We start from the raw sequence: 57,671 nt of genomic DNA, 5'->3' as shown, positions 1-57,671 counted from the left end.
ATCTGAACTAGTCGGAAGACAAGTGCAAAACTTAGAAAAACAACTTGAATTAGCCAAGAAAGAATATGGCGAGAACTCACGCGAAGTCATGCAATTGGAAACGGCATTGAATGAATCTAAGACAGCATTCAACCAAGTTGAGAACGAGATGCGCGATTTAAAAAATGCATCTGGTGATGCCCAAGACGGAATGGATAAGTTAAATAATACCATGAAAGCCGATTTACTCATGGAGTTTGGCGATCGTTTACAAAATGTTAGTGATAAACTTATCGAGCTCGGCAGGTCAGCTATAGAAGCGTTTAGAGAAGTAGATGCTGGTATGGATATCATCACTACTAAAACAGGCGCAACTGGCAAACCTTTAGAGGAAATGAAGCAACAAGCTAAAGAAATTGCTACTGAAATACCCGCTGACTTTGAGACGATTGGTAATGCAGTTGGAGAAGTAAACACGCAATTTGGTTTAACTGGCGATGCCTTGAAGGAAACTTCTAAAGATATTATTCGCTATTCAGAAATAAATGGGGCAGATGTTACTGATACGTCCATTATGGCCAAACAAGCGCTAGAAGCTTACGGGTTATCTGCCGATTGGTTAGGCGACGTATTAGATTCAACCACAATGGTGGCACAAGGAACTGGCCAATCAGTAGACGATTTAATGCAAAAGACGATTGAAGGTGCGCCACAAATTAAAGCTCTAGGACTTGAATTTGGCGAAGGTGTGGCTCTGATGGGGCAATTCGAACAAGCAGGGGTAGACTCCAGTCAAGCATTAAGTAGTTTGAGTAAAGCCGCTGTCGTTTATGCGAAAGATGGGAAATCATTACAAGAAGGCCTTGAAGGTACAATAGATGCAATTATGAACGCTAAAGATGAAACAGAAGCGTTGAACATTGCTCAAGAAGTATTCGGCACTAAAGGCGCTGTGCGTATGGTTGACGCGATAAAACGTGGGACATTTAGCATGGAAGAATTATCCAAAGCGTCGGAAGAAGCAGCAGGTAAGGTTAAATCTACTTATGAAGATACTCTTGATCCTATAAAGGAATTTGAGAAGACACAGAATGCATTAAAATTAGTGATGAGTGATATTGGAGAAGAAATCTCAAAAGTTTTGGCTCCAATATTAAAAACATTAGTAAATTTGTTAAAAAAAGTATTTGAATGGTTTTCTAATCTGCCAAATCCGATAAAAGAATTTATAGTTGTAATGGGAATAATAGTAACGGCATTAGGTATATTGGCTCCAATTATAGCTGGAATCATAGCTGCATTTACATTTTTGGGGACAACGATTACAACTGTTATCGCTCCAATTGCATTAGTGGTAGCTGCAATAGTAGGCTTAGGTTTAGCAATAAAACACTTATGGGAAACCAATGACCAATTCAGAGAAGCTGTTATAAACACTTGGAATGCTATAAAAGAGTTCTTACAACCCATCATTCAATCGATTAGCGATTTTATAATGGAGATTTGGGGAACATTGGTCGCATGGTGGAATGAAAACAACGAATTAATCAAACAGACAATTAATACTGTTTGGGGTTGGATTCAATCTTTCATAGTAATCATATTAGAACAAGTACTCGCTAAAGTAACATTAGTTTGGGGCTTGATTCAAGGGGTCACTCAAACGGTATGGCCTATCATTCAAGAAACAATCAGAATAGCAATGGACTTTATATTAGGAATCATCAAAGCTATTATGCAAGCTATCAATGGTGATTGGTCTGGCTTTTGGGAAACAATGAAACAAACAGTTTTTAATACGTTTAGCAGAATCATATCCAATACCAAACAATCTGTCGATTCTGTAAAAAACTTTATGATAAACGGATTTAATAGCGCAAAGAATAAAACTGTGGAAATATTTAACAATATCAAACAAGCAATAACAGATAAAATCAATGGAGCAAGAGATGCAGTTAGAAATGGTATTGATCGCATCAAGAGTTTCTTTAATTTCAGTTGGTCCTTACCTCAATTGAAATTGCCGCACTTTACAATTAATGGTAGATTCAGTTTAAATCCGCCAAGCGTTCCATCGTTTGGCATTAGCTGGTATAAAGATGGTGGTTTAATGACCGGTGCATTCCCGTTCGGATTTGATGGGAAGAATTTTCATGTTGGTGGAGAAGCAGGGCCAGAAGCTATCCTTCCTTTGACTTCTAAAGTTTTAGGTGAAATTGGTGCAGGTATTGTAAAAGCGACTAATATTACTAATCAAGAATACGGTGGAAACACTATTAATGTATATGCAGATATTGCTAGTGATTATGATGTGTATAACATGATAGAAATTCTTGATAAGGAATTGGGAGAAAAAGAAACAAGAATAAATAGAGGATTGGGGTTGGTCTAAAATGTTAGATGTGTTTTTTGATGAAATAGTTTTAAGCCACCATAATCTTTGTCTTGTTGAAAGACCGTTTATCCCAACCACCGAAAGAGAAGTTGTCCACCATGATAACGTTGACTTGTTGGATGGTGGATTAACTGAATTTGGAGCTTTGAAAAACAGGCAACTTACTTTAAATGTGAACATTCTTGAGGAAAATCTAAAGCCTAAATTAAGAGAATTCAAAGGGGCGTTTTTAAATAAACGCTCTTTTAATATGATCTTTGGTGATGATCCGGAATTTTATCACCGTGTTAAGTCCGCAAAAATAGGTGATATTGAGAACGAGTTTTATCAAAAGGGTGCTTTTAATATCGATATGGTTTTAGACCCTTTTGAATACTATAAGTATCTTAATATAACTAAAGGTATTAATTTGGTAGAGGTTAATAATAGAGGAACATATCACGCTTTGCCTATTATAAAAATAAAGGGCATAGGTGATGTGGTTTTGAAAGTGAATGACCTATCAATGACAATTGAAGGAATGTTAGATGAAATGGTTATCGATTGCGAAAAGTTAGACTACTACAATCCTTTAACGCCCAATTCGTCAGCTGAAAAAATACACACAAAATCCTTCCCGGTATTGCCGATTGGCAAAAATATAATCACTACTCAAGGCAATGTTACATCGATTGAAGTCGAGTTTAAGGAGCGCTTCTTATGATTTCTGTATTTAATAAATCCGCCATCACTAATAAAGAATTGGCAGGAGTGGGACGACCAATATTAGATAATTGGGCGAAAGAAGCTACATATCACTCCACATTAAATGGAGAACAATTTATAAAAATATTGATTCCTCATCGTTCAAAAAAAGTAGATAAGAGTAAGTTGCCTAATGAGCTAGATATTTTAAAAATCACCGATATGAATGATGAAGAAGATTATTTCCGCATTCGCAAAATCAAAGTCACTTTAAGAAACTATGAAATTTATGCAGAACACATTACATACGATCTAATTGATAACTTCATTGAAGATATTAATATCGTTGGCTTGACAGGTCAAACGGCTATGGATCATATATCAATGAACACTCAATACCCACATCGTTTTAAATTATTTAGCGATATTAATAAGCAGGCAAATATACGTATCGTTAGGAAGAATCCGATGCAAGCCATTATAGGAAACGATGACAATACGTTCATCAATCGGTTTGGTGGAGAATTAAAACGATTGCGTTTTACGTTATCGATGAACAAACGAATTGGCAAGAATTTAAAAGATTCTATACGTTCACGAAAAAATCTTACTGGTTTTGAAAGAGAAATCGATATTGACAACGTGGCCACTAGGATTTTACCAAAAGGCCCTAACGGAATTTCATTACCTGAAAAATACGTAGATAGTCCTTTAATTAGTAACTATCCACATCCAATGATTAAAGAGATTGAAGTTAAAAGCGAATTTGAAGGAGATTTCGAAAAGCTTTCTGATCAAGAAAAGCAAAGAATCTATTCAGAAATGCGTCAAGCTTGTCATAAAGCTTTTGAGAGTGGTATAGACAAACCTAAAGCGACTTACAAGGTGAATTTCGTCACTTTAAATATGACGGAAGAATATAAAGATTATCGATCTTTAGAATCTGTGAATTTAGGTGACACCATAGAAGTTTATGAAGAAGAATTTGATTTGTTTGTAAAAGCAAGAGTGGTTTCAATTGAATACGATTTATTAAACTGTCGTTACAAAGAAATTACTCTAGGCGTTTACCAAGGAAGTTTGGTTAGAAATCAAATCAACACGGCTAACAACTTAGCCTTTAAATTTGATGAAGTTAACAAGACAGCAGTTACCGCCCTCAAGTCTGCAAATGGCAAAAACACTAACTACTATTCAGATGATGAACCACAAAATCCTGATGAGGGTGATCTATGGTTTAAATCGAATGGATCTGTTTGGCAGTATGAAATGGTTGATGGGAAATTAGATTGGGTAGAGAAAACAATCAATAAAGAAAAATTTGAATCCCAATTTAAACTGATAGAATCGAAAACAAAAGAACTACTACAAGATATACGAAACGCCGAAAAACGAGCTAACCAAGCGATCGCAGATGCTGGTCTCGAAACGCTTGGAAAAGCTAATAAAAAGGCACAAGAGATAGCTTTACAAAAATATCAAGAAGCTGTAAACGAAGCGAAAAGATTGGACTTAATAGTAAGCGCTGATGTTGAACAGAAAAAGGCAGAAGCGATAGCTAGAGCACAAGAGTTAGATGGGTTGATGGAAAAAGCTTTGAAAAGTTATTCTGACAAAACAATAACTGAAACAATAGATTCTTTAAAGGTTGATTACATTGATGTGACTCTTGATGAATATGTTAAACAATCTACTTATGAAACAGGAATTGATGGTATCCAAGCAAGCATTTCTGAAATAAAAACAGACCCACTAAATAATATAAAGGGGTGGGACGACTTAGCGAGCAAATCTTTTGTTTCAACTCAAATTGATGTAGGAAGCAAAGGAATTAAAGCAGATATTCAAGAGATTAAGGGTGATAAATATAAGCAAGCATTAATAGAAGCGTCTGCATCTTACACTAAAAGTCAGTATATTGACACAATGTTGAAAGGGTATGTCAAAGCGGCGACTTACGAAAAGGGTATTAATGGAATAAACACTAATATTTCATCAATAAAAACAAACCCGTCTAAAAATATAAATGGGTGGGATGATCTAGCTAACAAATCATTTGTATCTACTACATTCAATGCAGAAGCAGGAAAGGTTAAAGCTGAACTCAAAAATTACGTAGATGGTTCAACTTATAAAAATACTGTCATAAAAGCAACTGTTGATTCGATAAATCAAACAATTTCTCAAGTTAGTGAAGGAAAAGTTGCTGGGATAAACCAACTAACTAACACTGTTAAAAGTATGGAACAAATCATTTCAACGCCGGACAGTACCGCAAGGTATTTGATGACAAGTAATATTTTTCAACATGAAATTTCTAATCCTAAATTAGAGATACATAAAAACATTGCCCATGAGAATATTATGGAAGGTTGGGGGTTTAAGTTTAGACCAGATGGCGACGGAAAAGCTTATTTTATAAGCAAGAACAATAACCATTACACAATCGCAATAGAGGTTGAGAGCGAGAAACCATATTCAATCTCTTTTGACAATAAACATTACTTAAACAACCATTTAATGTATTGTTTTACTTCGAGTGGTTTGAATGAATACCTTCCTTTAAATTTGATTGCTAGTCACACCAGCCCGTCGAAAATTGAAAACATCATTATTCCTCAATTCCAAAAATATTTATACATAGTATTTCTTAGTACTGTACCTAAAAATTTTGTGAAGATGGCAAAAATGCAGATTGAACAAAATTCCACAGCAACCGATTATTTCCCTCCGTTATCAGAAAACACTGCTTTTAAATCAGCTTTCACTCAACAGCAAGATAGTATTGATTTCGCGCTTTTTGGTCAAGCAGGAGCTATTTCTCGCATCAACTTAGGAGAAAAAGGCTTGTACTTTAAAGGTGATCAAATCAGATTAGACGGCACAACAGTAATGGACGATGCCTTTGCTAACAATATTTTCACTAAAAATTTAACTACAGATAGTTTGAAAGCCAATAAAGCAGTAATAGCTGAAGCAATTGTTGATAGTTTAAATGTAAATAGGATGACTGGTTACTCCGCAACATGGGTTCAAAATGTATTTGACGGCATTAAATCCAAACTAAAAATAACTGGTGATGGGGTATCGGTAGTTGATAATTTGGGAAGATCATCAACTTATTTTGACGACGACGGAATCGACTTCTTCGAAAAAGGAATAAAATTAGGAAGTCTAGAGTATGTAACGAACGTATCAGATGGAGGTGCTTTATACGGAAAAAACGGTATTTCTTTCCGTCCAGAGAAAAACAGTTATTTTGGGATAAGTTATTTTCCTAGAAATTCCAGAAGTTCAATTCGTGCGCTTGCTGTAGATGGGACTAACGGGAACACGTATTTAGTTAACACTATTTTCGGGGACGAAAGAGCAACTCATGGATTCGAAATTGGCGAAGGTTCGGTAAGTGGTATAAAAGGTGTAACAATACTAAATCCAAACGGTTATGCTGGGCTTTTAATTACTGGAAGTGGTGTCTATGTAACTGATGGCAGAAGCTCGCCATGGAGAAAATTATAAGGAGGATTTCTATGAATACAGTCGAAGAAATGGCATATATTTTAGCAAAAACGATCGAATCAAAGAATGATATTATCAATCAACTATCGAATCAAATACAAGCTAAAGATGACGAAATAGAAGAATTAAAGAAACAGTTAGAAGAAACGGAGGGGTAATATGCAAGGACACGGAATACTATCCGTCCAAGACCTCAATACAGGAACTGTTATTAAACAGGGAGATAAAACTACACTGAAGTTTAAATTGGTCGATTATGACCGAGATGATTTAAAACTGAGTGGTAAACCAGTAGAAATCGTTTTACTGACAACTAACTTTAAAGAGAAATTGACAATTGCAAATACCACGGTCGGGACAGACGGGGTGGTAAGTTTTGTTATCAATGGGGATCTTCCAGCAAACCAATATTACATGGAATTTGTTGTTGATAATAAGTACATTTTCCCATCTGAGCACAGATATTTTTGGAGAATTACACCGTCGTCTAAAGCAAGTGATTTAAACCTTATTCAGATGGTTGGCGTCGAAGAATTAATTAATCGAATTGTCCCCAAAGTAGAAAAAGCATCGGCTGATGAAGTAGTAAACTTAGTTACTCCAAGAGTGACACCTAAAATTGATTCAGATGGCACATGGATTATCGACGGGAAAGATACAAAGAAGCCATCGAGAGGTCCAGCTGGACCGAAAGGAGACAAAGGGAATATTGGACCTAAAGGCGATAAGGGGGATAGAGGTCCGCAAGGTGCTACTGGACCGAGGGGAAGCACTGGTCCACAAGGCCCACAAGGTCCGGTTTACAACGACACCCAATTAAAACAAGATATTCAAAGAGACTACCTAACAAAACAACAAGCCCAATTTGGTTATCAACCGAAAGGAGAATATCTAACAAAGTCAGAGAGTGACAGTCGGTATCAACCGTTGGGGAAGTATTTAACGACCAACAGCGACCTTGGTATTGCAAATCTATTATCAAACAATCCGATTAATTGGCAAATAGGGTCTGTAAATGGAAATCCTAAAAGTGGTGTTGACTATCCATCTAACACAACCTATAGAAGCGATTATATAAAGGTATCAACCGGGGAATATAAATTGCAATTGTTTAATAATTCTGAATATTCAGAATTAAAGACTTTTATACATATTTACAATATAAATAAAAATGGAGTTAGAACCTACAAATGGAGTTATGATAACCCCAAAACCATTAGAATAAATGAGAATGAAGAATTTATTCGGGTTTTGGTGAAACCTGAAGGCGTAAATGTACCAGAAAAAGTTGATGTTTTCTATATAGGAGAAAAAATAAAAATTAAACTTTCAAAAGGCTCAATCGCTACAGACTGGACACCGGCTCCTGAAGATCTAGTTAACAAAGTTGAAGCGGGTCCTTTTCAAAGTGAGAATTTATATAGCAGAAACCAAGAAAATAAATCCACTTTTTTTAGAGATCCAAGAAATGGAATTACAACCGGAACTTATGGACCACATTCGCTGGGACCGAAAAATAAAATCTTGTCTAACAAAGTTATCACTTTAAGCAAAAACTTAAGTCCGTCCGCGCCGGGTGATGGAGCTGATTGTTTAAGATTTGTTTTTTATGATGGTAGAGGAGAATTTATCTCTGGAGATTATTTTGGTGGCCCATCTGCACTAGAAAAAACCGTTACTACTCCATCAAATGCCGATACCATTCAATTATCATATCCTGACGATTGCGATATTAAAGTGGAATATGGCGATAAGGCTACACCGTACATACCGCACGTTAAAGATATTATAACAGTTGGTGAATTAGAAAAGTTAAAACAGGCAATTCGTGATTTAGGCGGAACAATTTAATTTAGGAGGAAATAAATTATGTACAAATTAAAAGAGTCATTATTAATGCCAAACGGCAACACAATCGTTCACTTGGAATATTCAGAGGGGCGCAATTCGTCATTTGACACAATCGAACTAATCGGCGACCAGACTAACAAGTCAGACAAAGAAGTCATTGAATTATGCAAACAAGTTATTCGTGACCGATTAAACCCCGAGAATGCCATTAAGAGGCTTCAAGAAGAATTAATCGAAGCGAAACATCAAATTGAAGAAGAAACTCAAAAGGCAAAGGATGAAATGACCAAACAGGTTGAAGGCGCAAAACTTGAAATGCAGATGATTATTGGAGAATTAACTGAAAGTCTAATGGGAGGTATGCAGTAATGGTCAATATGTTCGTGAATTTAATAAGACATAGCGATAGAACAGGTTGGACTATCGAAAGAGTGCCAGGACTATGGAGAGAGCCCGTCCGTCAGAGATGTATCGAGTTAGGAATAATTGAAGCAGACGAGGAGTCAGAACCGATTTCTGATGAAGGAGGAGAGGACAATGCGGAAGATCAAGCGGCCGAACAAATAGGATAGAACAAAAGAAATATTGATCGATAAAAGAGCTAGTTTTTTGATAACTGGCTCTTTTTGCATAGTAAAAATAATCAGAAAGAAGGAGTAAGATGGAATTACAATTCGAATTAGAGAAATTAATTGAACAGTATCAAGCAATTAGTCACAATGTTTATATTATTATTTTTGCTTGGTTTGTAGTGGCAGATTTTGTAACGGGATATGCAAAAAGTTTTTTAGGTGAAGTGGCTAATTCTACAAAAGGGCTACAAGGGTTGATTAAACACTTGCTAGTGGTGTCGCTAGTTTTATCAGTCTATCCAGTTTTATCTGTTCTTGGTTTTAAATCAATTGCCACTAGTTTTGTCGTCTTTTATATAGCGACTTATGGCATTTCTGTTATCGAAAACTTAGGACAAGCAGGAGTCCCTTTGCCTAATTTTGTTTCACAATATTTTGACAAGTTAAATCGTGAAAACACAGAGATTGATATGAGCAAGGTAACTATGACACTTGATGATGCTTATCGGAATCCGAAAGTAAAAGGTAAAAATGATGAATAGAGAACAATTTATAGAAATGGTTGCAGGACTGGTTGAAAAATATTCCAGTCCTATTTTTAATTCCGTTAGAATTGCGCAAGCGTGTTTAGAGTCTAATTACGGTCAATCTGACTTAGCTAAAAATGGCAAAAATTTATTTGGAATTAAGGCAAGTTATCCTTGGGCAGGAGAATTATACACAAAGATTACCAAAGAAGAAGTTACTGGAAAACTAATTAAAGTTCCGGGGGATTTTAGGAAGTATGCTTCTTGGGAGTTGTCAGTAAAGGATCATGCAAGTTTCTTTACATCTACAGACTATCGCAAAAACGTCGCATACAAAGATGTTTTAAGTGCCAAGACACCCGAACAGCAGGCAAGAGCTTTAGCGGGTACGTATGCGACAGATTCAACTTATGGAGTAAAACTAATTAATTTAATCAATGAATATGATTTGAAACAATATGATAAGGAGAAAATGCCTATGACAGTAAAATATCCTAAACCAAGAATAATCGACCGTACGAAACAAGCGTTGGGTTATCCGGGACACGGTGTTTATCCGAAACGCTCGCTACACAAAATTAAATATATTATTAGACATTACACAGCAACAAAAAACGAGGGATATGGTGCCGAGGTCATCAGAAACCATGAGAATTATTGGCGAAATCATCACGGTTGGAATTTGGGCGGCTATCATTATTTTATAGATAGAGCAGGAAATATTTTTCAAAACTATGATTTGAGTATTGTCAGCTATGGCGCAGGCGCTGTCAACCCTGAATCAGTGCATATTTCAAGGGAAGCAAGTTCAAAATATAACTATACAAAAGCACAGGATCAAGCTGAGCAAGATTTGATTTTATGGTTATTAACTAATCCGCTGAAACACTTGTCAGGAAACTCAATCAAAGGTCACAAAGAATTTATGCAAACATCATGTCCGGGATATTCGATCAGTGAACTTGCTCAATATCGCAAATTTATTGCCGAGAAATTAGACAGCAATTGGGGAGATTTTACAAATCAAAATGTCACAGCATCAAAAAGTGGTGTTTATGTCGTCAAACACGGAGACACCCTTTGGGCAATTGCGAAAGCTCATGGTAAAACTGTCGACCAATTAAGAGAGTGGAATGGCATTCAAAAAGGCGAATGGTTAAAAACTGGCCAAGAATTAAAAGTAACCGACGAGAATGTAGAATATTATACTGTCAAAAAAGGAGATACTTTGTGGCAGATAGCTAATGATTTCAATCTTACCGTAAAACAACTTATTGATTGGAATAATTTAAAATCCAACTTAATCATAGTAGGTCAAAACTTGTTGATTAAAGAACCAGAACACAAAGATGTTCCTCTAGCTCCAACTGAAGATACGAAACCGACAGAAGAAAAGCCGGTCGATAAAGTAGACGATCCAAAAGAAGAAGCGATCGAATTGGAAGCGGACGAGGAGTTGAGAGTGACTAAAGATGGAAAAATCAGAATTGTTAAGATTGGTTAAAGGTTTGATTGGGTTTATATTAACGGTGATTGGTCTATATGTCGCTTTTAAGACTCTTATAAATTAAATTCAAAAGATAATCAAAAGAAAAACTCCCCACTTCCTAATTGGAGGTGGGGTTCTTTTTTGTCTTGTCAATTATTGGCTTAAAATATTTATCCTCTAAAGCCTTACGCGCCTTAATCGCTTCTTGAAGGTCATCATATTCACCGCCTGAATATTGTTTCTTCTGAAACTGCAAAGTCACACGGTATTTTTTATATTGACCTTTCGAAATACCTTTATAACCAGTCGTATTTGTAATAGGTACTTTAGAATTAATATTATAAATTGATGTCCCATCAATTCGTGCTTCTTGTAGTTTCTTAGTGCCGAGAGGTCGTATCTTATCAAAATGTTTATACCCTTCATCATGGTAGCAGCCGCAGGAAACAACTTTCCCATTATTTAAATTGCACGTCTTTACAAGACATGTATTTCCGCACTCACACTCGCACTCCCATAAAAAATTTCCTTTTATTTTTTTGTCCGTTTTTCTTAAAACGGTTAGGCGACCAAAACGATCGCCCGCCTTAATTTTACTTGTTCGTGCCATTTTTAAAGATATAAAACCATGCCGTCTACATTGTTATAGACAATTTCATAATCTTTTGAAGTTGCTACTTTTAATTCTTCTTCGTTTTCTGATTCTTCTAACCAGTCAATCCAATCTTCTTTACTATACAAGAAACCTTCACCCGAATTGTATTCTTTAGACATTGTATAAACGTCTGACTTAAATAATTTAAAAATAGGGTCCATTTCATTTGAACTAGTTTTCTTATAATTTTCTAAATACTCTACGATTTCATTAAATTTGTTTTCCATTTCTAATTCCTCCTGATATTTTGTTAGTTTTAAAGCACTTTCGAATCTCATGTTTTCCAGTTTAGATTGACCTTTTCTATACTTGTTTATTGCTTGCTGACTCATGCCGGCGATGTTTGCTAATTCAGAATCTGTCATATCAGAGTTCATAATCTTTCTTAACTTGTCGATCTCGTTCATTTTAATCTTCCTTTCCTTAACTTCTGACTTTATTATACAACTAAAGTTGTTAGAAGTCAACACTTTTTACAATAAAAGTTTTAATTATTTTAAAAAAATTATGAGATAAAAAGGGGCAAAAAAGGGGCAAAAGGGGCATGATATTTTGAAATGCAATGAATACCTATGAATTACAAATGCCTATTTATAGGCGTTTTGAAACGTAGTGAAATGTAATGAACAATAAAATAAATATCCGTTCATTGTCTGGAAAAGCAGCACGTATCAGAGAACGCGGACGTTAGAAAAGACTCAGAAAGCCTATTCTGTAGGCTTTCTTTTTTTGTTAGGAAATTTTTTTCATTTAAAATAAACATGAGGAGACTCCCAAAAGTTAGCGTTTAAAACGTTCTTTTGAGGGTCTCCTCTCTACATTTAAATGAGAAACTATTTTATTGTTCAAAGATATCCGAGCGATATGTAGGTAAGTTCTTCTTTAATTCATTAGCTTGCCGAGTCAAGCTTAATCCAATATCAGTATCGGCAACATAATAACGTTTTGGTTTTTCAGTCACTACATATTTCTTTGGTAGGATATCAAAGCGTGAGGCAATAGCATCTTCTCTGCTTGTAAATGGCTGGTGAGCACAGATATAAATTTCAAATGAATTATCTACTAAGGTATAGCCGGCAATGCCGGTTACTTTTTGATAAGGTTTTGCCAAGCCACCATCGATGACTAACATTTTTCCATTGGCTTTAACCGGTTTTTCACCTGCGACGGCTTTAACAGGTGTGTGTCCGTTAATAATATAGCCGGTCGGTTCTAAATCAAACTCTGCCAGCATTTTTAGGCAAAAATCTTCATCATTCCTTAACTCATAATATGGATTTTGAATTTCTTTATGGGTTGTTTTATCTTCAAGGAAGTAACGTTCAAATGTTTTCATGGCATGTTTACCAAAGAGTGTAGAAACAGGACCACACCATAAATACCATACTAAATCGGTATCAAAATCATCCATAGAGTTCTTATCTAGAAAAGTTCGTGTAATCGATTCGCCAAACTTTTCCATCAAACTGCGTCCACTATATTCTTTACCATCTAGGGTGACTTTCATAAATTCCCCGTCTTGATGAGTGGGGATACAGCCGTGGAAAAGTAAGTTGCCATTGTAGCACTTATACATGGTTCCCTTTGAGACTAAAAAGTTAATATGACGTTGTAACTTTTCAGAATTTTGGAATTGATGCAATAAGTCTAAGAGTACTAATTCCTCGCCTAAAGTCAGTTCAAAGGGTTCTGCAGAATCGACCCTTTGGAAGCAACCGTTCTTAATTGGGTATTCAACGCCCTCAACCACGACACTTTGCCGGTCAGCGGATAATTTATCCAGTAAGAGTCTTTCTTCCATATTGAATTCAGGACGCCGTTGGATAATTTGACTTTCCACTTTGAATTGCATAATCGAAATAGCTTGATGCATGAGTGTGATTTCATCAATTTCCTCTTGGCTTAATTCGGAATTATCTCCGCGAGGGTGAAAGGCTGGATTGTCTTGGTAATAGCGATGGCCATATTTGGCTAAGCGACTTAAGTCAATTCCATAATCTTTCAAGAGTTGACTATGACCATAGCGCAGCTGGATACGGATAACATTGGTCAAACAAGCTAATGATCCTGAATAGGCACCAATCCAGATAATATCATGGTTACCTAATTGAATATCAAGCGAGGGAATTTCCATTAGGCGGTCTACGATTTTATCCGGATTTGGTCCTCGATCGTAGATGTCTCCTAATACATGGAGGTGGTCAACCACAAAACGTTGAATTAACTGAGCTAAAGCCATGGCAAAGTGGTCAGCAAGATTGAGGTCAATAACGGTGTTAAAAATAGTGTGGTAGTAGCGTGACTTATTATCTTTTTCGTCATATTGATAAATAAGTTCTTCTAGAATATAGGCATAGGATTTTGGTAGAGCTTTTCTTACCTTGGAACGGGTATACTTACTAGAAACATGGCGCGTAATTTGAACTAATTGATCTAGGAGTGTCATCCATTCATCTTTTGTTTTTTTGGCATTTAATATCAAGTCTTCTGGGTAATAAATATTGAAACACAATTCTAACCTTTCATCTTTAGTTAGAGTATCATGAAAAAGGTCATCGACCTTAATTGAAATAACACCTGAGCAGTTCCGTAGCAAATGATCAAAGGCTTCGAATTCACCATGTAAATCGGAAATAAAATGTTCGGTTGCTTTAGGTAACTGCTTAATAGCCTCAAGATTTATAATTTCGATTAAATCTTCAACAGTTTGAGCTTTTTCTAATCTATCCATTTCCTACCTCTTTTCAAATAATATAAATTTTTTATGATTCTATCTATAAGCTATGCAATTTAATTGTGAAAGTCAATCCTTTGTTTCAAAGTCAAACTTTGATATACTTAAATTCGATTACACTTATTGTGAGGAAAGAGGGAAATTAATGTCAGAATTTAAAGAAAGATTTGATGCTTTACTAAAAGAAAAGAAATTACCTGCTAATTACCAAGAAATTCAAGACGGAAACCACCTATATCGTTTTCAATTTAAGGTGAGTAAAGAGCGTAGACTTGTTGTAGAAGTGATTATTCAAAATGCTAAAGGCGCTCATTTAGATGCTCAGATTATTTACCGTCATGTTCATTTATTAAAAGATTATAATCAGCGCCCTGAAGCATTAGAAGCGATCAATGAATTAAACGAAGCTAAAACAGGTTATTATAACCTTTATTTGGCAGGAGATGGTGAAATTTACCTGCGTAACCTACTAAGAGCCACTCAAGACCCTACTTTAATTTATGAAGTATTGGTAATGGGTTCTAGTATTGCGCGCGCATTACTTGTTGAATTGGAAAAGAAATTAGGCGAATCTGCTAATCCAATGATTTAATGGAGGAAAAATAAATTGATCATTGAATATATACAACAAAGACCTTGGCTAAACTTTTTATTTGAACTGACGGTGGCCTTAACAGCTGCCTTATGTATAGGTATTGGCTTAAAGCTCTTTTTAATGCCTGGAAATATTTTCTCATCAGGTACTTCTGGTTTAGCACAAATTTTAAACTACTTTGCAGTGAATATCCCAGTTATAGGTCCTTATATGACAGTAGGGAATATCTATTTTCTATTTAATATTCCGATTATTATTCTTTCATGGGTGAAATTAGGAAAGCAGTTTACTATTTGGACCTTAATTGTTGTTTTTGTATCTTCCTTAGCAACTAATATGATTCCTTTAACAGTCATTTCTTCTAATCCGTTGCTTAATGCGATTATAGGTGGAGTGATTTGTGGCATTGGTTCTGGGATAACTATTAAATATGGTATGTCATGTGGTGGTTTAGATATTATTACTTTGGTAATTTCTCGTGCTACTGATATGAATGTGGCATTCATTGGTTTTGCCATCAACTCATTAATTATTTTAGCTTCTGGCTTATTATATGATTGGGAATTTGCCCTTTATACCTTGATCTCCATTTATGCCTTAGCTAAAACAATTGATGCCATTCATACCAATGAGCAACGCCTTACAGCTTTAGTAGTGACTAATAATACGGATGAAGTAGTCAACGCTATTTATAAGTCAATTGTTCGAGGAGTAACTATTCTTGAAGGACAAGGTGGCTACTCGCGTGATAAACGAGATGTCTTAATGGTTGTTTTAAACCGCTATGAAATGTTCCCCTTAGAGCAAGCCATTCGACAAACAGACCCTAAAGCTTTTATTAACTTTATTCGTTCGAATAAAGTGGTAGGTCATTTCTTTAGTAGAGACCAACAAAAGGCTATGAGGAAACAAGTTCAAGTCGACAGACCATTAGAAGAGGAATCTGAAGACTTTAGCTTTTTCAACCTGCCGATGGAATTTGATCAATTATATGATGGAATCGAGCATGAGGATGACGATTTCTAAACAAAGTAAAAGAGCAAGGGATATAGTGACCCCAAGAAGTTGGACCATGAAATCCAACTTTAGGGAGTCAGTACATTCTTCCATTGCTCTTTTTTAGTTTCTGATTACTTTTGCTAAAAGGATGGTTTACTTTATTCCTATTAACGCCTAGGAGCGAGATACGTGCAATTTAAGCATTTGGATCACCTTAACCTTTCTTTTTAGTTTGAGTTAATGACAATCCCAACACTCCTTTCACAAATTAGTCTCTGCACTTACTTGACATAAAATAAAATACCCCCACCAAAAATTGGTTAGGGGATATGTGAGTTGATTATTTTAATTGAGAAGTTACCTCCAAGAAATGCAGGCTGAGTGGAAGAGTTTCTATTCAGAAAGAGTGATTGAATGCAGCTTCTGAATTTTTTCAAACTGAAAAGTTGCTTCAACATCATAACGCCTCCTTCAATAAGCAAGATTAGAATATTCTCTTCAAATAAATTATATCAAAGTGAAGTCAGAAATAAAGTAATAACTTATTATTAATTAAAAGAAAGATTAAAATAATCGATAAGATAATGAGCCAGACCATCTTGATCATTGGAATGCTCAGTAATATCGTTAGCAATATCTTTGAGGGGTTGGATGGCATTACTCATTGCCACGCCATGACCTGCAAATTCAATCATCTCCAAGTCGTTATCTTCATCACCGAAGGCTAGAATATTTTGACGAGGAATATGATAGAAGTCAGCAATGGTTTTAACACCCACTGCCTTGTGTAAATTTTTACTAACCACTTCTAAAACGGGTATTTCACCCCCCCAAGTTCGCACAGAAACTTGATTTGGATAGCTAGCCATGATTTTCTTTTGAATAGGTATTTGGTCTGCTTCCGAAGTGAAAAGGGTTACAGCAATCGGATTATGAATGAGAGTTTGTCGAGAAAGTTTTTGATAGCTTGCGTCTTCGGCTGGATAATAGGGTGACTCAGGAAGATTCATTGAGGAAGTATAAAGACGTTCCTTACCTTCGGCACAAACTAGCTGAATGCCTAATTCATCTTGCCGGTTAAATAAATCAAAGACTATTTCACGATCTAACTCATGGTAGTAACTTGCTAGCCACTCAGGTCGGTCAGGGAAGTGACAATAGGCACCGTTAAAATTAACCATAGGTGTAACGAGGTTTAAGACTTGATAAATTTCTTTACTAGTCCGATAAGGTCTTCCAGTAACGATACAAACTAAATGACCCATGTGATCTAATTTTTGCAATGTTTGAATCGTTAAAGGAGTAAGTTTGGATTGATTGTTTAGAGTAGTGCCATCTAAATCAATGGCAATCATATGTTGGCTCATTAATTCGCCTCCTTTAGAGATTGCTTCGATTATAGCAAATATGAAAGCTTAAGGGCAACTATTCATGATTATTGGCTAAAAGCTTGAATTGATGTAGAATGAAAACAAAGAAAGTGAGGCGTTTGAATGGATTTAGAAAAAATGCGCGACACAAAAAGTTTAAATGATGAAGAACGTATGATTGTGGATCGTTTATCGAATGTGATTGACCCTGAATTAGGGGTCGATTTAATTAATTTAGGTTTGATTTATCGAGCCGATTTAACTGAAGAGGGGATTTTAAAGATTTTATTAACTCTAACTACTCCAATGTGCCCAATGGCAGATGTTATTGTGGATGAATTAAATGGAACTTTCGAAGATGTTCCTCAAGTTAATAATGTTGAAGTTACTATTACTTTTGATCCACCCTGGTCTTTAGATAAATTATCACGCTATGCCAAGATAGCTTTAGGAGTGATGTAATGGATGTCATGGTTTCTGATTTTGTGATTGAAGATGGGCCATTTGGCCCTCTTCCAGGACGGACTCTATCTCCTAGTGAGCAAGTGAATCAGCCCTTACCACTTGTTTTTTTCTATCATGGATGGACCAACTCAGCTGGTGAACATTTACATTTTGGTATGGAAATTGCCCGACAAGGCTTTCGAGTAGTCATGCCAGATGCCTATTTACATGGGAAAAGAGGGGATAGAAAGTCGCTAGAATTGCAAGGTTTTTTAATGGCTCTTCGAGCTAATATAGAAGAATTTCCATTATTATTCGACCATTTTAAATCGACGACTAAGGATAATTTTGTGGCAGTTTCGGGAATGTCAATGGGAGCAATGACCACTTTACTTTTACTCAGTAGACACCCATTTCTTTCAGCAGCCGTTTCCTTAATGGGGAGTGCGCACATTTCTAAGTTGATTGATCAAAATATTATTAATAACCAGTCATCATCTAATCAAAGTCTAACGAATAATCAACTTTTAAAAGAAACACATAAAGAATTTGCCATTATTTATCAGTCAGATTTAAGTAAGCAAGCCGAAAAGATAGCCAATCGCCCTTTATATATTTGGCATGGCGAAAATGATCCGCTTGTTCCTTATCAAGATACGGTAGAATTTGTGGAATCCATCATCGATCAACCCTATAGTCAAAATACATACTTCAACCACGAACCTGCTTATCATCGGGTTCCATTTAAAGAAATTGTTAAGATGGCCAGCTTTTTAAAGGCAGCTTCTCTTAAAGAAACCGATCAGATATGGGAGTACGTAGAAAAGCTATCTTTAGAAAGAAAAGATTTTTTTGAATAATAAGAAAGGTGATTGCTTGCAAAAAACTAAACAATGGTTAGACCATCGGGTGGATTTAAGTTCTTATATTGAAAAAGTTAGCCAAGACCAAATCAATCAATTGGTTTTCAAACTGATTCTTCTTTTACCCTCCTCAATGATCGCCACAGATATTCGTAGTGGCTTTCCGCTCTTAATCAGTATCGAAAGGAATCGAATTAAGGATATAGTCTTACAACGAATCTCTCTATTAATTGAAGAATATGCACTTGACCTCTCAGACTGGCATCAATTAAATTTTATAATTGATCAGAGTCAAAAGACTATTAAGAAATATTATCAGGATCATTCATTGATTGATTTAGATTCTATACAAGTGGAAATTAATTACTTTTTAAAATAATTTAAGTAATTTAGTAGAAGTTTATTTTTTCCTAAAAATTTTGCCCCAACCTATTGACCATTCCTGACCAATAGGTTATACTCAATTTAAGCTCTTTGAGAGAGCTTTTAATATAGATTAAATAATTTGACCAATTCTGACCTTAAGGAGTGAGAATATGATAGAAAAAATGACAACCACTTTGCAAAGCGCCATAGCTGAAGCGCAACAAATTGCTATTAGAAGACAGCATCAAGAGATTGATATCCCGCATTTATGGCGTATATTTATTCAAGCAGACCATTATGCTGCAAAATTATATGAAGATATAGGTGTTGATCGGTCGGCTTTTCAAGCAGTGATTGAAGGAGAAATTGATCAATTACCTCAAGTTGCCGGTCAAAATATTCAATATGGCCAACACTTTAGTCAAAGATTTACTCAGTTATTGAATGACGCCAGTCAAATAGCAAAGAAATATAAGGATGAATACTTAGCCACTGAAGTGATTCTACTAGCTTTATATAAGCAAAAAAATAATCCTTTGACCAAATGGTTAAACCAAAAGGCTATTAATGAGTCCCTACTAAGAGAAAGAATTGAGAAATTAAGAGGGGGAGATCGTGTGACATCACAAAACCAAGAAGAGACTTATGAGTCTCTAGATAAATATGCAACGAATCTTAATGATGCGGTTAAAAATAATAAGCTGGATCCAGTAATCGGTCGTGATGAAGAAATTCGTGATGTTATCAGAATTTTATCTAGAAAAACCAAGAACAATCCGATTCTAATTGGTGAGCCAGGTGTAGGTAAAACAGCCATTATCGAAGGATTGGCCCATCGAATTGTTCGCAAAGATGTTCCCGAAAACTTAAAAGATAAGGAACTTTATTCCTTAGATATGGGCTCCTTAATAGCAGGAGCAAAATATCGTGGAGAATTTGAGGAACGTTTAAAAGCCGTTCTTAAAGAGGTAAAAGAATCCGAAGGGAGAATTTTACTCTTCATTGATGAGATTCATACCATTGTTGGTGCAGGTAAGACAGAAGGATCGATGGACGCTGGTAATTTGTTAAAACCGATGCTAGCAAGGGGAGAATTGCACTGTATTGGTGCGACAACCTTAGACGAGTATCGTGAAAACATTGAAAAAGATAAGGCCTTAGAACGTCGATTCCAGCGCGTTTTAGTCCAAGAACCAACAGTTGAAGATACTATTTCTATCCTAAGAGGTCTAAAGGAACGTTACGAGATTCACCATGGGGTCAATATCCATGATAATGCCTTAGTGGCCGCTGCAACCTTATCACATCGATATATTACCGATCGTTTCTTACCAGATAAGGCAATTGACTTAGTTGACGAGGCATCTGCTACTATTCGCGTAGAAATGAATTCTATGCCAACTGAAATGGATGCTGTCAACCGACGGTTAATGCAATTAGAAATTGAAGAGGCTGCCTTGAAAAAAGAATCTGATGAGGCTTCTAAGAAACGTTTAGAAAATCTTCAAGAAGAATTGGCTGATTTAAGAGAAGAAGCCAATCAACTGAAAATGCGTTGGGAAGTAGAAAAAGAAGCTTCTAACGCTTTAAGAGATAAGCGAGAAGCCTTAGATAATGCGCGTAGACAGTTAGAAGAAGCTCAGAGTAATTATGATCTTGAAGCAGCGGCTCGCTTACAGCATGGCGAAATTCCGCATTTAGAGCAAGAATTAAAAGAGTTAGAGGCTAAAGCAGAAGAAACTTTACAGTCTGATACTGAACGGTTAACTCAAGAACGTGTGACTGATGTTGAAATAGCCAAAGTAGTTGAAAGATTAACTGGTATTCCAGTCAGTCGCTTAGTTGAAGGAGAAAGAACCAAGTTAATGCACTTGGATCAAACGCTTCATCAAAGAGTGATGGGGCAAGATGAAGCGGTAGAAAAAGTAACACAAGCCATCCTAAGATCAAGAGCTGGTTTGCAAGATCCACGTAAACCAATTGGTTCCTTCCTCTTCCTAGGTCCAACCGGTGTTGGTAAAACAGAATTAGCCAAGTCCTTGGCCGAAGTCTTATTCGATGATGAAAACCACATGGTTCGAATCGATATGTCTGAGTACATGGAGAAGCATTCCGTTTCTCGTTTAGTCGGGGCCCCTCCAGGTTATATTGGTTATGAAGAAGGTGGCCAATTAACAGAAGCTGTAAGACGTAGTCCATATTCCATTGTCTTATTAGACGAGATTGAAAAAGCTCACCCAGATGTTTTTAATATTCTCTTACAAGTTTTAGATGATGGCCGTCTGACTGATTCTAAAGGTCGTGTTGTAGATTTCAAAAACACTGTTTTAATCATGACTTCTAATATTGCTTCTCATTTATTATTAGAAGGAGTGAGTGATAAGGGAGAAATTCTAGCTGAAGTAGAAACACAAGTAAATCAAGCCTTAAGCAACCACTTTAAACCTGAATTTCTCAACCGAATTGATGATGTCGTTCTCTTTAAACCTTTAACTCGAGCAGATTTACAAGGTGTAGTAGAGAAATTCTTAAAAGATTTACGTCATCGTTTGGCTTATCAAGAAATTGAACTCCAATTAACCTCAGAAGCCATCAATTGGCTAGCGGATAAAGGTTATGATCCGATTTATGGAGCCCGTCCTTTATTACGTTTTATTACTAAAGAATTGGAAAATCCATTAGCTAAAGCGATTATAGCGGGTGATATTCTGCCAAACTCACTTGTAAAAGTGGATTTAGCTAATGATCATTTGCAATTTGAAGGGTTAGCATCCGGTAATTAATTGCCAAATCTTCTAATTAAATCTTTTACTATAAGTTAAGGTCCTGATTGATTATCAGGGCCTTTTTTACAATTAAACTAGTGAAAACATACCTTCTAAATGGTGTAAAAAGGACTAAAAGATGCTAGAATAGAATGCATGAGAAAGGGGAATGCTTTTGAAACAAATTGATAGATTAGATAAAATTGTTGTTCGCTACATCTTTTTAATTGCTGGTTTAGTCTTAGCAATCTTTAATTATGATGTGATTTTTTCATGGATTAATCGTTTAGGCCAAGTTTTTTTACCGATTCTTTCGGGCCTCGCGATTGCTTATGTTTTAAATATTTTAATGGTGCGTTATGAAGACTTGCTAAAGAAAGTCTCAGATAAAAGTTGGATTAAACCCTACCGACGCCCGATCGCCATTCTTTTGTCTCTTATAACAATTATTTTAGTATTGTTATTTGTCTTAGGCTTGGTCTTACCACAAGTTTACAATGTAATTACAGAGTTTATTACAGCTGTTCCCTTTCAAATTACACGCATAGAAGAAGCACTTACCAATCTTGAGAAAATGTTACCAGCAGAATCGATGGAATTCTTAGACCGTTTTGAAATAAATTGGGCTGATATTCTTAAAAGTATTCAAGATATGGGAAATCGATTTATCACTGGAGTAGTAAATACCACCCTCTCTACGGTCGGTTCTTTAACTTCTATTATTATTAATGGAGTATTGGCCTTCATTTTCTCTATCTATTTACTGTTATCGAAAGAAAAACTAATGGACCAATTTTTAAGAATCGTTACCACTTATACTAGTAAGCCGGTATCACGCAGAATATTTTATGTGTTAACGACATTGAATGACTCTTTTAAACATTTCTTTACAGGATCTGTGATTGAAGCAATCATATTAGGTTTTTTAGTTACCGTAGGTATGTGGATCTTTAGATTTCCTTATGCTGGAATGATTGGATCTCTAACTGGTTTCTTTGCTTTGGTTCCTATGCTAGGCGCTTATATTTCAGGAGCTATTGGTGCCTTATTAATTTCAGTGCAATCGGTTCCCCAGGCATTATGGTTTATTATCTTTATCATTCTCATCCAGCAATTCGAAGGAAATGTCATTTATCCACGAGTTGTGGGAGGATCGATAGGATTGCCAGGTATGTGGGTTTTATTCGCTGTAACCATTGGCGGGGGACTATACGGAGTAGCTGGTATGTTGCTAGGAGTTCCGATAGCTTCCGCTATCTACAAAATAATTAAGCGCGATGTCCTAGAGCGTGAGACTTATTCTTACGAAGAAAGACAAAAGTTATTACATATTGCTAAATACGACTCTTTTAAGCAAGTAGCTGATGATAATCAAGAGTCAAATCAAGATTTTAATTAATTTTATTAAACTCCCTCCCTGATTTAGGCACTGCCCCCAAATAGTGAGGCAAACATAAAAACACCTCCGTTGAATTCGTGTGAAATGAATTTAATGGAGGTGTTTGATTAGGGTTAATCACCTAGCTTACTCTGCAGAAACAAAATCGAAATGTATTGAAATGAAAAATGAAGGCCGGACTAATAATCAAATAATAGATGAATGAAACATTAAGAACACGTCTCAAGTAAAAATTTGCTGGCCTTGGGATCGTTAAAGTCAAACCTAGCGCTTCAATCAAGCCGGCGGTAAACAATAGACTTATGGCAAAGGATTCGAAGAACTTAGCGAGATAAATCCACTCAAAATCGAATTAAAACGCCAACAAGCAGCCTAACAAAGGTGTTTTTATTCTGTCCTATTTATGGGGTGCAGTGCCTACCCTTAATTAGGAGTTTTTATTTAAATATGAAATTATAAGACTTTAGTTCGCATGATTTTGCTACTAATGAAAGCAATTTCATGATATAATTTAACTAAAGGAGGTGGTTTCATGCTTATAAGTTTTTTTCTAGCAATTAGTGCTTTAGTAGTATCATTATATACGCGCTGGACTTGGTTATTATGGTCCATTGCAGCTGTTCTTTTTGCCATGTTTTTTGGGATAGAAGGCCAAGCAATATTGCACTATTTAATCTTTATGATTGGTGTCATATTGCTGATTCTTGAGGTGTATATACCAGATTTAGGTTTAACAGGATCAGTTGGTTTAATCGCTTTTATTTTAGGTATATGGTTAAAGTTTCAAGATTTATCGACTGTTACTCTAATTGTATTAGCTAGCTTAGCGATTGTTCTCATTTTATTCTTGATTTTTAATAAGATGGGTTACAATTTGCAGTTTAGTCCCGATTTTATCTTGGATAAAGCAATTAACAAAGATGCAAATTCCAATTCAGAGACTAAGGATCATACTTATCTTGCAAGCTTAGTTGGTAAAGAAGGAATAACGGTAGGAGGCTTGAGGCCGGTTGGTAAAATAAAAGTCGATGATCATTATTTTGAAGCATACAGTCTAGAAGAGATGATAGCTGCTAACCAACCGATTAAAATTGTCAAAGTTGTTGACAAAAAAATTTATGTAAGGAGCGAAATGAATGGATAATTTTTATCTGGATGAAGGGTCACCCATAGTGATGACTGTAGTTATTATTTTATTACTGATTTTCTTGATTTCAGTGTTCTTAAGATTTGTTCCAATTGGCTTATGGGTAACTGCTTATTTTTCCGGCGCTAAAGTTTCAATAGGTGATTTAATAGGGATGCGCTTAAGAAGAGTTAAGCCTGCTTATATTGTTAATCCCTTAATTAAAGCCACCAAAGCCGGTGTACCGATTACAACTGATCAATTAGAAGCTCATTTTTTAGCAGGTGGAGACGTTAACCAAGTGGTTGATGCCTTGATAGCTGCCCAGCGTGCTAATATTGATTTAGAGTTCGAACAAGCTGCCGCTATTGATTTAGCAGGGCGAAATGTTTTTGAAGCCGTTCAAGTTTCAGTTAACCCGAAGGTTATTGAAACACCGGTTATTGCAGGTGTAGCTATGGATGGTATTGAAGTTAAAGCCAAAGCTAAAGTTACTGTACGTGCTAATATTGAACGATTAGTAGGTGGTGCGGGTGAAGAAACAATCATTGCCCGTGTAGGGGAAGGTATTGTAACGACTGTAGGTTCAGCTTCGACCCACTCCATTGTATTGGAAAATCCCGATTCCATTTCGCAAACAATCCTTAGAAAAGGTTTAGACTCAGGAACTGCTTTTGAAATACTTTCGATTGATATTGCTGACGTTGACGTCGGACGTAATATTGGAGCTAAATTACAAACCGATCAAGCGGAAGCAGATAAGAAGATTGCTCAAGCTAAGGCTGAAGAGCGTCGTGCAGTAGCCGTTGCTCAAGAGCAAGAAAATATTGCCGAAGTTCAGAAAATGCGTGCCAAGGTGGTTGAAGCGGAATCTCAAGTTCCTCTAGCTGTTGCTGAAGCCTTCCGTAATGGGCGTATCGGTATTAAGGATTATTATGATTTAGAAAATATTCAATCAGATACACAAATGCGTGAATCGATTGCAAAAAGTGGTACGCCACATAATAATGAAAATGAGTGATTATAATGGGATTTTTTGAAATAATAATTCTGGGATTTATTATCAACTATTTCGGTTCAAAAATAAAAAAAATGAATCGTCAGAATGGTTCTTTTGATTCCATTAAGGATAAAATGTTTCAAAGTTTAGATCAATTAGAAACAACTACTTATCATGAAAAGTATCCCAATCTCGATAATTTCTTTGAGACCGATGAAGAATCAGAGAAAAAATTTGAATCAGAAGTTAATAAAATTCAAGAAGGAAAGATTGATGTAGATTCTCAAACAATCGATCGTTTAAAAAGAAAATATCGAAAGGATATTCAATCTTTTTCTAACGATTTAAAAAAACAAGTAAATCAATTGATTGAGCAAGGTCCTCAAGCAGTTAAAGATAAAGCTATTCAATTGTCGGCATATCACCCTAACCGTGAAAAATTATTAGAAATTGCTAAATACTACGAGGATTTTGTGAATGAATTTCAAGAGCATCCTAGCAAAGGAGATTTAATCGCTAAATCTTCAACGGTTACCCAAGATTTTAATGATTTTTCTGATATGGACTATGAAATGGAACAATTCATTATTGAAGGGGAAGAGTTAGCTGAGTTTAGTCAACCAATGCAGGTTCAACGATTAAGCTCTCGAGAGGATTCTACCAACCATTCCAATCAGTTAAAAGAAGCCATTATATGGTCAGAAATTCTAGGACCGCCTAGGTCTAGAAAATAAAAAAATCCTATTCTGTTATTTATCAGAATAGGATTTTTTTTTATCGCTGCCAAAGGCATTATAAAATACTTTTACCATTTGTTTAAAGTTCTTTCGCGCTTCGATAATCGATTGATTGAGATTTATTAAATGATATTGTCTTAAATAATTTCTAAAAAATTGAATATACTGTTTAGCAAAATCACGCAAATCCTTTTGCAAGGATGGGTCAAATTGTCTAAAACGGTAATGAACTTTGTTAAGATAATAGGTTGGCTGATTAATGAGTTGGTTAATCGATTGCGCTTCACAGGCATCAATTAAGTCAATTAGAGCAGAGATAATACGTTTTCGTCTAGCGGGAGAGTTTCGCAAGATCCAGTTTTTATTGATTTGATTGATACTTTGGCTGGTGATTGTTAATTGTTTCGCTCGTTGAAATTGTTTCCCTTCAATTTTCCAATTTGCTAGATTATGTTGCATCAGTCCACGCTTTTTACTTTTAATTATAATGGCTTTTTGATCATGGAAAAGCAAGTTACCAATAATACTATCTTCAGGAATAATACGGATATGCTTTTGGTTCACACGTTTCATCTTATTTTGACGCAAGTTAACGGTATGAAAGCCAGGTGAATCCAAAGTGTAAATTATTTTAATCTGACTAATAGTTTCAAGAGACATTTGGCTAGCTGCATAGAGAGCTAAGTGGCCTCCTTTAGAATGTCCTCCTAATATTAAATGACTGGTCGGATGAGCTTGAATGACTTTTTCAAGGTATTGGCTCGCAATAATTTGTGCCGGAATGGATGATTGGTAGGTGAGGATGATATCCTCCTTCCAACCTACTATCATGTCATCGGTGCCACGAAAAGAAACGAAAAGAAAGTTGTTTCCTAAATCTACTAATAGAAAGGCTGACTGAGTTTCTAATTTAAAGTCTATTGAGTTTAAAAAACCACTAATTCTTAAATTTTTAAACCGACGATAGTCTGCGATTTGTTTAATCAGTTGACTCCTAAAAGGATTGGCCATTGTTTGATCGGTTTCTTGAAAATATTGGTTAAAGGGTTGGTATAGTCTAGCTAGATGCTTAAAAGTTAAACCATCTTTAAAATCCATTGAATCGGTAAAAAACCGATCGATAGGGAGGTAGGTTAGTTCTAAGATAATCGCAGCATCTAGTTCATTAAAGGGTTCCTCTTGAAAGCTTAATTGACCATATTGCTCTAAATAAGTATATAATGATGACATGCTGACACCTCCTAGCTCTTAGTTTAGCCGAATGGAGCGTTATAAAGCAAATGTATGAGTGAAAAAAGTAAAGTTGAATTAAAACAGTTTAAAAGCAAAAATTCATTTGCATTTTTTGATCGAATAGCTTATATTTATAAGAGTGCTTAGGCACAATTCACACGTTAGTGGATAGTTACTAGGGTGCTCTCATGAGTCTAATAGCTAAATGAAACTAGCGGAGGAAAATACAAAACCAAAAGGAGTTTATAATATGGCAGTTATTTCAATGAAACAATTGTTAGAAGCTGGTGTGCACTTTGGACACCAAACACGTCGCTGGAATCCTAAAATGAAACGTTACATCTTTACAGAACGTAACGGTATTTACATCATCGACTTGCAAAAAACGGTTAAGTTGGTAGATGAAGCATATAATTTCATGCGAGATGCAGTTGCTGATGGTGGCGTTGCTTTGTTCGTAGGAACTAAGAAGCAAGCTCAGCAAGCAATTGAAGAACAAGCTGAAAGAGCAGGTCAGTACTACATTAACCACCGTTGGTTAGGTGGCTTATTAACAAACTGGGATACCATCCAAGGACGTATTCGTCGTCTAAAAGCTTTAGAGCAAATGGAAGTAGATGGAACTTTCGATGTGCTTCCTAAAAAAGAGGTCGGTGAATTACGTAAAGAGTGGGATCGATTAGAAAAATTCTTAGGTGGTATCAAAGATATGCCAAGAATACCTGACGTGATCTTTATCGTAGACCCACGCAAAGAGCGTATCGCGGTTCAAGAGGCTCGTAAATTAAATATTCCAATTGTTGCGATGGTGGACACTAACTGTGACCCTGATGAGATTGACTATGTTATTCCAGCAAACGATGATGCCATTCGTGCCATTAAATTAATTACAAGCTCTATGGCAGAAGCAACAATTGAAGCAAATCAAGGTCAAATTGACGTGGACCCTGATGAGCAAGGGAATAGCCAATTCTTTGATAACTTATTTGACAACAAGGAAGAAAATACAGAATCAGAAGAAGCTGAAAGCTCTCCAGCGACTGAAGCTGAATAAATAAATTAAGAAAAGCTGTCAAAAGTTGCCAAGCATCTTTAGACAGCTTTTTTATGAAAATACATACATTAGGCTTTAGCAAGCTGAATAATTTTGATATAATAATTAAGGTAGCACATTATTGAATGATATTTCCAAGGAGGATTTTATAGATGGCAAAAGTAACTGCAAAACAAGTAAAAGAATTACGTGATATGACTGGTGTTGGAATGATGGATGCTAAGAAAGCCTTAGTTGAAGTTGATGGAGATATGGACAAAGCAGTCGACTTATTACGTGAAAAAGGACTTGCAAAGGCTGCTAAGAAAGCAGACCGTATCGCTGCAGAAGGTTTAACTGCAAGCTATATTGATGGAAATACTGCTGCATTAGTTGAAGTAAACTCTGAAACAGACTTTGTTTCAAAAAATGACAAGTTCATTACATTAGTTAATGATATTGTAAAAGCTGTTGCTGAAGGTAAACCAGCTGATATGGAAGCAGCCAATGCCTTGGAAGTTAATGGACAAACAATCGCAGAATTAATTACAGAATCAACTATTGTAATTGGTGAAAAACTTTCTTTCCGTCGCTTTGCCCTTTTAAATAAAGGGGATAATGATGTCTTCGGTGAATATTCTCACCAAGGAGGACGGATTGGTGTTTTAACTGTCGTTGCAGATTCTAAAGATGAAGATGTAGCTAAAGACGTTGCGATGCATGTTGCTGCAATCAACCCTAAATACCTAAATCGTGAAGATGTAGATGCTGAAGTAATTGAACGCGAAAAAACTGTTCAACGCGAGCTAACATTAAACGAAGGCAAGCCTGAAAAGATTGTCGACAAGATTGTTGAAGGTCGTATGAATAAGTTCTACGGCGAAATCGTATTGAACGAGCAAGCTTTCGTTAAAGATGGCGATCAAAAAGTTGCAGATTATGTTGGTGCTAAAGGGGGTAAAGTTACTGAGTATGTACGTTTTGAAGTTGGAGAAGGAATTGAAAAACGTAAAGATAACTTTGCTGAAGAAGTAGCCGCTCAAATGGGCAAGTAATTTACAACATTTAATAGAGACCCCAGTTTTTGCTGGGGTCTTTTTAAAGGAAAAGAAGGGTGAGAATAATGGTTAAAACAAAATATCAAAGAGCAATTCTAAAACTGAGTGGAGAGGCTTTAGCAGGTGAAAATGGATTTGGCATTGACCCTGCGACAGTCCGTTCAATTACCCAACAACTTAAAGAAGTTTATCAATTAGGCATTGAAATAGCTATTGTTGTAGGGGGCGGAAATATTTGGCGTGGATCGATTGGTGCTGAAATGGGAATGGACCGGGCACAAGCAGATTATATGGGTATGTTAGCAACTGTAATGAATGCTTTATCCTTGCAAGATGCATTAGAAAATCTGGATGTCCCCTCAAGAGTTCAAACATCTATTGAAATGCGTGCTGTAGCTGAGCCTTATATTCGCAGACGTGCGATTCGTCATCTTCAAAAGGGTCGAGTAGTTATTTTCGCTGGTGGTACAGGTAACCCTTATTTCACAACAGATACCACTGCTGCTTTGAGAGCGGCTGAAATTGAAGCAGACGTTATTCTGATGGCTAAAAACAATGTGGATGGTGTTTACAGTGCAGATCCAAAGACGGATGAAACAGCTACTAAATATGAAAATTTAACCCACTTGGATGTTATCTCTAAAGGCTTAAAAGTAATGGATTCTACGGCTTCTTCCTTGTCTATGGATAACAACATTCCATTAGTTGTCTTTAACTTAAACGAACCTGGGAATATTAAACGTGTCATTCTTGGTGAAAATATTGGAACAACTGTTGGAAATAATCATGATTAGTTCTAACTTTTCTTACAATGCTTAAATATGGTATAATAAAATAACTATGGATCATATAGGAGGAAGAAAATGGCTGCTGATAATATATTAAAAAATACTGAAAGCCGAATGCAAAAATCAATTGAAGCTTTTCAACGTGAATTAGGAACTATTCGCGCTGGAGTTGCTAATGCTAGTATTTTAGACCGTGTCATGGTTGAATACTATGGAACACCTACGGCATTAAACCAGTTAGCTTCAATTAATACACCTGAAGCAAGAATGTTAGTAATTTCACCTTATGATAAGAGTTCGCTTCAAGATATTGAGCGTGCAATCATGATGAGTGATGTGGGAATTACACCTACAAATGACGGTGAAGTTATTCGTCTTGTGATACCTGCATTGACTAAAGAAAGACGAGAAGAATTAGTTAAAGTAATCGGTAAAGAACAAGAAAATGCAAAAGTTTCAGTAAGAAATATTCGTCGAGATGCAATGGATGAAGCTAAGCGACTTGAAAAAGATAGTGAAATTACTGAAGATGAATTAAAACGTTATGAAAAGGATATTCAGCAAATAACTGATAATGCGACTAAGGAAATTGATCGCCTAACTTCAGTTAAAGAAGATGAAATCAGAAATAACTAAAAACTGACCAAAAATCAAGTCAAGAAGTCTTGACTTGATTTTTTATTATGAATGACTAGAATTTTATGATTAAACAACTTCTTCTAGTTTTCTTTTAATATACAATTTCTTTCTGCTATAATTAAAAGGTATTTATGCTACTGAAAGGAAACAACCATGAATTTAGATAATATGAAGATCCCTAACCATGTTGCAATTATTATGGATGGTAACGGTCGCTGGGCTAAAAAGCGTTTTTTACCTCGAGTAATGGGGCATAAAAAGGGAGTCGAGACCATCAAAAAAATTACTATTCGTGCACATCAACTTAAAATCAAGGTATTAACGGTTTATGCTTTTTCTACAGAGAATTGGGCGCGTCCCAAGGATGAAGTGGATTACTTAATGTCTTTGCCAAAAGACTTTTTTGAATCCTTCATGCCTCAATTAATGGAAAATAATGTTAAAGTTACCTATATTGGTAATGCTAATCGTTTACCTGAAGAAACTAAGAAAATCTTAGATCGAGCAGTAGAAAAAACGCAGGATAATAGTGGATTGATTTTAAACATTGCTTTAAATTATGGTGGACGTCAAGAGATAGTCCAAGCCATTCAAAGTATTAGTCAGGCAGTTTTAAAAAATGAAATAAAGCCAGAAGAAATTACCGAAGAATTAGTTGATCAGTCTCTAATGACTCAAGATCTTGCTTCATACTCAAATCCAGACTTGATGATTCGAACTTCTGGTGAATTAAGACTCAGCAATTTCTTATTATGGCAATTAGCCTATAGTGAATTCTATTTTACAAAGGTCTTATGGCCTGATTTTTCAACTGAAGACTTTGATCAAGCGATTGCAGCTTATAGTGAAAGACAGAGAAGATTCGGTAAAATCTCTTAAATGTTAGAAAGGAGTAGGGATCAAAATGAAACAAAGAATCATTACAGCAATTATTGGGATCTCTATTTATCTACCATTTGTCATCTTGGGTGGGAAATGGTTTAGCTATTGTATAATGTTGTTGGGTGCAATAGCCTTGTACGAAATGGCTGAGATGAAAAAAATCGATTATTTAAATGAAATAGGCTTAATATCAACTTTAGCCTTAGCCTCGGTCCTCTTACCAGAGAAATATTTTGGTCCTATTTTTTCTGAAGCAGACCCCTTGATGATTTTTTATTTAGCAGGAATGTTATTGTTGATTTTGACGGTTTATAATTATCAACGTTTTAATTTTGTAGATGCATCCACTTTAATTTTTGCTTCGCTTTATATAGGTTTTGGCTTTCGTTATTTAATAATGATTAGAGACCTTGGTTTAACGACTATTCTATATGTTCTTTTGGTGATTTGGTCAACGGATACTGGAGCTTATTTAATAGGTAGAAAGTATGGGAAGAATAAGCTGGCTCCCAGAATAAGTCCTAACAAAACAGTAGAAGGAGCTTTGGGTGGCGTAGCAACCGCTTTTGTAGTCGCTAGTATTTACAGTCTCTTTTTTACGGTTGAAATAAAAAACCCACAATATCTTGGCTTTTTAACCATTCTTATCTCTATAGCTGGTCAGTTCGGTGATTTAGTAGAATCCGCCTATAAGAGAGACTTTGGTGTGAAAGATTCGGGCAAATTACTTCCAGGACATGGGGGAGTATTGGATCGTTTTGATTCAACAATATTTGCCAGCATCATGTTTGTTGTATGGAATAACTTTTTAGGTGTTTAATTAGAAATGGAGTAAGCGATGTTAAAAACAGTTTTAGTTTTCTTAATTATCTTTTCGATTATTGTGATTATTCATGAGTTTGGGCACTTATATTGGGCTAAAAAAGCAGGCATCTTAGTGAGAGAATTTTCACTAGGGATGGGACCTAAAATCTTTTCAAAACAAGCCGAAGATGGGACAACCTACACTATTCGTGCTTTACCAATGGGAGGTTATGTTCGTTTAGCTGGTTTAAATGAAGAAGCTGAAGTTCAACCGGGACAATCTTTAGGTTTAACTTTCAATGAACAAAATAAGGTTATTAAAATTAACCTTAGTGAGACTAGTGATATCAATGAACTACCTGTTCGATTAGATAAGGCCGATTTGGTAAATGAGATGACTCTTGAAGTTTATGAACAAGGGGAAGATTATCTTAAAACTTATCATGTCCATCCTCAAGCAGAAATCATTGAAAAAGATGGAACCATTATTCGTGTAGCCCCCTTAGCAACGCGTTATGAATCAGTTCCAGTTTGGCATAAGATTCTCACTAATTTTGGTGGGCCTCTTAATAACTTTATCTTATCGATTGTTGCTTTTGCGATAGTCGGTTTAATGCTTCCAGGAATTCCTACCACTACCAATCAAATAGGTCAAGTGGTTGAGGGCAGTCCTGCTGCAGGAGCTGGTTTGCAAGCTGGGGATCGAATCACTAAAGTTAATGAAGAAGAGACCAAAGATTGGCAAGGCTTAGTGGATTTAATTGCCCAATACCCTAAAGAGACAGTACGATTAGAAATTCAAAGACAAGACCAAGTCATTAAAAAAGAACTCCAATTGGAGGAGAATGAATTGGGGTATGGTTCGTTAGGAATTACCGTCAGTCAATCGACATCGCTTAAAGATCGTTTGTTTTTTGGTTTTACAGCTACCTATCGAACTTTCATCATGGTCCTTTCGGCCTTAGCCACATTATTTTCACGTGGTTTTGATTTAAATATGTTAGGAGGACCTGTGGCAATGGCTCAGGCAACTAGCACGGTTGCTAATGAAGGCTTGATCGATATGGTTGCTTTTCTTGCCTCCTTATCCACCAATCTAGGAATTGTTAATTTATTACCGATACCGGCATTAGATGGAGGAAAAATTGTCCTGAACTTAATTGAATTAGTTAGAGGTAAAGCTCTCAGCCAAGAAAAAGAAGGTTTAGTTACCATGGTAGGGGTTGTTTTAGTATTGATTTTGATGATTGCAGTTACTTGGAATGACATTATGCGAGCATTTTTCTAGGAACAAAATCCCTGTCTTTTACGGGTTTTTTTAAGTGATGCATTGTAAAATTAAATGCGACACAAGTAAAAAGAAAGGATTCATATGAGCAAAGAAAAAACTTTATTCGATGTTTTATTGGAGCAACTAAACATTACTGATCCAGACATTCTAAGTGCATTAGCAGGAGGTCAAATTGAGCAAGTGGAGGTTTTAGCAGACAGCCAACGCTGGATTTTTCATTTGAGATTCCCACAGCGGATTCACCCAGACCTCTATTACTTATTACTAACTACTATGCGACAGGCTTTTGCTCAAATAGTAGAAACCGAAATATGGTGGCACTTTGATAAGGCAGAAACTGATAATAGTCAGTTAATTGAGGATTATTGGGAAAAAATAAAAACTGTTATTATGAATGAGACACCTTTTTTAAGAGTTTGTTTACAAGATGCCTCCATTTCTTATGATGCAAGTACAAAACTATTTGAAATAGGTTTAGCGAGTCAGAGTCAAGTAGATACATTTGATAATAAATACGATCACATAATTAAAAGACACTTTGATCAAGTAGGCTTTAAAGGAATAAAAATCATTTACTATGTTGATCAATCCTTAAGCGATGCCACTCATTTAACAACTAAACAGCGTTTAGAAGAATTGGATCATCAAAACCTACTAGAAGCGATTGAAAATGAAGAGAAAAAACAAGAAAAGCAGAAACAATCAGTCAATATTAGTGAAATTAAGCCAGTAGGAAAAGACATCCCTAATATCACAGCTACTCCTATTATTGATTTGCCAGAAAATCAATACAAACAAGTAATCGAAGGTTATGTCTTCGCCAATGATATCCGTGATTTACGATCGGGAGAAATTTTATCCATCATGAAAGTGACGGATTATACTTCCTCTGTGGCTGTCAAATTAATTTCTGGACGACGCTTAACTAAGGAGCAAATTCATCAGTTTCAAGTAGGAGACTGGCTGAGAATGGAAGGGGATATGGTCCCAGATAATTATTCTGGTGAGCTAGATTTTAGGCCTCGTTCGATTCGTAAGTTAAATCCTAAAAAACGTCAAGATAGCTTTGAAGGTCAAAAAAGAGTAGAGCTCCATTTACATTCTAATATGTCTCAAATGGATGCGACCAATAGTGTTTCAGATTATATTAAAACAGCGGCTCGATGGGGACATTCAGCTATAGCTATTACCGACCACGCTGGTGCTCAAGCTTTCCCAGAAGCTTATTATGCGGGTAAAGAAAACGATATTAAAGTGATTTACGGTATTGAAGCTAATATTGTTAATGATGGTGAAGCTATTGCTTATAATGAAAGTGATCATGATCTTTCAGAAGCTAATTATGTTGTTTTTGACGTGGAAACGACCGGATTATCCTCTGTCTATGATCGTATGATTGAATTAGCTGCTGTTAAGATGCACAAGGGGAATGTAATTGATACTTTCGAGGCCTTTATTAATCCTGGTCATCCACTTTCATCCTTTACAACAGAACTGACAGGCATTACCGATGCAATGCTAGAAGATGCACCAAGTGAAAAAGAAGTAATAGACAAATTTTTAGCATTTACACAAGACACCATTTTGGTGGCACATAATGCTTCCTTTGATATGGGCTTTATTAATCAAGCCTATGTGCGTCATGGCATAGCTATGAATAATTTACCAGTGATTGATACACTTGCCCTATCAAGGTTGGTAAACCCTAATATAAAAGGACACCGATTGAACAATCTTGCCAAGCGTTACGGTGTAACTTTAGAACAACACCACCGAGCTATTTATGACTCGGAAACAACGGGTCATATCTTGTTTAAGTTACTAGAACAAGCCAATGAGCAATATCAAATGACCCACCATAATCTGTTGAATAAAGAGATGGGTAAAGGTGATGCATATAAACAGATAAGACCTTTTCATGCTACTTTAATTGCTAAAAATCAAGCAGGTCTCAAAGATCTCTTTAAATTGATTTCTATTTCCAATGTGGAGTATTTTTATCGCGAACCCAGAATACCACGGTCTGTCTTAAATCAGTATCGAGAAAATTTACTTGTCGGTTCCGCTTGCTCCAATGGAGAAGTTTTTACAACCTTGATGCAGAAAGGTTATCAAGAAGCTAGTGAATTAGTAGGATATTATGATTATTTAGAAATTCAACCCCCTTCTGTCTATGACACCCTGATTGAAGAAACATTGATTAGATCTCGTGAAGATTTATTTAAGATCATGCAAGGAATGGTTAAGCTAGCCAATGAACATAACAAGTTACTAGTGGCTACTGGAGATGTTCACTACCTAGAAGAACGGGATTCGATTTACCGTGAAATATTACTCAAGTCTTTAAAACGCAATGCTAATCGCGACCTCCATTTCCCACCACTCCATTTTAGAACGACTAATGAGATGCTAGAAGAGTTTTCTTTCTTAGGAGAAGATTTGGCTTATGAATTAGTGGTAACTAATTCGAATAAAATAGCCGATTGGGTCGAAGACGACATTGAAGTGATCCACTCAAAACTATTCACACCAAATATTGAAGGCTCTGATCAAAAAATTCGTGATTTGGCCTATGGCAAGGCCTACGAAATGTATGGAAATCCTTTACCAGAATTAATTGAAAAAAGATTGGAAAAAGAATTACATTCGATTATCTCTAATGGATTTGCTGTTATTTATTTAATTTCGCAAAAGCTGGTTCTAAAATCCAACCAAGACGGCTATCTAGTTGGGTCAAGGGGATCCGTAGGTTCTAGTTTTGTAGCGACAATGACTGGAATAACCGAAGTTAATCCTTTAGTGCCACATTATTACTGTCCGGATTGTCATTACAACGAGTTTTTTAAGGATGGCTCAGTTGGATCAGGTTTTGATCTACCGCCTAAAGCCTGTCCATCATGTGGCAAAGATTTAAAGCGAGACGGACAGGATATACCGTTTGAGACATTCTTAGGTTTTAAAGGGAATAAGGTACCCGATATTGATCTTAACTTTTCTGGGGAATATCAACCGCAAGCTCATGCTTATACTAAAGTTTTATTTGGAGAAGACCATGTCTTTCGTGCGGGGACTATCTCCACCGTTGCACAAAAGACGGCCTTTGGTTATGTGAAGGGTTATCTTGAAAATACCATGACCCAAGTGCCTCAAGCTGAAAAAGAGCGCTTGGCTAAAGGAATTGAAGGGGTGAAACGAACAACCGGCCAACACCCAGGTGGGATTATCGTTATTCCTGAGTATATGGATGTTTATGACTTTACGCCTATACAATTTCCAGCCGAAGATATTCATTCAGAATGGCGCACGACTCACTTTGACTTCCATTCTATTCATGATAATGTGCTGAAATTAGATATATTAGGACACGATGATCCGACCATGATACGTTTCTTACAGGATATTTCAGGTATTGATCCTCAAGATATTCCATTCTCTGATCCTGATGTGATGTCTTTGTTCTCAGGTCCTGAAGCCTTAGGTGTCACAAAAGAGCAAATTTTTTCTGATACAGGTACTTTAGGGGTACCAGAATTTGGGACCAGTTTTGTCAGAGGGATGCTGACTCAGACCAAGCCGTCAACTTTTGCGGAGTTGTTACAAATTTCTGGTTTATCGCATGGTACGGATGTCTGGTTGGGCAATGCTGAGGAGTTGATTCAAAAGAATATTGTACCCTTAGCTAAGGTAATTGGTTGTCGTGACGATATCATGGTGACGCTGATGCAATATGGATTAGAAGATTCCTTAGCCTTTAAAATAATGGAACATGTTCGTAAAGGAAGAGGGATTCCTGATGACTGGCAAGCTGAAATGCGAGCGAATAATGTTCCAGAATGGTATATCGACTCTTGTCTGAAGATTAAGTATATGTTCCCTAAGGCTCACGCGGCTGCATACATCATGATGGCACTGAGGGTGGCATACTTCAAAGTTCACTATCCTAAATTCTATTATGCGGCTTACTTTTCGGTAAGGGCATCAGACTTTGATATCATTGCCATGCATCAAGGCAAGGAAATGGTTAAACATCGCTTAAGAGAAATTATGGCCAAGGGAATGGATGCTTCAGTAAAAGAAAATAGCTTGCGAACTGTTTTAGAACTAGCGAATGAAATGCTAGAAAGAGGGATAACTTTCCAAATGATTAATTTGGAAAAATCAGACGCCACTAAATTTATTATCGATGGCGAGAGTTTGATCCCTCCTTTTAGAACAATTCCTGGTTTGGGAATAGGGGCCGCTAAATCGATTGTAGAAGCTAGAGAGCAAGCAGCCTTTATTTCTAAAGAAGACTTACAAAAACGTGGTAAAGTTTCAAAAACAATTATGGAATATTTAGAAGAGAATGGTGTTTTAGCTGATTTACCAGATGAAGACCAGCTATCACTCTTCTAACTTGTTGATGAATAGATAATATGATATACTCTATTTAGCAAATTATTCGAGGAGGAGTGGGCGGAAACGCTCGCTCTTTTATTATTCAACCAAAATAAAAATGAAGAGGTGAATTGATGAGTATTGTGATAGACAAAGTTCAGCCGCTAGTGGAGCCAATTATCGCATCCTTAGATTGTCAACTTATTGATATTGAATATCTAAAAGAAGGAAAGCATTGGTTTCTCCGTATCTATGCTGATAAGGAAGGGGGCATTGATTTAGATCATTGTGCTTTAATTTCAGAAAAAATTTCTGAAGTTTTAGACACTATGCAACCAGATCCTTTTCCGGAAGCTTACTTTTTAGAAGTTTCCTCACCAGGAGCTGAAAGACCTTTGAAAAATGAAGATCAAATTCGGTCAGCCATTGGTGAATATGTCCACTTTGATTACTATGCCCCTCAATACGGTGAAAAACAACATGAGGGCGTTCTTTTAGATGTGACGGAGGATTATTATCTATTGAAGGTTCCAATTAAAACAGTCACTAAAGAACTTGAAATTAATAAGAAGGGTGTCGCTAAGGCAAGACTTGCTGTTAAGTTTTAGCAAGATGAGATAGGAGAGTTAAGTGTGAGCAAAGAATTAGTAAATGCCATGAAGGTTCTTGAAGCAGAAAAAGGGATAAAGCCTGAAGTTATTAAAGAAGCTTTAGAGTCTGCTTTGATTTTGGCCTACAAAAAAAATTATGATCAAGCACAAAATGTGGAAGTTGTTTTTAACGAAGAAACCGGCGATATTAAAGTTTATTCAGTTAAGGAAGTTGTGGATATCAATTATGATTCTACTTTAGAAATTTCTCTAGAAGAAGCTTTGAAGATTAATCGTGCCTATGAAATAGGAGACAAGATTAAATTTGAAGTGACTCCTAAAGATTTCGGAAGAATTGCTACTCAAACCGCTAAACATGTCGTTATGCAAAGAATACGTGAGGCTGAAAGAGATATTATTTATGATGAATTTATTGTGCATCAAGATGAAATTTTAACAGGAATCATCGAACGTTCAGATGCTCGCAATGTTTATGTGAACTTAGGTAAAGTTGAAGCCATAATGCCGGCTAGTGAACAGATTCCAACTGAGCAATTTCAAATGGATGAACGGGTAAAAGTATACGTAGTCAAGGTAGATAAAACTAGTAAGGGGCCACAGATTGTTGTTTCACGCTCACATGCTGATTTCCTTAAAAGATTATTTGAGCAAGAAGTTCCGGAAATCTACGAAGGTGTTGTGGAAATAATCTCAATTGCTCGTGAAGCGGGCGACCGTTCGAAAGTTGCAGTTTCTTCGCGTGATTCTAATATTGATCCAGTTGGAACTTGTGTTGGTCCGAGAGGATCTCGAGTTCAAAGTATTGTCAATGAATTAAATGGTGAGAATATGGATATCATTCAATGGGATGAAGACCCCTCTACCTTCATAAAAAATGCTATGAATCCAGCAGAAGTGATTAATGTTGTGTTTGATGAAGATAATCATTCTTGTATTGTTGTGGTACCAGATTATCAGTTATCCTTAGCCATCGGTAAAAAAGGACAAAACGCTCGTTTAGCAGCTCGTTTAACTGGTTATAAGATTGATATTAAGTCTGAGACTAGCTATCAAGAATATTTAATTGAACAAAAAGCAGTTGAATCAACTGGACAAGAAGAATTAAATCTTGCAGAGGATTTAGATAATCTTGAAGAAATGCTTCAAGAGACTTCCAGCCAGTTAGATGACGATCCAGCAGAAGCTGATTTAGAATATCGTGAATCGGCAGAGGAATCACTTGATGAAGAGCTGGAGCAAGCGTTTGAAGAAACTGAAGAATCAGAGCAAGAATAAGCACTTAATTTATTAACATCAAAGGAGGATGGAAATGAGCCAAGCGAAAAAAAGAAAAGTTCCCATGCGCAAATGTGTTGTTACTGGTGAATCTCATCCCAAAAAAGATTTAATCCGTATTGTGAGAACCCCAGAAGGTACCATTGAAATAGACCCAACTGGTAAAAAGAATGGACGAGGAGCCTATATCTCCTTGGATCCAGAGTTAGCCATACAAGCGGAAAAGAAAAAAGTTTTTAATCGAACATTTGAAATGGAGATTGATAAAGAGTTTTATCAAGAACTTTATCGCTTTCTAGACCACCAAAAGGCGCGAAAAGAACTACTATGAGCCCAGAAGAAAAACAACTCAATTTATTAGGTTTGGCTCAAAGAGCCTCTAAGTTAATTTCCGGTGACGATTTAGTCACTAAAGCCACAAAGAACAAAAAAGTTAAACTTTTGATTTTAGCGATTGATGCCAGTGATTCCACTAGTGATCGCTACCATCGTTTGGCTAGTGAAAAAAAAATAGCCATTAATCATCGTTTTACAAAATATCAAATCAGCCATGCAATCGGCAAATCACGCACAATTTGCGGCATAACCGATCGAGGAATGGCTGAAAAATTTTTATCTTATGTGACAGGAGAAAATACAATGAATAATCAATAATACAAGATAGGAAGGTGTTTGTATGAGTACTATTCGTATATATGAATTTGCTAAACAAAACAATATGACTTCAAAAGAAGTCTTAGTGCTTGCTGAAAATAATGGTTTTGAATTTAATAGCCATATGTCCTCGGTAACGCAAGAACAACAAGAACAATTAAAGAAAGCTTTACAAAATAAGAAGACTAGTGGTAAACAAACCAAAAAGGATGTTAAGAAGACGGAAGCTACTAAAGAATCAAATCAAAAAAACAATCAACACAAAGATGCCAAGCAGCGCAAGGATGAAGACAAGTCGAAAGCTTCTAAAAAGCCTTCTTCTCAAAAAGATTCTCAAGCACAAGGTCATAATACAAACCCTAACACTAAGTCTAAAAATCCTAATGAAAAGGCAGCTTCTAAGCAAAAGAAATCAACTGATAGTAAACAAGCTGTAGAGGGTCAAAAAGCAAATCAAAGCAATCAAAGTAATTCTTCAAATAAATCCACTGGTGGATCCAAAAGAAGTCGTGGCGATCGCCGTCGTGGCCGTCGTGGTAAGCAAAATAGTAACTATCAAAAAGAGTCTAAAGGCTTAACAGCTCGTAAGCATAAAGACCTTCCAGAAGCGTTCTACTATACTGAAGGAATGAATGTACAAGATATTGCTAAAGGCTTCCACCGAGATGCAACTGAAATTATTAAAAAACTATTGCTACAAGGGGTAATGGTCAATCAAAACCAGGCACTTTCTAAAGAAGTGATTGAAATTATCTGTTTAGAATATGGCGTTGAACCTATTGAAAAAGTTGTTGTTGAAGTTTCAGACTTAGATCATTATTTTGAAGAAGCTGCTGCTGATGATAATCAAAGCATTCGTCCACCAGTTGTTACAATTATGGGTCACGTTGACCACGGAAAAACCAGTCTCTTGGACTCCTTCCGCCATTCGAGAGTGACTGAAGGAGAAGCTGGTGGAATTACTCAACATATTGGTGCCTATCAAATTGTTTTAAATGATAAGCCAATCACTTTTCTTGATACGCCAGGACATGCTGCCTTTACAACCATGCGTGCACGTGGTGCAGATGTGACTGATATTACAATTATTGTTGTTGCAGCAGATGATGGCGTGATGCCTCAAACGGTTGAAGCGATTAATCATGCCAAAGCTGCAGATGTACCGATAATTGTAGCGATTAACAAAATTGATAAACCTGAAGCCAATCCAGATAAGGTAATGACCGAATTATCTGAACATGGTATTATTTCTGAGGACTGGGGTGGCGAACATATCTTTGTTAATATTTCAGCTAAATACGGGACTAATTTGGATGAGTTATTAGAGATGATTCTTCTGGTTTCAGAAGTTCAAGAATTAAAAGCTAACCCAGACCGTTTAGCTTTAGGTTCAGTCATTGAAGCGCGCTTAGATAAAGCTACCGGTGCCACTGCGACTTTATTAGTTCAACATGGTACCCTACATATAGGGGACCCAATTGTTGTGGGTAACACCTATGGTAGAGTAAGAACAATGGTCAATGATCAAGGGCGTCGTATTCGCTCAGCTGGTCCATCCATGCCGGTGGAAATTACAGGCTTGAATGATGCTCCTCAAGCAGGAGACCAGTTTGTGGTCTTTGAAGATGAAAAAACAGCTCGTCAAGTTGGAGAAGAAAGAGCTCAGAAGGCTCAAGAACAACAAAGAGACCTTAAGAAGAAAGTTACTTTGGATAATCTTTTCGAAACCTTACAAGAAGGTGAGTTAAGATCAGTTAACGTAATCCTAAAAGCAGATGTACAAGGTTCAGTAGAAGCATTAGCTGCTTCATTGATGAAAATAGATGTGGAGGGAGTAAAAGTTAATATTGTCCATCAGGCGGTAGGAGCAATTAATGAGGCTGATATTACTTTAGCTAATGCCTCATCAGCAATTGTGGTAGGATTTAATGTTCGACCAACTCCTCAAGCAAAACAACAAGCAGAAGAAGAGCAAGTAGATATTCGTCTCCATAACATTATTTACAATGTAATTGATGAAATTGAAACAGCTATGAAAGGAATGCTGGACCCTGAGTATGTTGAGGAAGTAACAGGGCAAGCAGTAGTACGTGAAACCTATTCTGTTTCTAAATTAGGCACCATCGCTGGTTCATTTGTTTTAGATGGCTTCATTCAACGCACGAGCAAGGTACGCTTGATACGTGATAACATCGTTATTTACGAAGGAGATCTAGCCAGTTTGAAACGTTTTAAAGATGATGCTAAAGAAGTAAACAAAGGATTAGAATGTGGAATTATGATTGAAGGCTATAATGATATCAAAGTCGATGATATTATTGAAGCCTATCGCATGGTCGAAGTTGAACGTAAATAAAGGAGTATGAAATGGTTAAATATCGTATAGGACGTGTTCGTCAAGAAATAATGCGAGAAGTTAATGATATTCTTCTAAAAGAGATTAAAGACCCTCGTGTTGAAGGGGTTACTATTACTGATGTAGAGCTTACAGGCGACTTACAAAATGCTACAATTTTTTATTCTACTTTAAGTGATAAAGCCGGAGAAAGACAAAAAACAAGTGATGGTTTGAAAGCAATAACAGGTAAAGTTCGCTCGGAACTTGGAAGTCGTTTAAGTCTTTATAAGGTTCCCGAAGTTAAATTTGAAAGAGACCAATCAGTAGACTATGGTAGTCGAATCGATTCATTATTAAATCAATTGCATGAATCTGAATCTTTTGATGAAGCAAGCTCAGTTCAGACTGAGCAATAATCTTAAGTTTTCACAAATCAAGAGCTGTTTTTTCACTGCTCTCATTAAATGAGAGGCGGTAAAACAGCTCTTTTATTCTTGTAGAATTAAGAATCTTGCTTGGAAGCAAGTGCCAATTAAAGTATAATCATAATTGTTATTAATAAAGGGGTTGGCTTGAATGAACGGAATTGTCGCTGTTTGGAAAGAAAAGGGCATGACGAGTCATGATGTAGTATTTAAAATGCGTAAGATTTTTCAAATGAAGCGTGTAGGCCATTGTGGGACCTTGGATCCTGAAGTTGAGGGCGTTTTAGTTGTCTGTTTAGGACAGGCAACCAAGTTAGTTGAAATACTAATGGATAGCAAAAAGATCTATCAAGGAGAAGTCACTTTAGGTCAAGCCACCGATACGGAAGATGCCCAGGGACAAGTTATTGCAAAGAAATTAGTAGAACAAGCCGTTGATGATCAAGTTATTGATCAAGCTATGGCTTTATTAACAGGCAAAATCAGGCAGATTCCTCCTTATTACTCGGCGGTCAAGGTCAAAGGGAAAAGACTCTATGAATATGCCCGAGCAGGTATTGAAGTAGAAAGGCCTGAACGTCAAGTATCTATCGACTACTTCAAGCGTTTAGCTCCGTCACAATATCACACCAGTGAAAAAAGGCAAACTTTCTCCTTTGAAGTAAAGTGCAGTAAAGGGACCTATGTCAGAACCTTAGCGGTAGATTGCGGTAAGTTATTAGGATATCCTAGCCACATGTCCCAATTAGTGCGAACTCAAGCAGCGGGTTATCGTCAAGCGGATAGTTATCGCTTAGATGAATTAAGGCAATTAGCAGAAAAAGACTCCTTAAATACAGCTGTTCACCCCATTGAAACGGCAGTTTCTGACTATGCAAAAATCCAACTAAATCCAGAACAGTTTACAGACATTAAACATGGAAAAGTTTTAGACATTAATTATTTTAATGACAGGCTTATTGAACCAACTGCCTTATTTTATCAAGACCGTTTGTTAGCAATTTACGGCCCACATCCTAGCAAAGAGAATTTAATAAAACCTATTAAGATGTTTCCAATGGAAGGAGTTTAAGCCTTGCAGACAATTTATTTAGCACATCCTTACGATCAAGAACAACTATATGACCAACCAGTCGTTTTAGCTCTAGGCTTTTTTGATGGTGTTCATTTAGGCCATCAAGAAGTTATCAAAAAGGGGCGTGAATTAGCAGATCATTATCAAGTCCCTTTAGCCGTCTTAACTTTTAACCATACTCCTCGTCTTGTTTATCAACAGATCCATCCGAATCACTACTTTTATTTAAGTGATAACCCTCGTAAAATAGAACTGATGGAGGTTAATGGAGTAGATATTTTATATATTGCTGAGTTCACTTCAGCCATGGGAGCTCAGAGTCCACAAGAGTTCGTGGACAGCTACATGGTTAATTTGAATGCCGTTCATGTGGTGGCAGGTTTTGACTATACATACGGTCTGAAAGAGATAGCTAATATGCAAACTTTAGTCGACCACAGCCAGGGACGCTTTAAAATTAGCGAAATTCCTAAAAAGACAATCGGTGACCATAAGATTTCTTCAAGTGAAATTCAATACCAGCTATCAAATGGTAATATTGATTTAGCTAACCAAGAATTAGGTTACATTTATGAAACCAGAGGACTTGTCATCAATGGCTTAAAAAGAGGGAGAAAATTAGGATTTCCAACAGCGAATGTGGCAATGGATTATGGTCAGTTAACACCTAGCATAGGGGTGTATATTGTCGAAATTTGTGTTCAAGGCCAATGGTATATGGGCATGGCATCTATTGGATATAATATTACCTTTGATGATGTGAAAGAACTCTCCATTGAAGTTTATATTTTAGACTTTGATCGTATGATTTATGGGGAAAAGGTTCGTATTAAGTGGCATCATTACTTACGTGGAGAGATTAAATTTGATGGTATTGAAGGTTTGATTAATCAACTTGAAAAGGATCAAGACCATACACGGGCGTACTTTAAATAATCAAGGATCGATAGATATAATTAGCACTTTCGAATTGAGAGTGCTAATTTTTTTAATTTTATGGGCATAATCCCTTGACAAAGGTGATGGAGGATAGTAAGATAGAGACAGTTAGCACTCGATATGAATAAGTGCTAATAATGTGAGGTGATTGATCATATTAACAGCCAGACAACACCAAATCTTAGAATTAATTGTTCGCCTTTATGCAAATTTAGAGGCACCAATCGGGTCAAAGACTTTACTCAAGGAGAGTTTTCTTGATATAAGTCCGGCAACTGTTCGTAATGAGATGGTTGTTTTAGAAAAAAACGGCTTTCTGGTTAAGGCACATACATCAAGTGGTAGAATACCTTCTTATGAAGGCTATCGTTATTATGTAGATCGTCTGATCACTAAAATTGAGAATGATTCATGGGAGCAATCCTATGAAGCAGATCTCAAAGCAGTTAGCGAAATCTTCTTAAATCGCCGACAAGAGAATTTTAAGATGGCGAAAATTGCTGCGGATTTATTGGTCTCATTAACTGGATTACCTTGCTTGGTTTTTGGACAGAATAATGAAGAGCATCGAGTGGCTGACTTTAAGTTAGTGCTTTTAAGTAACCATCAAATAATGGCTATTTTATTATCGGATCAAGGACATGTGGAAAATAAAATGTTCCAAACCTTATATCCGGTTGAGGATGATGATTTACGTCAAATGCGTTCAATTCTTAATTCAGAATTGCGAGGTATTACATTAGAAGATGCTTATCAGCGGACTAAATTAACTATTCCGATGATTATGCAAAGACAATTGTCAACTTCGATTGATTTTTCTCCTTTAGTTGAGAAGTCAATTCAACAAGTTAAAGGAACGCGTTATTTTGTTTCTGGCAAGAATAATCTTTTTGATTGTTTGGATCAGCGTTATTCCAACAATGAATACAAAAAATTATTCAATTTGATTGATGGATCGAATGAATTATTTGATCTCTTTGAACAACGTCAAGATGGAATCGAAGTTCTTTTCGGACAAGAGTTTGCTCCGCAAGGGATGCGTCATTTATCTTTAGTGACGGGAACCTTCACACAAGCCTTAAGCAAAATGTCTTTAAGTATCTTAGGACCTTCGACGATGCATTATTCACGCATGATTGTCCTTATGGAGCAGATATTAAAAGAATTTAATCAATAAAGGAGGTCATCAAGTGACAGAAGAAAATAAAAAGAGGAATGACAAGCAATCTTCTGCAGAACTTAACGATGAAAAAGAAAAGTTAGTAGAAGATGAAGTCATTGAAAGTTCAGCAGAAAAAAATCAGGATAGTCTGAATAATGATGTAAATGATGTAAATGAAGAAACTGAAGCAGCGCCAGTAGAGGAAGTTTCTTCCATTGAAGATGAATTAAGAGAAAGTATTCAGAATTTGGAGGATCGAAATTTACGTCTACAGGCTGAAATTGCTAATATGCAACGATCTAATAGTCGTGAAAGACAAGAAGCTGCTAAATATCGATCTCAATCTTTAGCTAATAAATTAATTGATGCTATTGATAATCTTGAACGCGCTTTGCAAATCAAAGCAAGTTCAGAAGAGAGTCAAGCAATCCACAAAGGGATCCAAATGGTGTATGATCAAATCTTACAAGCATTTAAAGAAGAAAAAATTGAAGTGATCAATCCCTTAAACGAAACATTCGATCCAAATTATCATCAAGCGGTAACCACCCAACCAGCGGCTGAAGGACAAGACACTGATATTGTAGTGAATGTTCTACAAAAAGGATACATCCTTAATGATCGCATCATTCGCCCGGCCATGGTAATTGTGTCCGCCTAATTATTAAGCACTTAGTTTTAACCAAAATAAATTTTTAAAGGAGTAGATTATATGTCTAAAATTATAGGTATTGACTTAGGTACAACAAACTCTGCTGTTTCCATTTTAGAAGGTGGAGAAGCAAAGATTATTACTAACCCAGAAGGAAACCGTACCACTCCATCTGTAGTAGCTTTCAAAAATAATGAGATTCAAGTGGGTGAAGTAGCTAAGCGTCAAGCAGTTACAAACCCTGACACAGTAGCTTCCATCAAACGTCATATTGGAGAAGATAACTTTAAGACTGAAATGGGTGGAAAGAGCTATACACCTCAAGAGATTTCAGCTATGATTTTACAACACTTGAAATCATTTGCTGAAGATTACTTAGGCGATAAGGTTGAGAAAGCAGTTATCACTGTTCCTGCTTATTTTAACGATGCTCAGCGTCAAGCAACTAAAGATGCTGGACGTATTGCAGGTTTAGAAGTTGAACGTATTGTTAACGAGCCAACCGCTGCAGCTTTAGCGTATGGTTTAGATAAAACCGATGCTGAAGAAAAAGTCCTAGTCTTTGACTTAGGGGGAGGAACTTTTGACGTTTCAATCCTTGAATTAGGCGATGGCGTATTTGATGTATTATCTACAGCAGGGGATAATAAACTAGGTGGAGATGACTTTGATAATAAAGTTATCGACTTCTTAGTTGAAGAATTTAAAAAAGAAAACTCTATTGACCTTTCTAAAGATAAAATGGCTTTACAGCGCCTGAAAGACGCTGCAGAAAAAGCTAAGAAAGATCTTTCTGGTGTGACTTCTACACAAATCAGCTTACCATTTATTACAGCGACAGCTGATGGGCCATTACACTTAGAAACAACTTTAACTCGTGCTAAATTTGATGAGTTAACGCATGACTTAGTAGAAAGAACTAAAGGGCCAGTTCGTCAAGCCTTGAAAGATGCTGGTTTAAGCAAATCTGAAATTGACGAAGTAATCTTGGTAGGAGGATCGACACGTATTCCTGCTGTACAAGAAGCCGTTAAGAAAGAAACTGGAAAAGATCCTAACAAATCGGTTAACCCAGACGAAGTAGTTGCTATGGGTGCAGCTATCCAAGGCGGCGTTATCTCTGGTGATGTTAAAGACATCGTTCTATTAGATGTTACGCCATTATCACTTGGTATCGAAACAATGGGTGGTGTATTCACTAAATTAATTGACCGTAACACTACTATCCCAACTTCTAAATCACAAGTCTTCTCTACAGCAGCTGACAATCAACCAGCAGTAGATGTTCACGTTTTACAAGGTGAGCGTGAAATGGCAGCAGATAATAAGACTTTAGGTCGTTTCCAATTAACTGATATTCCAGCAGCACCTCGTGGCATTCCACAAATTGAAGTTACCTTTGATATTGATAAAAACGGTATTGTGAACGTTTCAGCCAAAGATTTAGGTACTCAAAAAGAACAAACGATTACTATAAAATCTTCTTCAGGTTTATCCGATGAAGAAATCGAACGTATGGTTAAAGATGCTGAGGCAAATGCTGAATCCGATAAGAAACGTCGTGAAGAAGCTGATTTACGCAACGAAGTCGATCAAATGATCTTTACAACTAATAAGACTATCGATGAATTGAAAGATAATGATAACATTTCTGAAGATGAATTGACTAAAGCAGAAACAGCTCGTGATGAATTGAAAGCAGCTGTTGAAGCAAATGATTTAGAAGAAATGAAAACAAAACGTGATGCATTAAATGAAGTGATTCAAAATCTATCCGTTAAACTTTACGAGCAAGCTGCTCAACAAGCTCAAGCTGCTCAAGAAAATCAAACAGATGCCTCTGATGCTCAATCATCTTCTGATGATAATATTGTCGATGCTGACTTTGAAGAAGTCGACGAGTAATTAAGACATACTTTAGCAAGAGTCTAGGCTAAGTCCTCGACTCTTGTCTTTTATCAGGAGAATTAAAATGTGTAAGGAGGGACAAAATGGCAAATAAAAGAGACTATTATGATGTCTTAGGTGTATCTCGCGATGCCAGTGATGCTGACATTAAAAAGGCTTATCGTAAACTGTCCAAAAAATACCATCCGGATATTAATAAAGATGCAGGAGCTGACGAAAAGTTTAAAGAAGTTGCAGAAGCTTATGAGGTCCTAAGTGATAGTCAAAAGCGGGCTGCTTATGATCAATACGGCCATGCTTCAACGGATCCTAACTTTGGAGCCGGCTTTGGCGGTGGTGGTTTTGGTGGCTTCTCTGGTGGTGCAGGCTTTGGCTTTGAAGATATCTTTGATACTTTCTTTGGTGGATCTGCTGGAGGAGGACGAAGAGCCAATGCTCCTCGTAAGGGTAATGATCTACAATATCGTATTAATTTAACCTTTGAAGAGGCTATTTTTGGTAAAGAAACGACCATAAAATATAATCGTAATGAGGAATGTCATACCTGTCACGGAACAGGTGCCAAGGAAGGCACTGAGCCCGTTACTTGCCACAAGTGTCATGGCACAGGGACTATTCAGGTAGAACGAAACTCTCCTTTTGGTCGTGTGATGACGCAAACCACATGTGATGTCTGCGGTGGGACAGGTAAAGAAATTAAAGAAAAATGTACCACTTGTCATGGTTCTGGTATAGAATCCGTTAGTCATTCTGTTAAAGTGACTGTGCCAGCAGGTGTTGAAGAAGGTAATCAAATTCGCCTTTCAGGACAAGGTGAGGCGGGTTCAAATGGTGGACCTTATGGAGACCTTTATGTAGTTTTCCATGTTGAACCAAGTAAGGAATTTAAACGAGATGGTACGGAAATCTATTACACGCTACCCATCACTTTCTCTCAAGCGGCCTTGGGTGATGAAATCCAAGTTCCAACGGTACATGGTAAGGTGAAGTTAAAGGTTCCAGCTGGCACACAAACAGGGACCACTTTCCGCTTAAAAGGCAAAGGAGCACCGAGTGTTCGCTCAGGTTATACGGGAGATCAACAAGTAACGGTTAAAGTCGTTACTCCTTCTAAACTGACTGACAAACAGCATGAATTATTTAAACAGTTAGCTAAAGAAATGGGTGCTAATGTTAAAGAGCAAGAAGGTGGCTTCTTTAATAAGATGCGTGATATTTTTCATGGTGAATAAAAATAGGCTAGCATCAGGGTATTCAATATGCTCTGATGCTTTTTACTTGCTTAGAAAAGTTTTAAATCAATTGGAATCAAAATAAGATTGATTAGCTTCTAGATAGGAAATTTTAAAGAATAAATAAAGATTTTATTGAGTAGTTCATTTATTAAAATACCATAGTGAAAGAAAACTATTCAAAATCACTCATTTTTGATAAGATAGACCTTAGCTATTGATAAGAGGCTTGAAAAGGAAGTGAAGTCAAGTGAATATAGAAGAAATGAAGAATAGACAAGAAAGAATCCGTAATTTTTCGATAATTGCGCATATTGACCATGGTAAATCCACACTAGCTGATCGTATTTTACAACAAACACATACAGTGGCTGATCGTGATATGCAAGAGCAATTGTTAGATTCCATGGACTTGGAAAGAGAACGAGGAATTACCATTAAATTGAATGCAGTGGAACTGACTTATCGGGCTAAAGATGGCATTGATTATATTTTCCATTTAATCGATACCCCTGGTCACGTCGATTTTACTTATGAGGTTTCAAGATCTTTGGCTGCTTGTGAAGGAGCCATTCTAGTAGTCGATGCAGCACAAGGAATTGAAGCCCAAACCTTGGCTAATGTGTATTTAGCAGTGGATAATGATTTAGAAATATTGCCTGTTATTAATAAAATCGATCTGCCTTCAGCCGATCCTGAAAGGGTTCAAAAAGAAATTGAAGATATTATCGGCATCGATGCCTCAGAAGCGGTTTTTGCTTCTGCCAAGTCAGGCATCGGTATTGATGAGATTTTAGAGCAAATAGTTGAGAAAGTTCCTGCACCAATGGGAGATATAGAAGACCCCTTACAGGCTCTTATTTTTGACTCTGCTTATGATGCTTATCGTGGGGTTGTTTTAAATATTCGAGTGATGAATGGTATGGTCAAACCAGGTGACACCATCCGTCTAATGAGTAATGGTAAAGAGTTTGAAGTGATTGATGTTGGAATTTTCTCACCGAGTCCTCTCAAAAGAGACTTCTTGATGGTAGGAGATGTTGGCTATCTAACCGCAGGTATAAAGACCATTCAAGATACCCGTGTAGGAGATACTATAACCCTAGCGGATAATCCAGCTGAGGAGGCCTTGGATGGTTACCGCAAATTAAATCCAATGGTTTTTGCCGGTCTCTATCCGGTTGACTCGGCCGATTATAACGACTTGCGGGAAGCACTTGAAAAGTTACAATTAAATGATGCTTCTTTACACTTTGAACCAGAAACATCGCAAGCCCTAGGCTTTGGTTTCCGAACAGGCTTTTTAGGTTTACTGCATATGGATGTTATTCAAGAAAGACTTGAGCGTGAATTTGATATTGATTTAATTACCACTGCTCCGTCAGTTATTTACCGTGTTGAAAAGACGGATGGGGAAGAGCTTTTGATTGACAACCCATCTGAAATGCCAGATCCAACAGAGATTGATAAGATTTTTGAACCTTATGTAAAAGCGACTATTATGGTACCAAATGATTATGTGGGCGCTGTAATGGAACTATCTCAACGCAAGCGTGGTAACTTTATTACGATGGATTATCTGGATGATTTCCGGGTAAATGTAATTTATGAACTACCAATGGCTGAAATTGTGTATGATTTCTTCGATAAGTTGAAATCATCAACCAAAGGCTATGCTTCCTTAGATTACGAATTAATTGGCTATAAAGAGTCTAATCTAGTAAAATTAGAAGTTTTACTTAATTCTGATGTCATTGATGCCTTCTCGATTATAGTTCATAAAGATTTTGCCTATAATCGCGGTCGTGCTTTAGTTGAAAAACTAAAAGGGATTATCCCACGTCAAATGTTTGAAGTACCTGTCCAAGCAGCTATTGGACATAAGATCATCGCACGAACAACCATTAAGGCTTATCGAAAAGATGTTACAGCTAAATTATATGGTGGGGATGTCTCCCGTCGTAAGAAGTTATTAGAAAAACAAAAAGAAGGTAAAAAGCGGATGAAATCAGTCGGTAACGTTGAAATTCCACAAGAAGCTTTCATGGCTGTCTTACAAATGGATGAAGAATAAAAGAATAACGGTTCATAAAAACCTATCTTTGAGAATTCAAAGATGGGTTTTTCTTATTACTATAAAGCAATATTAATTTTCATTTTGAACCAATCCCTTTTAGAGAACGTAAGTAAGCTACTTTTATGATAAATAATCAATTAAAATCTTTTTAAATAAGTATAATAAAAGTTTTTGTTTTCAGAAAACTCACTGTCTTTTCATAAAATATTGAAATGCTACAAAGTGATGTGTATAATTTTAAATTAGAAAGCGCTTTGATAAAGGAGGTTATTGAATGATTGAAGGAATAAAAGGGGAATTAATTGTTTCTTGTCAAGCTTTAGAAGATGAACCTTTGCACAGTTCTTTTATCATGTCACGAATGGCCTTAGCTGCTAAAGAAGGTGGAGCTAAAGGTATTCGTTCGAATTCAGTTGAAGATATTAAAGCAATCAAAGAACAAGTCGATTTGCCAATTATTGGCATTATTAAACGGGTTTATGATGGGGCTGATGCTTTTATTACACCTACGATGACTGAAGTGGATGAGTTAATGCAAGCAAGGCCGGAAATCATAGCAATTGATGCAACTGCATCTACGAGGCCATACGGAGAATCATTAAGTGATTTAATGGTAAAGATTAAAGAAAAGTATCCCCAACAAAAGCTGATGGCTGATTGTTCAACCTTAGAAGAAATGAAAATGGCTGAACAAATTGGTTTTGATTATATTGGTACAACCTTGGTAGGTTATACTCAACAAAGTAAGAAAGATAAGATAGAAAGCAATGATTTTCAACTCATCCGTCAAGCGGTTGAAACAATCAACAAACCAATTATTGCTGAAGGTAATATTGATACTCCTGAAAAAGTAAGACACGTTTTAGAGCTTGGGGTATATAGTGTAGTAGTTGGTTCAGCTATCACTAGACCTCAATTAATTACAAAAAAATTTGTCGAAGCTATTCATAACCAATAGATTAATAGGGGGAAATAAAATGACAAAAAAAACAGCTAGAGAAATCAAAGGTATTATCTCAGCCCTCTTGGTACCCTTTGATTCAAAGGGCAAAGTTAACGAAGCAGGGCTACGTCAAGTAGTCCGTCATAATATTGATAATATGAAGGTAGCAGGGCTATATGTAGGAGGCTCAACTGGTGAAAATTTCTTATTAGATATGGCCATTAAAAAACAAATTTTTGAAATTGTTAAAGATGAAGTGAAAGACCAAGTGAAACTCATTGCACAAGTTGGTGGTCCCAATGTTTATGAAGCAATTGAACTCGGTAAATTTGCGACAGATTTGGATTATGACGCAATTTCAGCAGTAACTCCTTTTTATTATAAGTTTTCATTCGCTGAGGTTAAACAATATTATAAAGATATTACAGAAGCTGTTGATAATGACTTAATTATTTATTCAATCCCAGTTCTTACAGGTATTAATATGGGGATGGCAGAATTTAAGGAATTATTTGAATTAGACAATATTGTTGGTGTTAAGTTTACTGCTGCAGACTTTTTCTTATTAGAACGATTACGTAAAGCGTTTCCAGATGTACTAATCTATTCAGGTTTTGATGAGATGCTTTATCCAGCTGCTATCTATCATGTTGATGGAGCAATCGGATCGACATATAACGTAAATGGTTTGCGAGCTCGTGGCATTTTAGAAGCTGTCAATGAGGGCAACCATGAGAAAGCACTTAAGCTACAAAATGAGAGTAATGATTTAATTGAAGCAGTGCTAGCAAACGGTTTATATCCAACTCTTAAAAGTATTTTACAATTACAGGGTGCGAATAAAGGGGAGTTTTTAAGTCGTAAACCGATGGCTTCGATGACAGCCGACCAAAAAGAAGAAGCAGAACGAATTTTTAAAAATTATTTATAATTAATTAAAAAGACTTAGGTAATTAAAGAATATTTTATATAGCGTTATGCTTCATTAAGCATGTAAAATTGAAAAGGAGTTTAATAATGGCACAAGAAGGCTTTACAACAATCGATTTTATTATTTTAGTTATTTATTTAGTAGCTGTTTTGTTTGCAGGATTACTGTTTTCTAAGAAAGATATGATTGGTAAAGAGTTTTTCAAAGGAGATGGCTCAATCCCTTGGTATGTAACTTCGGTTTCTATTTTCGCAACCTTGTTAAGTCCGATTTCTTTCATGACTTTAGCAGGTAACTCCTATAAGGGAACTTGGCTATTGTGGTTTGCGCAATTAGGGATGATTATTGCAATTCCTTTTGCTATAAAATTTTTCCTGCCTATTTATGCCAGAATGGATATTGATACTGCTTATGATTATTTAGAGCAACGGTTTAACTCTAGACTTTTGCGAGCAATCGGTGCTATTTTGTTCATTATCTATCAAATTGGTCGTATGTCTATTATTATGTATCTACCCTCTGCTGCTTTAGCCACATTAACTGGAATCTCAGTCAATTGGCTAATTGTGGTAATGGGTGTAATTGCGATTATTTATTCTTATACTGGTGGGATTAAATCAGTTTTATGGACCGATTTTATTCAAGGATCTGTTTTGTTAGTAGGTGTTGCTGTGACTCTAGGCTTTTTAGTCAAGGACTTAGACGGCGGTTTCCAACCAATCATGAATTTGTTAGCTAAAGACAAATTTATTGCCCCTCACGAACCGATTTTTGATCCGAACCTTTTAAAATCTTCTATCTTTTTACTAGTTGTTGGCGCTGGCTTTAATACACTGTCATCTTATATTTCAAGTCAGGATATCGTGCAACGGTTCACTACCACTCAAGATATTAAAAAATTGAATAAAATGATGTTTACCAATGGTGTCTTATCTATTTTTATTGCGACTATGTTTTATCTTATTGGGACGGGATTATTCGCTTATTATCAATTACAAAATCCGAGTGATCCTGGCGCTTTAGTAGCTCAAGATCAAGTGTTTACTTACTATATAGCCTATCGTTTACCAGTTGGTATTACCGGTGTTCTTTTAGCAGCTATTTTTGCTGCCAGTCAATCAACTCTATCGACAGGTTTGAACTCTGTCGCTACCTCATGGACATTGGACATACAAGAGGTGATTTCTAAGAATTTAGATGACGCCAAACGAACTCAAATTGCGCGTTGGATTTCTTTAGGCGTTGGAATTTTCTCCATTATTATCTCAATTATTCTTGCACACTCTGATATTAAATCAGCCTATGAATGGTTTAATGGATTCATGGGACTCGTTTTAGGGGTTCTAGGTGGAGTCTTTATGCTAGGGGTATTCTCTAAAAAAGCTAACAAAATTGGTGCTTATGCTGCACTAATTGTTTCAAGTTTAGTAATGATTTTCATTAAATACGGTCTTCCTGCAGAAAAGGTAAGCATTTGGGTTTATTCGCTTATTTCAATAGGCGTATCTTTAATTGTCGGTTATCTTGTATCGATAATGGTTAAAGATGAGACATCGACTGCTCCAAAATTCACCACTGTCTATGATATTTCTGAGATTAAAGCGAATAATGACTGGTTGGTAAGACATTAATGAAACTTTATGATTTAAATCAAATAGATCAAATCAAGCGAGAAGCTATACTAAGAGTCATTAACTTTTAAAAGAAAATAATGACTTAAGTGATTGCCAGCTTGGTCCCATATGATTTCCGATGACTTTTATTTTAATATCTTAGAATAGGAGATTACGACAGATGACCATAGAGTTTGGCAAAGTTATCCTAGCTATTTTGATGTATTTGTTCCTATTAAAGGTCAGGAAAAAATTTGGCATAATTTTAATGGAAATGTTCAATGAAAAGATTATGTAGAAAAGGATGGCTGGCAAAAACCTCACGCTCAACCATTATCGGAATGAATCATTCAGCCTGGACAAATCTTAGTTTTTGATCGTGAAGATGTTCAAAATTGTTGACCAGATAGAAACAATTAAAAAAGCTGTTTTTAAGGGGAAATATGAACTGTGTAACATTTTAAGTAGGGAAAGGGCTAAGCGTCTTTTCCCTATTTTTAAGGTGGTAGGTAAGGTAAAAAATGAATAATTAGTAATAAGGCCATTAAATGATGACTACTCTAAAAATAGAATAAGATATATTATTTCTATCACTGTAATTTTGTATAAGAGGAAGTGAAAAAATGCATATACTAGCGATTGATATTGGCGGTACAACGATAAAAAGTGATGTTTATGATGAGAAGGGGCATTCTTTTAATTATTTTAAAGAAGAGGAAACACCGATAGATTCCTTAAAAAAATCAAATCATATTATGGAATATGTTTTAAATTTAGTTGGTGAAACGATTAAAAGACTTAAGCAAATCAACAAAAAATTAGAGGGTGTTGCTATTTCTTCAGCAGGGGTAGTCGATCCTGAACAAGGAAAGATAGTTTATGCAGGTTATACAATTCCTGACTATGTAGGAACTGATTTTAAGCAAGCCATTAACCATCACTTTGATTTACCTTGTGTTGTTCTAAATGATGTCAATGCGGCAGCTTTTGCTGAATTTTCAATTGGAGCTTTTGCATGCAATAGTTCATTAGTTTGTTTGACTATTGGCACGGGTGTTGGCGGGGCTTTAATCCTTAATGGTCAATTGTATCATGGAGAAGGTTTTTCTGCCGGCGAAGTTGGTTACTTACCTGTTAATGGTAAAAGATTTCAAGATGTAGCATCGACGACTGCTATGCGTCAATACTTTGAACAGCTCACTGGAGAAAGTAATACTAATGGAAAAATAATTTTTGAAGCCTATAAAACTAATCATCCAGCCGCAATCGAAACAATTAACTGGTTTGCTGAAAACTTTTCAGAAGGATTACTTCCAATTATTTATTTGATAAATCCAGAGTACATTATTTTAGGAGGCGGTATTATGAATCAACATAAAATATTGTTACCAATTATTTTAGAAAAATTGGCTGCAAAAATTGAAAATAATATTTTTCTGCCTAAAGCTATCCTAGCTGCAAAGTATAGTAATGAAGCTGGAAGAATTGGAGCTCTTTACTACTTTATTAAAAAGTATGGAGTTTGTTCTACAAATTAAAAACTAACTCAAAACTATTCTTATGAGTTGACCCCAAAAGTTCGAGTTAAAAACTAACTTTTGGGGGTACTTTTATGTCTAAAAATAGGCTTCTGAATTGAAAATGAAAGTGATTGAAGGGTAT

49 protein-coding genes (1 of these 49 running past the window's edge) are annotated in these 57,671 nt (G+C 36.2%); 44 read left to right on the top strand and 5 right to left on the bottom strand.

Features of this window, described 5'->3' with window-relative positions; translation table 11 throughout:
• The 9 genes from ACQV18_RS06410 to ACQV18_RS06370 all read left to right on the top strand — a co-directional run.
• Window positions 1-2,371, top strand: partial view of a phage tail tape measure protein gene (locus tag ACQV18_RS06410; RefSeq protein ID WP_428892752.1) — the 3' portion only. Its footprint begins 563 nt before the window's first position; only the last 2,371 of its 2,934 coding nucleotides appear in the window; its start codon lies beyond the left edge, outside the window; it ends in the stop codon at window positions 2,369-2,371.
• Window position 2,372: 1 nt separating this feature from the next.
• Window positions 2,373-3,077, top strand: coding sequence for a phage tail protein (locus ACQV18_RS06405; protein WP_428892751.1), 705 nt, complete (start codon window positions 2,373-2,375; stop codon window positions 3,075-3,077).
• The gene (locus ACQV18_RS06400) at window positions 3,074-6,577 is read left to right on the top strand and encodes a phage tail spike protein (protein ID WP_428892750.1); all 3,504 of its coding nucleotides are present in this window, start codon (window positions 3,074-3,076) and stop codon (window positions 6,575-6,577) included. Before ACQV18_RS06405 ends, ACQV18_RS06400 begins: the two co-directional genes overlap by 4 nt.
• Before the next feature lie 11 nt (window positions 6,578-6,588).
• Complete coding sequence (locus tag ACQV18_RS06395; protein ID WP_428892749.1) at window positions 6,589-6,735, top strand: hypothetical protein; 147 nt, start codon at window positions 6,589-6,591, stop codon at window positions 6,733-6,735.
• Between the two features lies 1 nt (window position 6,736).
• Entirely contained in the window at window positions 6,737-8,428 is a 1,692-nt protein-coding gene (locus tag ACQV18_RS06390; protein WP_428892748.1) for a collagen-like triple helix repeat-containing protein, read from the top strand.
• 18 nt (window positions 8,429-8,446) lie between these two features.
• Complete coding sequence (locus tag ACQV18_RS06385) at window positions 8,447-8,797, top strand: hypothetical protein (RefSeq protein WP_428892747.1); 351 nt, start codon at window positions 8,447-8,449, stop codon at window positions 8,795-8,797.
• Window positions 8,797-9,000, top strand: coding sequence for a hypothetical protein (locus ACQV18_RS06380; protein ID WP_428892746.1), 204 nt, complete (start codon window positions 8,797-8,799; stop codon window positions 8,998-9,000). The genes ACQV18_RS06385 and ACQV18_RS06380 overlap by 1 nt, the downstream gene beginning before the upstream one ends.
• 89 nt (window positions 9,001-9,089) lie before the next feature.
• A complete protein-coding gene (locus tag ACQV18_RS06375; RefSeq protein ID WP_428892745.1) occupies window positions 9,090-9,542 on the top strand; it encodes a phage holin family protein in 453 nt (150 codons plus the stop codon).
• Window positions 9,532-11,031 (top strand): LysM peptidoglycan-binding domain-containing protein, encoded by a 1,500-nt coding sequence (locus tag ACQV18_RS06370; protein WP_428892744.1) that lies wholly within the window; start codon window positions 9,532-9,534, stop codon window positions 11,029-11,031. The genes ACQV18_RS06375 and ACQV18_RS06370 overlap by 11 nt, the downstream gene beginning before the upstream one ends.
• A 103-nt stretch (window positions 11,032-11,134) precedes the next feature.
• On the opposite strand, the gene ACQV18_RS06365 is transcribed toward ACQV18_RS06370, so the two are convergent.
• From ACQV18_RS06365 to ACQV18_RS06355, 3 genes are all read right to left on the bottom strand, one after another.
• Window positions 11,135-11,626, bottom strand: a complete 492-nt coding sequence (locus tag ACQV18_RS06365) for a hypothetical protein (RefSeq protein WP_428892743.1) — start codon at window positions 11,624-11,626, stop codon at window positions 11,135-11,137.
• 2 nt (window positions 11,627-11,628) lie between these two features.
• Window positions 11,629-12,078 (bottom strand): helix-turn-helix domain-containing protein, encoded by a 450-nt coding sequence (locus tag ACQV18_RS06360; protein WP_428892742.1) that lies wholly within the window; start codon window positions 12,076-12,078, stop codon window positions 11,629-11,631.
• Between the two features lie 431 nt (window positions 12,079-12,509).
• On the bottom strand, window positions 12,510-14,402 hold the full coding sequence (locus tag ACQV18_RS06355) for a fructose-1,6-bisphosphatase (RefSeq protein ID WP_428875445.1): 1,893 nt from the start codon (window positions 14,400-14,402) through the stop codon (window positions 12,510-12,512).
• Window positions 14,403-14,550: 148 nt separating this feature from the next.
• On the opposite strand from ACQV18_RS06355, the gene ACQV18_RS06350 reads away from it, so the two are divergent.
• A complete protein-coding gene (locus ACQV18_RS06350; RefSeq protein WP_428873920.1) occupies window positions 14,551-14,997 on the top strand; it encodes a hypothetical protein in 447 nt (148 codons plus the stop codon).
• Between the two features lie 15 nt (window positions 14,998-15,012).
• Window positions 15,013-16,026, top strand: a complete 1,014-nt coding sequence (locus tag ACQV18_RS06345) for a YitT family protein (protein ID WP_428873921.1) — start codon at window positions 15,013-15,015, stop codon at window positions 16,024-16,026.
• A gap of 521 nt (window positions 16,027-16,547) precedes the next feature.
• Here ACQV18_RS06345 and ACQV18_RS06340 read toward each other — a convergent pair.
• On the bottom strand, window positions 16,548-17,366 hold the full coding sequence (locus ACQV18_RS06340) for a Cof-type HAD-IIB family hydrolase (protein WP_428873922.1): 819 nt from the start codon (window positions 17,364-17,366) through the stop codon (window positions 16,548-16,550).
• A gap of 126 nt (window positions 17,367-17,492) precedes the next feature.
• On the opposite strand from ACQV18_RS06340, the gene ACQV18_RS06335 reads away from it, so the two are divergent.
• The 8 genes from ACQV18_RS06335 (at window position 17,493) to ACQV18_RS06300 (ending at window position 26,066) form a co-directional block, all read left to right on the top strand.
• The gene (locus ACQV18_RS06335) at window positions 17,493-17,831 is read left to right on the top strand and encodes a metal-sulfur cluster assembly factor (RefSeq protein ID WP_428873923.1); all 339 of its coding nucleotides are present in this window, start codon (window positions 17,493-17,495) and stop codon (window positions 17,829-17,831) included.
• A complete protein-coding gene (locus tag ACQV18_RS06330; protein WP_428884932.1) occupies window positions 17,831-18,673 on the top strand; it encodes a serine aminopeptidase domain-containing protein in 843 nt (280 codons plus the stop codon). The genes ACQV18_RS06335 and ACQV18_RS06330 overlap by 1 nt, the downstream gene beginning before the upstream one ends.
• A 16-nt stretch (window positions 18,674-18,689) precedes the next feature.
• Window positions 18,690-19,055, top strand: a complete 366-nt coding sequence (locus ACQV18_RS06325) for a hypothetical protein (RefSeq protein ID WP_428873925.1) — start codon at window positions 18,690-18,692, stop codon at window positions 19,053-19,055.
• 157 nt (window positions 19,056-19,212) lie between these two features.
• Window positions 19,213-21,825: an ATP-dependent chaperone ClpB gene (clpB, locus tag ACQV18_RS06320; protein ID WP_428873926.1), complete on the top strand. Its 2,613-nt coding sequence runs from the start codon at window positions 19,213-19,215 to the stop codon at window positions 21,823-21,825.
• A 157-nt stretch (window positions 21,826-21,982) separates the two neighbouring features.
• Entirely contained in the window at window positions 21,983-23,206 is a 1,224-nt protein-coding gene (locus ACQV18_RS06315; RefSeq protein ID WP_428873927.1) for an AI-2E family transporter, read from the top strand.
• Between the two features lie 532 nt (window positions 23,207-23,738).
• Window positions 23,739-24,350 carry an NfeD family protein gene (locus ACQV18_RS06310; RefSeq protein WP_428892741.1) on the top strand — a complete coding sequence of 204 codons (612 nt, stop codon included), beginning with the start codon at window positions 23,739-23,741 and terminating at the stop codon, window positions 24,348-24,350.
• Window positions 24,351-24,381: 31 nt separating this feature from the next.
• Entirely contained in the window at window positions 24,382-25,353 is a 972-nt protein-coding gene (gene floA / locus ACQV18_RS06305) for a flotillin-like protein FloA (RefSeq protein WP_428873958.1), read from the top strand.
• 5 nt (window positions 25,354-25,358) lie between these two features.
• The gene (locus ACQV18_RS06300; protein WP_428875441.1) at window positions 25,359-26,066 is read left to right on the top strand and encodes a hypothetical protein; all 708 of its coding nucleotides are present in this window, start codon (window positions 25,359-25,361) and stop codon (window positions 26,064-26,066) included.
• Window positions 26,067-26,081: 15 nt separating this feature from the next.
• Here the strand turns inward: ACQV18_RS06300 and ACQV18_RS06295 are convergent, their stop codons facing one another.
• Window positions 26,082-27,299 carry an Mbeg1-like protein gene (locus ACQV18_RS06295; protein ID WP_428892740.1) on the bottom strand — a complete coding sequence of 406 codons (1,218 nt, stop codon included), beginning with the start codon at window positions 27,297-27,299 and terminating at the stop codon, window positions 26,082-26,084.
• Window positions 27,300-27,552: 253 nt separating this feature from the next.
• On the opposite strand from ACQV18_RS06295, the gene rpsB reads away from it, so the two are divergent.
• From rpsB to ACQV18_RS06170, 25 genes are all read left to right on the top strand, one after another.
• The gene (gene rpsB / locus ACQV18_RS06290) at window positions 27,553-28,356 is read left to right on the top strand and encodes a 30S ribosomal protein S2 (protein WP_428892739.1); all 804 of its coding nucleotides are present in this window, start codon (window positions 27,553-27,555) and stop codon (window positions 28,354-28,356) included.
• A 152-nt stretch (window positions 28,357-28,508) separates the two neighbouring features.
• Entirely contained in the window at window positions 28,509-29,390 is an 882-nt protein-coding gene (gene tsf / locus ACQV18_RS06285) for a translation elongation factor Ts (RefSeq protein ID WP_428873932.1), read from the top strand.
• A 68-nt stretch (window positions 29,391-29,458) separates the two neighbouring features.
• A complete protein-coding gene (pyrH, locus tag ACQV18_RS06280; protein ID WP_428873933.1) occupies window positions 29,459-30,187 on the top strand; it encodes a UMP kinase in 729 nt (242 codons plus the stop codon).
• Between the two features lie 69 nt (window positions 30,188-30,256).
• Window positions 30,257-30,817 carry a ribosome recycling factor gene (gene frr, locus ACQV18_RS06275; RefSeq protein WP_428873934.1) on the top strand — a complete coding sequence of 187 codons (561 nt, stop codon included), beginning with the start codon at window positions 30,257-30,259 and terminating at the stop codon, window positions 30,815-30,817.
• A gap of 156 nt (window positions 30,818-30,973) precedes the next feature.
• Window positions 30,974-31,699 (top strand): isoprenyl transferase, encoded by a 726-nt coding sequence (locus ACQV18_RS06270; RefSeq protein WP_428873935.1) that lies wholly within the window; start codon window positions 30,974-30,976, stop codon window positions 31,697-31,699.
• 25 nt (window positions 31,700-31,724) lie between these two features.
• On the top strand, window positions 31,725-32,522 hold the full coding sequence (locus ACQV18_RS06265; protein ID WP_428873936.1) for a phosphatidate cytidylyltransferase: 798 nt from the start codon (window positions 31,725-31,727) through the stop codon (window positions 32,520-32,522).
• Between the two features lie 18 nt (window positions 32,523-32,540).
• Window positions 32,541-33,794: an RIP metalloprotease RseP gene (rseP, locus tag ACQV18_RS06260; protein ID WP_428873937.1), complete on the top strand. Its 1,254-nt coding sequence runs from the start codon at window positions 32,541-32,543 to the stop codon at window positions 33,792-33,794.
• Between the two features lie 84 nt (window positions 33,795-33,878).
• Window positions 33,879-38,192 carry a PolC-type DNA polymerase III gene (locus ACQV18_RS06255; RefSeq protein ID WP_428892738.1) on the top strand — a complete coding sequence of 1,438 codons (4,314 nt, stop codon included), beginning with the start codon at window positions 33,879-33,881 and terminating at the stop codon, window positions 38,190-38,192.
• A gap of 116 nt (window positions 38,193-38,308) precedes the next feature.
• On the top strand, window positions 38,309-38,782 hold the full coding sequence (gene rimP / locus ACQV18_RS06250) for a ribosome maturation factor RimP (protein WP_428873939.1): 474 nt from the start codon (window positions 38,309-38,311) through the stop codon (window positions 38,780-38,782).
• Between the two features lie 24 nt (window positions 38,783-38,806).
• On the top strand, window positions 38,807-40,060 hold the full coding sequence (gene nusA / locus ACQV18_RS06245) for a transcription termination factor NusA (RefSeq protein WP_428876533.1): 1,254 nt from the start codon (window positions 38,807-38,809) through the stop codon (window positions 40,058-40,060).
• 34 nt (window positions 40,061-40,094) lie between these two features.
• The gene (rnpM, locus tag ACQV18_RS06240; RefSeq protein WP_428873941.1) at window positions 40,095-40,391 is read left to right on the top strand and encodes an RNase P modulator RnpM; all 297 of its coding nucleotides are present in this window, start codon (window positions 40,095-40,097) and stop codon (window positions 40,389-40,391) included.
• Complete coding sequence (locus ACQV18_RS06235; RefSeq protein WP_428873942.1) at window positions 40,388-40,714, top strand: L7Ae/L30e/S12e/Gadd45 family ribosomal protein; 327 nt, start codon at window positions 40,388-40,390, stop codon at window positions 40,712-40,714. The genes rnpM and ACQV18_RS06235 overlap by 4 nt, the downstream gene beginning before the upstream one ends.
• Before the next feature lie 22 nt (window positions 40,715-40,736).
• Complete coding sequence (gene infB, locus ACQV18_RS06230) at window positions 40,737-43,070, top strand: translation initiation factor IF-2 (protein WP_428876532.1); 2,334 nt, start codon at window positions 40,737-40,739, stop codon at window positions 43,068-43,070.
• 11 nt (window positions 43,071-43,081) lie between these two features.
• On the top strand, window positions 43,082-43,468 hold the full coding sequence (rbfA, locus tag ACQV18_RS06225) for a 30S ribosome-binding factor RbfA (protein ID WP_428873944.1): 387 nt from the start codon (window positions 43,082-43,084) through the stop codon (window positions 43,466-43,468).
• A gap of 160 nt (window positions 43,469-43,628) precedes the next feature.
• The gene (truB, locus tag ACQV18_RS06220) at window positions 43,629-44,549 is read left to right on the top strand and encodes a tRNA pseudouridine(55) synthase TruB (RefSeq protein ID WP_428892737.1); all 921 of its coding nucleotides are present in this window, start codon (window positions 43,629-43,631) and stop codon (window positions 44,547-44,549) included.
• A 3-nt stretch (window positions 44,550-44,552) separates the two neighbouring features.
• Window positions 44,553-45,488, top strand: a complete 936-nt coding sequence (gene ribF, locus ACQV18_RS06215) for a riboflavin biosynthesis protein RibF (protein WP_428892736.1) — start codon at window positions 44,553-44,555, stop codon at window positions 45,486-45,488.
• A gap of 151 nt (window positions 45,489-45,639) precedes the next feature.
• A complete protein-coding gene (gene hrcA / locus ACQV18_RS06210) occupies window positions 45,640-46,668 on the top strand; it encodes a heat-inducible transcriptional repressor HrcA (protein ID WP_428891687.1) in 1,029 nt (342 codons plus the stop codon).
• Between the two features lie 13 nt (window positions 46,669-46,681).
• Complete coding sequence (gene grpE, locus ACQV18_RS06205; protein ID WP_428873948.1) at window positions 46,682-47,314, top strand: nucleotide exchange factor GrpE; 633 nt, start codon at window positions 46,682-46,684, stop codon at window positions 47,312-47,314.
• A gap of 51 nt (window positions 47,315-47,365) precedes the next feature.
• A complete protein-coding gene (dnaK, locus tag ACQV18_RS06200) occupies window positions 47,366-49,210 on the top strand; it encodes a molecular chaperone DnaK (RefSeq protein ID WP_428875319.1) in 1,845 nt (614 codons plus the stop codon).
• Window positions 49,211-49,296: 86 nt separating this feature from the next.
• Window positions 49,297-50,445 carry a molecular chaperone DnaJ gene (gene dnaJ / locus ACQV18_RS06195; RefSeq protein ID WP_428873950.1) on the top strand — a complete coding sequence of 383 codons (1,149 nt, stop codon included), beginning with the start codon at window positions 49,297-49,299 and terminating at the stop codon, window positions 50,443-50,445.
• Between the two features lie 250 nt (window positions 50,446-50,695).
• A complete protein-coding gene (gene lepA / locus ACQV18_RS06190) occupies window positions 50,696-52,519 on the top strand; it encodes a translation elongation factor 4 (protein WP_428873951.1) in 1,824 nt (607 codons plus the stop codon).
• 277 nt (window positions 52,520-52,796) lie between these two features.
• Window positions 52,797-53,480, top strand: a complete 684-nt coding sequence (locus tag ACQV18_RS06185; protein ID WP_428875318.1) for an N-acetylmannosamine-6-phosphate 2-epimerase — start codon at window positions 52,797-52,799, stop codon at window positions 53,478-53,480.
• A gap of 19 nt (window positions 53,481-53,499) precedes the next feature.
• Window positions 53,500-54,396, top strand: coding sequence for an N-acetylneuraminate lyase (locus ACQV18_RS06180; protein ID WP_428873954.1), 897 nt, complete (start codon window positions 53,500-53,502; stop codon window positions 54,394-54,396).
• An 86-nt stretch (window positions 54,397-54,482) separates the two neighbouring features.
• Window positions 54,483-56,027: a sodium:solute symporter gene (locus ACQV18_RS06175; protein WP_428881751.1), complete on the top strand. Its 1,545-nt coding sequence runs from the start codon at window positions 54,483-54,485 to the stop codon at window positions 56,025-56,027.
• A 605-nt stretch (window positions 56,028-56,632) separates the two neighbouring features.
• Entirely contained in the window at window positions 56,633-57,547 is a 915-nt protein-coding gene (locus tag ACQV18_RS06170) for an ROK family protein (protein WP_428892735.1), read from the top strand.
• The last annotated feature ends 124 nt before the right edge of the window (window positions 57,548-57,671 follow it).

The organism is Facklamia sp. P9177 (assembly GCF_050409585.1).
Lineage (GTDB): Bacteria > Bacillota > Bacilli > Lactobacillales > Aerococcaceae > Facklamia.
The sequence above is the reverse complement of the archived record's forward strand: the minus strand, read 5'-3'. Positions and strand labels throughout refer to the sequence as shown.

Excerpts from the sequence above, each read along its gene's own strand:
- ACQV18_RS06365 (WP_428892743.1), bottom strand. The coding sequence starts at position 11,626 with ATGGCACGAACAAGTAAAATTAAGGCGGGCGATCGTTTTGGTCGCCTA.
- ACQV18_RS06335 (WP_428873923.1), top strand. The coding sequence starts at position 17,493 with ATGGATTTAGAAAAAATGCGCGACACAAAAAGTTTAAATGATGAAGAA.
- floA (WP_428873958.1), top strand. The coding sequence starts at position 24,382 with ATGACTGTAGTTATTATTTTATTACTGATTTTCTTGATTTCAGTGTTC.
- infB (WP_428876532.1), top strand. The coding sequence starts at position 40,737 with ATGAGTACTATTCGTATATATGAATTTGCTAAACAAAACAATATGACT.
- ACQV18_RS06265 (WP_428873936.1), top strand. The coding sequence starts at position 31,725 with ATGAAACAAAGAATCATTACAGCAATTATTGGGATCTCTATTTATCTA.
- ACQV18_RS06390 (WP_428892748.1), top strand. The coding sequence starts at position 6,737 with ATGCAAGGACACGGAATACTATCCGTCCAAGACCTCAATACAGGAACT.
- ACQV18_RS06405 (WP_428892751.1), top strand. The coding sequence starts at position 2,373 with ATGTTAGATGTGTTTTTTGATGAAATAGTTTTAAGCCACCATAATCTT.
- ACQV18_RS06170 (WP_428892735.1), top strand. The coding sequence starts at position 56,633 with ATGCATATACTAGCGATTGATATTGGCGGTACAACGATAAAAAGTGAT.
- rnpM (WP_428873941.1), top strand. The coding sequence starts at position 40,095 with ATGAGCCAAGCGAAAAAAAGAAAAGTTCCCATGCGCAAATGTGTTGTT.
- ACQV18_RS06300 (WP_428875441.1), top strand. The coding sequence starts at position 25,359 with ATGGGATTTTTTGAAATAATAATTCTGGGATTTATTATCAACTATTTC.
- ACQV18_RS06270 (WP_428873935.1), top strand. The coding sequence starts at position 30,974 with ATGAATTTAGATAATATGAAGATCCCTAACCATGTTGCAATTATTATG.
- ACQV18_RS06330 (WP_428884932.1), top strand. The coding sequence starts at position 17,831 with ATGGATGTCATGGTTTCTGATTTTGTGATTGAAGATGGGCCATTTGGC.
- ACQV18_RS06235 (WP_428873942.1), top strand. The coding sequence starts at position 40,388 with ATGAGCCCAGAAGAAAAACAACTCAATTTATTAGGTTTGGCTCAAAGA.
- truB (WP_428892737.1), top strand. The coding sequence starts at position 43,629 with ATGAACGGAATTGTCGCTGTTTGGAAAGAAAAGGGCATGACGAGTCAT.
- ACQV18_RS06375 (WP_428892745.1), top strand. The coding sequence starts at position 9,090 with ATGGAATTACAATTCGAATTAGAGAAATTAATTGAACAGTATCAAGCA.
- ACQV18_RS06360 (WP_428892742.1), bottom strand. The coding sequence starts at position 12,078 with ATGAACGAGATCGACAAGTTAAGAAAGATTATGAACTCTGATATGACA.
- ACQV18_RS06185 (WP_428875318.1), top strand. The coding sequence starts at position 52,797 with ATGATTGAAGGAATAAAAGGGGAATTAATTGTTTCTTGTCAAGCTTTA.
- ACQV18_RS06395 (WP_428892749.1), top strand. The coding sequence starts at position 6,589 with ATGAATACAGTCGAAGAAATGGCATATATTTTAGCAAAAACGATCGAA.
- pyrH (WP_428873933.1), top strand. The coding sequence starts at position 29,459 with ATGGTTAAAACAAAATATCAAAGAGCAATTCTAAAACTGAGTGGAGAG.
- ACQV18_RS06295 (WP_428892740.1), bottom strand. The coding sequence starts at position 27,299 with ATGTCATCATTATATACTTATTTAGAGCAATATGGTCAATTAAGCTTT.
- ACQV18_RS06385 (WP_428892747.1), top strand. The coding sequence starts at position 8,447 with ATGTACAAATTAAAAGAGTCATTATTAATGCCAAACGGCAACACAATC.
- rbfA (WP_428873944.1), top strand. The coding sequence starts at position 43,082 with ATGGTTAAATATCGTATAGGACGTGTTCGTCAAGAAATAATGCGAGAA.
- dnaK (WP_428875319.1), top strand. The coding sequence starts at position 47,366 with ATGTCTAAAATTATAGGTATTGACTTAGGTACAACAAACTCTGCTGTT.
- ACQV18_RS06180 (WP_428873954.1), top strand. The coding sequence starts at position 53,500 with ATGACAAAAAAAACAGCTAGAGAAATCAAAGGTATTATCTCAGCCCTC.
- frr (WP_428873934.1), top strand. The coding sequence starts at position 30,257 with ATGGCTGCTGATAATATATTAAAAAATACTGAAAGCCGAATGCAAAAA.
- ACQV18_RS06350 (WP_428873920.1), top strand. The coding sequence starts at position 14,551 with ATGTCAGAATTTAAAGAAAGATTTGATGCTTTACTAAAAGAAAAGAAA.
- ACQV18_RS06310 (WP_428892741.1), top strand. The coding sequence starts at position 23,739 with ATGCTTATAAGTTTTTTTCTAGCAATTAGTGCTTTAGTAGTATCATTA.
- ACQV18_RS06380 (WP_428892746.1), top strand. The coding sequence starts at position 8,797 with ATGGTCAATATGTTCGTGAATTTAATAAGACATAGCGATAGAACAGGT.
- ACQV18_RS06175 (WP_428881751.1), top strand. The coding sequence starts at position 54,483 with ATGGCACAAGAAGGCTTTACAACAATCGATTTTATTATTTTAGTTATT.
- dnaJ (WP_428873950.1), top strand. The coding sequence starts at position 49,297 with ATGGCAAATAAAAGAGACTATTATGATGTCTTAGGTGTATCTCGCGAT.
- ACQV18_RS06370 (WP_428892744.1), top strand. The coding sequence starts at position 9,532 with ATGATGAATAGAGAACAATTTATAGAAATGGTTGCAGGACTGGTTGAA.
- tsf (WP_428873932.1), top strand. The coding sequence starts at position 28,509 with ATGGCAAAAGTAACTGCAAAACAAGTAAAAGAATTACGTGATATGACT.
- ACQV18_RS06400 (WP_428892750.1), top strand. The coding sequence starts at position 3,074 with ATGATTTCTGTATTTAATAAATCCGCCATCACTAATAAAGAATTGGCA.
- ACQV18_RS06340 (WP_428873922.1), bottom strand. The coding sequence starts at position 17,366 with ATGAGCCAACATATGATTGCCATTGATTTAGATGGCACTACTCTAAAC.
- ACQV18_RS06355 (WP_428875445.1), bottom strand. The coding sequence starts at position 14,402 with ATGGATAGATTAGAAAAAGCTCAAACTGTTGAAGATTTAATCGAAATT.
- clpB (WP_428873926.1), top strand. The coding sequence starts at position 19,213 with ATGATAGAAAAAATGACAACCACTTTGCAAAGCGCCATAGCTGAAGCG.
- rimP (WP_428873939.1), top strand. The coding sequence starts at position 38,309 with ATGAGTATTGTGATAGACAAAGTTCAGCCGCTAGTGGAGCCAATTATC.
- rpsB (WP_428892739.1), top strand. The coding sequence starts at position 27,553 with ATGGCAGTTATTTCAATGAAACAATTGTTAGAAGCTGGTGTGCACTTT.
- rseP (WP_428873937.1), top strand. The coding sequence starts at position 32,541 with ATGTTAAAAACAGTTTTAGTTTTCTTAATTATCTTTTCGATTATTGTG.
- ACQV18_RS06255 (WP_428892738.1), top strand. The coding sequence starts at position 33,879 with ATGAGCAAAGAAAAAACTTTATTCGATGTTTTATTGGAGCAACTAAAC.